The sequence below is a fragment of the Streptomyces sp. NPDC099050 genome, assembly GCF_044759865.1.
GTDB lineage: Bacteria > Actinomycetota > Actinomycetes > Streptomycetales > Streptomycetaceae > Streptomyces.
On record NZ_JBIWAE010000016.1, the window covers coordinates 46457 to 102492 of the forward strand.

At 73.3% G+C, this 56036-nt stretch carries 50 protein-coding genes, 2 tRNA genes, 2 pseudogenes and 1 riboswitch (1 of these 55 cut by a window edge); of the genes and pseudogenes, 24 read left to right on the forward strand and 30 right to left on the reverse strand.

The window, feature by feature from the left end:
• Positions 1–312: 312 nt before the first annotated feature.
• Positions 313–1542 (reverse strand): helix-turn-helix domain-containing protein, encoded by a 1230-nt coding sequence (locus ACIQV3_RS25340; protein WP_403715421.1) that lies wholly within the window; start codon positions 1540–1542, stop codon positions 313–315.
• A gap of 312 nt (positions 1543–1854) precedes the next feature.
• Here ACIQV3_RS25340 and ACIQV3_RS25345 point away from each other — a divergent pair, with 312 nt between their 5' ends.
• From ACIQV3_RS25345 to ACIQV3_RS25385, 9 genes are all read left to right on the forward strand, one after another.
• Complete coding sequence (locus ACIQV3_RS25345) at positions 1855–2079, forward strand: hypothetical protein (RefSeq protein ID WP_403715423.1); 225 nt, start codon at positions 1855–1857, stop codon at positions 2077–2079.
• Positions 2080–2147: 68 nt separating this feature from the next.
• On the forward strand, positions 2148–4757 hold the full coding sequence (locus ACIQV3_RS25350; RefSeq protein WP_403715424.1) for an ATP-grasp domain-containing protein: 2610 nt from the start codon (positions 2148–2150) through the stop codon (positions 4755–4757).
• Positions 4754–6028 (forward strand): MFS transporter, encoded by a 1275-nt coding sequence (locus ACIQV3_RS25355; RefSeq protein WP_403715426.1) that lies wholly within the window; start codon positions 4754–4756, stop codon positions 6026–6028. The genes ACIQV3_RS25350 and ACIQV3_RS25355 overlap by 4 nt, the downstream gene beginning before the upstream one ends.
• A 111-nt stretch (positions 6029–6139) precedes the next feature.
• Positions 6140–6712 (forward strand): hypothetical protein, encoded by a 573-nt coding sequence (locus ACIQV3_RS25360; protein ID WP_403715428.1) that lies wholly within the window; start codon positions 6140–6142, stop codon positions 6710–6712.
• A 42-nt stretch (positions 6713–6754) separates the two neighbouring features.
• A complete protein-coding gene (locus ACIQV3_RS25365) occupies positions 6755–9373 on the forward strand; it encodes an amino acid adenylation domain-containing protein (protein ID WP_403715430.1) in 2619 nt (872 codons plus the stop codon).
• Complete coding sequence (locus ACIQV3_RS25370) at positions 9370–12456, forward strand: type I polyketide synthase (RefSeq protein ID WP_403715433.1); 3087 nt, start codon at positions 9370–9372, stop codon at positions 12454–12456. The genes ACIQV3_RS25365 and ACIQV3_RS25370 overlap by 4 nt, the downstream gene beginning before the upstream one ends.
• On the forward strand, positions 12456–13193 hold the full coding sequence (locus tag ACIQV3_RS25375; protein ID WP_403715436.1) for a thioesterase II family protein: 738 nt from the start codon (positions 12456–12458) through the stop codon (positions 13191–13193). Before ACIQV3_RS25370 ends, ACIQV3_RS25375 begins: the two co-directional genes overlap by 1 nt.
• On the forward strand, positions 13180–14505 hold the full coding sequence (locus ACIQV3_RS25380; protein ID WP_403715438.1) for an MFS transporter: 1326 nt from the start codon (positions 13180–13182) through the stop codon (positions 14503–14505). The genes ACIQV3_RS25375 and ACIQV3_RS25380 overlap by 14 nt, the downstream gene beginning before the upstream one ends.
• On the forward strand, positions 14498–15829 hold the full coding sequence (locus ACIQV3_RS25385) for an acetyl-CoA carboxylase biotin carboxylase subunit family protein (RefSeq protein ID WP_403715440.1): 1332 nt from the start codon (positions 14498–14500) through the stop codon (positions 15827–15829). Before ACIQV3_RS25380 ends, ACIQV3_RS25385 begins: the two co-directional genes overlap by 8 nt.
• Positions 15830–16211: 382 nt before the next feature.
• On the opposite strand, the gene ACIQV3_RS25390 is transcribed toward ACIQV3_RS25385, so the two are convergent.
• The gene (locus tag ACIQV3_RS25390; RefSeq protein ID WP_403715442.1) at positions 16212–16592 is read right to left on the reverse strand and encodes a winged helix-turn-helix transcriptional regulator; all 381 of its coding nucleotides are present in this window, start codon (positions 16590–16592) and stop codon (positions 16212–16214) included.
• 110 nt (positions 16593–16702) lie between these two features.
• Here ACIQV3_RS25390 and ACIQV3_RS25395 point away from each other — a divergent pair, with 110 nt between their 5' ends.
• Together ACIQV3_RS25395 and ACIQV3_RS25400 are read left to right on the forward strand one after the other, a co-directional pair.
• Positions 16703–17110 carry a RidA family protein gene (locus ACIQV3_RS25395; RefSeq protein ID WP_403715445.1) on the forward strand — a complete coding sequence of 136 codons (408 nt, stop codon included), beginning with the start codon at positions 16703–16705 and terminating at the stop codon, positions 17108–17110.
• Positions 17111–17219: 109 nt separating this feature from the next.
• Positions 17220–18404, forward strand: a complete 1185-nt coding sequence (locus ACIQV3_RS25400; RefSeq protein WP_403715447.1) for a PP2C family protein-serine/threonine phosphatase — start codon at positions 17220–17222, stop codon at positions 18402–18404.
• Positions 18405–18828: 424 nt separating this feature from the next.
• Here the strand turns inward: ACIQV3_RS25400 and ACIQV3_RS25405 are convergent.
• A tRNA-Pro gene (locus tag ACIQV3_RS25405) sits at positions 18829–18902 on the reverse strand.
• Between the two features lie 211 nt (positions 18903–19113).
• On the opposite strand from ACIQV3_RS25405, the gene ACIQV3_RS25410 reads away from it, so the two are divergent.
• Complete coding sequence (locus ACIQV3_RS25410; RefSeq protein WP_403715449.1) at positions 19114–19536, forward strand: DUF309 domain-containing protein; 423 nt, start codon at positions 19114–19116, stop codon at positions 19534–19536.
• 44 nt (positions 19537–19580) lie between these two features.
• Here ACIQV3_RS25410 and ACIQV3_RS25415 read toward each other — a convergent pair whose 3' ends face one another.
• Positions 19581–19970: a VOC family protein gene (locus ACIQV3_RS25415; RefSeq protein ID WP_403715452.1), complete on the reverse strand. Its 390-nt coding sequence runs from the start codon at positions 19968–19970 to the stop codon at positions 19581–19583.
• A 4-nt stretch (positions 19971–19974) separates the two neighbouring features.
• Positions 19975–20223, reverse strand: a pseudogene (locus tag ACIQV3_RS25420) (LUD domain-containing protein); the annotation flags it as partial.
• 65 nt (positions 20224–20288) lie between these two features.
• On the opposite strand from ACIQV3_RS25420, the gene cobF reads away from it, so the two are divergent.
• Positions 20289–21041 carry a precorrin-6A synthase (deacetylating) gene (gene cobF / locus ACIQV3_RS25425; RefSeq protein ID WP_383943364.1) on the forward strand — a complete coding sequence of 251 codons (753 nt, stop codon included), beginning with the start codon at positions 20289–20291 and terminating at the stop codon, positions 21039–21041.
• Between the two features lie 9 nt (positions 21042–21050).
• On the opposite strand, the gene ACIQV3_RS25430 is transcribed toward cobF, so the two are convergent.
• From ACIQV3_RS25430 to ACIQV3_RS25445, 4 genes are all read right to left on the reverse strand, one after another.
• The gene (locus tag ACIQV3_RS25430) at positions 21051–22313 is read right to left on the reverse strand and encodes an aminotransferase class V-fold PLP-dependent enzyme (protein WP_403715454.1); all 1263 of its coding nucleotides are present in this window, start codon (positions 22311–22313) and stop codon (positions 21051–21053) included.
• Positions 22314–22433: 120 nt separating this feature from the next.
• A complete protein-coding gene (locus ACIQV3_RS25435) occupies positions 22434–23075 on the reverse strand; it encodes an anaerobic ribonucleoside-triphosphate reductase activating protein (protein WP_403715456.1) in 642 nt (213 codons plus the stop codon).
• Entirely contained in the window at positions 23072–24850 is a 1779-nt protein-coding gene (locus ACIQV3_RS25440) for a ribonucleoside triphosphate reductase (RefSeq protein WP_403715458.1), read from the reverse strand. Before ACIQV3_RS25440 ends, ACIQV3_RS25435 begins: the two co-directional genes overlap by 4 nt.
• 42 nt (positions 24851–24892) lie before the next feature.
• Positions 24893–25034, reverse strand: a riboswitch (cobalamin riboswitch).
• Between the two features lie 123 nt (positions 25035–25157).
• Complete coding sequence (locus ACIQV3_RS25445; RefSeq protein ID WP_403715461.1) at positions 25158–26324, reverse strand: glycoside hydrolase family 71 protein; 1167 nt, start codon at positions 26322–26324, stop codon at positions 25158–25160.
• Between the two features lie 987 nt (positions 26325–27311).
• On the opposite strand from ACIQV3_RS25445, the gene ACIQV3_RS25450 reads away from it, so the two are divergent.
• Positions 27312–27635 carry a hypothetical protein gene (locus ACIQV3_RS25450; protein ID WP_403715463.1) on the forward strand — a complete coding sequence of 108 codons (324 nt, stop codon included), beginning with the start codon at positions 27312–27314 and terminating at the stop codon, positions 27633–27635.
• Between the two features lie 96 nt (positions 27636–27731).
• On the opposite strand, the gene ACIQV3_RS25455 is transcribed toward ACIQV3_RS25450, so the two are convergent.
• Together ACIQV3_RS25455 and ACIQV3_RS25460 are read right to left on the reverse strand one after the other, a co-directional pair.
• Positions 27732–29951 carry an NADP-dependent isocitrate dehydrogenase gene (locus ACIQV3_RS25455; protein ID WP_403715465.1) on the reverse strand — a complete coding sequence of 740 codons (2220 nt, stop codon included), beginning with the start codon at positions 29949–29951 and terminating at the stop codon, positions 27732–27734.
• Positions 29952–30165: 214 nt separating this feature from the next.
• A complete protein-coding gene (locus ACIQV3_RS25460; protein WP_403715468.1) occupies positions 30166–30519 on the reverse strand; it encodes a DUF805 domain-containing protein in 354 nt (117 codons plus the stop codon).
• A gap of 271 nt (positions 30520–30790) precedes the next feature.
• Between ACIQV3_RS25460 and ACIQV3_RS25465 the strand changes: the two genes are divergently transcribed.
• The gene (locus ACIQV3_RS25465; RefSeq protein WP_403715470.1) at positions 30791–31813 is read left to right on the forward strand and encodes an NAD-dependent epimerase/dehydratase family protein; all 1023 of its coding nucleotides are present in this window, start codon (positions 30791–30793) and stop codon (positions 31811–31813) included.
• A gap of 146 nt (positions 31814–31959) precedes the next feature.
• Here the strand turns inward: ACIQV3_RS25465 and ACIQV3_RS25470 are convergent, their stop codons facing one another.
• Together ACIQV3_RS25470 and ACIQV3_RS25475 are read right to left on the reverse strand one after the other, a co-directional pair.
• Positions 31960–33120 (reverse strand): sensor histidine kinase, encoded by a 1161-nt coding sequence (locus ACIQV3_RS25470; protein WP_403715473.1) that lies wholly within the window; start codon positions 33118–33120, stop codon positions 31960–31962.
• On the reverse strand, positions 33117–33824 hold the full coding sequence (locus ACIQV3_RS25475) for a response regulator (RefSeq protein ID WP_403715742.1): 708 nt from the start codon (positions 33822–33824) through the stop codon (positions 33117–33119). The genes ACIQV3_RS25470 and ACIQV3_RS25475 overlap by 4 nt, the downstream gene beginning before the upstream one ends.
• Before the next feature lie 204 nt (positions 33825–34028).
• Here ACIQV3_RS25475 and ACIQV3_RS25480 point away from each other — a divergent pair, with 204 nt between their 5' ends.
• From ACIQV3_RS25480 to ACIQV3_RS25490, 3 genes are read left to right on the forward strand one after another with little or no spacing between them, the layout of a single operon-like run.
• A complete protein-coding gene (locus ACIQV3_RS25480; RefSeq protein ID WP_403715475.1) occupies positions 34029–34811 on the forward strand; it encodes a glycosyltransferase family 2 protein in 783 nt (260 codons plus the stop codon).
• Complete coding sequence (locus tag ACIQV3_RS25485; protein ID WP_403715479.1) at positions 34808–35446, forward strand: DUF2064 domain-containing protein; 639 nt, start codon at positions 34808–34810, stop codon at positions 35444–35446. Before ACIQV3_RS25480 ends, ACIQV3_RS25485 begins: the two co-directional genes overlap by 4 nt.
• Complete coding sequence (locus tag ACIQV3_RS25490; RefSeq protein ID WP_403715481.1) at positions 35443–36150, forward strand: class I SAM-dependent methyltransferase; 708 nt, start codon at positions 35443–35445, stop codon at positions 36148–36150. The genes ACIQV3_RS25485 and ACIQV3_RS25490 overlap by 4 nt, the downstream gene beginning before the upstream one ends.
• Here ACIQV3_RS25490 and ACIQV3_RS25495 read toward each other — a convergent pair.
• Both ACIQV3_RS25495 and ACIQV3_RS25500 read right to left on the reverse strand, forming a co-directional pair.
• Positions 36139–36693 carry a GNAT family N-acetyltransferase gene (locus ACIQV3_RS25495; protein WP_403715485.1) on the reverse strand — a complete coding sequence of 185 codons (555 nt, stop codon included), beginning with the start codon at positions 36691–36693 and terminating at the stop codon, positions 36139–36141. The genes ACIQV3_RS25490 and ACIQV3_RS25495 overlap by 12 nt on opposite strands.
• A 75-nt stretch (positions 36694–36768) precedes the next feature.
• Positions 36769–37739 (reverse strand): annotated as a pseudogene (locus ACIQV3_RS25500) (serine hydrolase domain-containing protein); the annotation flags it as partial.
• Between the two features lie 72 nt (positions 37740–37811).
• Here ACIQV3_RS25500 and ACIQV3_RS25505 point away from each other — a divergent pair.
• A complete protein-coding gene (locus ACIQV3_RS25505; protein ID WP_403715744.1) occupies positions 37812–38021 on the forward strand; it encodes a GyrI-like domain-containing protein in 210 nt (69 codons plus the stop codon).
• Between the two features lie 50 nt (positions 38022–38071).
• Here ACIQV3_RS25505 and ACIQV3_RS25510 read toward each other — a convergent pair whose 3' ends face one another.
• Both ACIQV3_RS25510 and ACIQV3_RS25515 read right to left on the reverse strand, forming a co-directional pair.
• Positions 38072–38497 (reverse strand): hypothetical protein, encoded by a 426-nt coding sequence (locus ACIQV3_RS25510; RefSeq protein WP_403715487.1) that lies wholly within the window; start codon positions 38495–38497, stop codon positions 38072–38074.
• Complete coding sequence (locus ACIQV3_RS25515; protein ID WP_403715489.1) at positions 38494–39702, reverse strand: molybdopterin-dependent oxidoreductase; 1209 nt, start codon at positions 39700–39702, stop codon at positions 38494–38496. Before ACIQV3_RS25515 ends, ACIQV3_RS25510 begins: the two co-directional genes overlap by 4 nt.
• Before the next feature lie 113 nt (positions 39703–39815).
• Between ACIQV3_RS25515 and ACIQV3_RS25520 the strand changes: the two genes are divergently transcribed.
• Positions 39816–41243 carry a glycosyltransferase 87 family protein gene (locus tag ACIQV3_RS25520; RefSeq protein ID WP_403715493.1) on the forward strand — a complete coding sequence of 476 codons (1428 nt, stop codon included), beginning with the start codon at positions 39816–39818 and terminating at the stop codon, positions 41241–41243.
• On the opposite strand, the gene ACIQV3_RS25525 is transcribed toward ACIQV3_RS25520, so the two are convergent.
• The 5 genes from ACIQV3_RS25525 to ACIQV3_RS25545 form a co-directional block, all read right to left on the reverse strand.
• A complete protein-coding gene (locus ACIQV3_RS25525; protein ID WP_403715495.1) occupies positions 41216–42061 on the reverse strand; it encodes a chitosanase in 846 nt (281 codons plus the stop codon). The genes ACIQV3_RS25520 and ACIQV3_RS25525 overlap by 28 nt on opposite strands.
• Positions 42062–42307: 246 nt before the next feature.
• Positions 42308–42934 carry a GNAT family N-acetyltransferase gene (locus tag ACIQV3_RS25530; protein ID WP_403715497.1) on the reverse strand — a complete coding sequence of 209 codons (627 nt, stop codon included), beginning with the start codon at positions 42932–42934 and terminating at the stop codon, positions 42308–42310.
• 177 nt (positions 42935–43111) lie between these two features.
• Positions 43112–44200: a magnesium/cobalt transporter CorA gene (gene corA, locus ACIQV3_RS25535; protein WP_403715499.1), complete on the reverse strand. Its 1089-nt coding sequence runs from the start codon at positions 44198–44200 to the stop codon at positions 43112–43114.
• A gap of 151 nt (positions 44201–44351) precedes the next feature.
• Complete coding sequence (locus tag ACIQV3_RS25540) at positions 44352–44744, reverse strand: molybdopterin-binding protein (protein ID WP_403715501.1); 393 nt, start codon at positions 44742–44744, stop codon at positions 44352–44354.
• A 144-nt stretch (positions 44745–44888) separates the two neighbouring features.
• Positions 44889–45785: a LysR family transcriptional regulator ArgP gene (locus tag ACIQV3_RS25545; RefSeq protein ID WP_403715503.1), complete on the reverse strand. Its 897-nt coding sequence runs from the start codon at positions 45783–45785 to the stop codon at positions 44889–44891.
• A gap of 70 nt (positions 45786–45855) precedes the next feature.
• On the opposite strand from ACIQV3_RS25545, the gene ACIQV3_RS25550 reads away from it, so the two are divergent.
• The gene (locus tag ACIQV3_RS25550; RefSeq protein ID WP_403715505.1) at positions 45856–46491 is read left to right on the forward strand and encodes a LysE/ArgO family amino acid transporter; all 636 of its coding nucleotides are present in this window, start codon (positions 45856–45858) and stop codon (positions 46489–46491) included.
• Positions 46492–46859: 368 nt separating this feature from the next.
• Entirely contained in the window at positions 46860–47939 is a 1080-nt protein-coding gene (locus ACIQV3_RS25555) for an NUDIX domain-containing protein (protein ID WP_403715507.1), read from the forward strand.
• A gap of 83 nt (positions 47940–48022) precedes the next feature.
• Here the strand turns inward: ACIQV3_RS25555 and ACIQV3_RS25560 are convergent, their stop codons facing one another.
• The 4 genes from ACIQV3_RS25560 to ACIQV3_RS25575 form a co-directional block, all read right to left on the reverse strand.
• Positions 48023–49915 (reverse strand): hypothetical protein, encoded by a 1893-nt coding sequence (locus ACIQV3_RS25560; RefSeq protein WP_403715509.1) that lies wholly within the window; start codon positions 49913–49915, stop codon positions 48023–48025.
• Positions 49916–50006: 91 nt separating this feature from the next.
• Positions 50007–50399: a VOC family protein gene (locus ACIQV3_RS25565; RefSeq protein WP_403715512.1), complete on the reverse strand. Its 393-nt coding sequence runs from the start codon at positions 50397–50399 to the stop codon at positions 50007–50009.
• A gap of 119 nt (positions 50400–50518) precedes the next feature.
• On the reverse strand, positions 50519–51889 hold the full coding sequence (locus ACIQV3_RS25570; protein WP_403715514.1) for an FAD-binding oxidoreductase: 1371 nt from the start codon (positions 51887–51889) through the stop codon (positions 50519–50521).
• A 337-nt stretch (positions 51890–52226) separates the two neighbouring features.
• Positions 52227–52303, reverse strand: a tRNA-Pro gene (locus tag ACIQV3_RS25575).
• 159 nt (positions 52304–52462) lie between these two features.
• Here ACIQV3_RS25575 and ACIQV3_RS25580 point away from each other — a divergent pair.
• A complete protein-coding gene (locus tag ACIQV3_RS25580) occupies positions 52463–53167 on the forward strand; it encodes a transketolase (RefSeq protein ID WP_403715516.1) in 705 nt (234 codons plus the stop codon).
• A gap of 73 nt (positions 53168–53240) precedes the next feature.
• Complete coding sequence (locus ACIQV3_RS25585; RefSeq protein ID WP_403715518.1) at positions 53241–54140, forward strand: transketolase family protein; 900 nt, start codon at positions 53241–53243, stop codon at positions 54138–54140.
• Here the strand turns inward: ACIQV3_RS25585 and ACIQV3_RS25590 are convergent.
• From ACIQV3_RS25590 to ACIQV3_RS25605, 4 genes are all read right to left on the reverse strand, one after another.
• Positions 54127–54537: an MmcQ/YjbR family DNA-binding protein gene (locus ACIQV3_RS25590; RefSeq protein ID WP_403715520.1), complete on the reverse strand. Its 411-nt coding sequence runs from the start codon at positions 54535–54537 to the stop codon at positions 54127–54129. The genes ACIQV3_RS25585 and ACIQV3_RS25590 overlap by 14 nt on opposite strands.
• A gap of 141 nt (positions 54538–54678) precedes the next feature.
• On the reverse strand, positions 54679–55230 hold the full coding sequence (locus ACIQV3_RS25595; RefSeq protein WP_403715523.1) for a GAF domain-containing protein: 552 nt from the start codon (positions 55228–55230) through the stop codon (positions 54679–54681).
• Between the two features lie 20 nt (positions 55231–55250).
• The gene (locus tag ACIQV3_RS25600) at positions 55251–55892 is read right to left on the reverse strand and encodes a GTP-binding protein (protein ID WP_403715525.1); all 642 of its coding nucleotides are present in this window, start codon (positions 55890–55892) and stop codon (positions 55251–55253) included.
• Positions 55870–56036 carry the 3' end of a DUF742 domain-containing protein gene (locus ACIQV3_RS25605; protein ID WP_403715528.1) on the reverse strand. The gene runs 253 nt beyond the window's last position, so 167 of the gene's 420 nt are visible here — the last part of the coding sequence; its start codon lies beyond the right edge, outside the window — the gene reads right to left on this strand; it ends in the stop codon at positions 55870–55872. The genes ACIQV3_RS25600 and ACIQV3_RS25605 overlap by 23 nt, the downstream gene beginning before the upstream one ends.

Below are 56036 nucleotides of genomic sequence, written 5' to 3' on the forward strand. Positions count from 1 at the left end.
GGCCCCGGCGGCGGGCCCGGGGGGGGGGGGGGGGGGGCCGGGGGGGGGGGGGCGGGGGGGGGGCGCCCCCCCGGGGCCCCCGGGGGGGGGGGGGGGGGCCCCCCCCCCCCCCCCACCACCCCCTTCGCGTCGGTCGGGCCGCCGCTTCCGGATCCGGCCCAACGCATACCGCCCGGCGCTGCGCCTTCCCGCGCCGCGCGGGGCGAGACGCACGCCTCCCGCCCCGCGCGTCAGGCCCCGGGACCGGCCGCCCCGCGCGTCTCGCCGCGCGTCAGGCCCTGGGGCCGGCCGCCCCGCGCGTCTCGCCGCGCGTCAGGCCCTGGGGCCGGCTGCCCCGCGCGCCTGCACGAGGGCTTCGGCCAGCGTCCGCCAGATGTCCGCGGCCAGGTCGATGCTGGCCGCCGCCTGGGCCTCCGCCGCGAGTTCGCGCATCCGCGCCAGTCCCTCGTCCTCCCGGCCCTCGACGATGAGGAGCCGACTGTCCAGCATGTCCAGCCGGACCCGGTCGCGGTACGTGGTCTTCGCGTCGGCGCCGCGCACCCGGTCCAGCAGCGTGCGGGCATCGGCGAAGCGCCCGCCCAGGAAGGCGATTTCCGCCTTCAGGGCCGTCACCTCGTGGCCCAGGGCGGGGATGTCCACGTAGGCCAGGCTCGCCTCGGCCTGCTCGGCGTACTGCTCCGCCCGGTCCAGTTCCGGCGGCGCCTTGCGGACGTGGAGCCGGGCGGCGGCGACCCTGAGCCTGACCCACAGCAACAGGTTCTCCGCGCTGCTGAAGCGCTCCAGCGCCTGTGCCAAGAGGCCCTGGGCGCTGTCCAGGTCGCCTTGGCGGACCCGGACGGCGGCGGCGGTCCACAGCGACTCGGCCCACAGGGTGTCGGTGCGGCCGTGCGTGAGGGCGGTCAGCTCGTCGGCGTGCGCGCGGGCCTCCCCGAGCCGGCCCGCCTCGGTCTCCACGGAGACCAGCGCGAGCAGGCTGGCGGCCACGTCGGCCACCGGGAGCCCGTTCTCCCGGGCCAGCCGGTACGCCGCCGCGCCGGCCTCGCCGGCGGGGCCGATCTCGCCGCAGGCCCGCAGGCAGCGCGCCAACTGGGTCTGGCCCCGGGCGCTCAGCTCGGGCAGGCCCAGCTCGTCGCCGAGCCGGACAAGCTCCAGCAGCAGCTCCCGCTCCTTGGCGTGCTCCCCCCTGCGGCGCCGCCACTGGGCGACCAGCCACAGACCCTGCCAGCGCAGCAGCGGGTCTTGGTCCCCCTCCCCACCCAGGGCGCTCTCGACCGCCACGGCGGTCTCGTCGGTGCCCGCGGACGCGGCGACGGCGAGGGCCCGGGCCAACGAGTTGGTGGCGGCCTCTTCGAACGCGGAGGCGGGTACGCCGAGTTGCGCGGCCAGATGCTCTACGGCCCGCGCGGTGGGCTGCCGGGCGCCGGACTCCAGCCGGGACAGATAGCCGGTGGACATGCCCTCGCCGGCAAGGGCGGCCTGCGAGAGCCCTCGCTCGGTGCGGAGCTGCTTGAGCCGGCGCCCGAACAGCGGTTGTTCCAACACGTGATCAACCCCATGGGTTCGGAGGCGGTGACAGGGGTGGCAGGGCCGGACGACTTCCGTGACGTGCGCGTACTCACGGAAACACTCCGCCCCAGGCGGACCAGAGGCTAGCCCGGAAGCCCACAGTCGGGCAAATTCTTGCCCAACGCGCGGGAGCATCAAACAGAGATCCTGGACTTCTGGCACTACAGGCCTTGCCAATCAATTGGCAAGACCTTGCCAAAGTGCTGGGATCTGCACTAGCTTCCTCGGCAACGCGGCGGTCACGACGATTCCGCCGATCTCGCCTTCCCCTCTCGCTCAGGAGTTCCAGTGCGTTCCTTCCTCCGTGCCACCCGGGTCCGCGTCGCCGCGGGCGCCATCGCCTTCGTCGCCCTGTTCGCCGTCGTCGGTGCGTCCGGAAGCCCCGCCGGGGACATCGGCTGGCCGCTTCCGCCGAAGGGCGCCACGGTCGCCGGGGACATCGGCTGGCCCTCGCCGGTGGCTCCCGCCACCGCCGTCCGCACCGACATCGGCTGGCCGGTCAAGGGCGCGTAACGCCGACGGCACCCGGCCGGCACCCCGGCCCCTCCTGCTCCACCCCCACACAGAGAGTGATCGACCCGATGGCTTCCGACTCGCCCCCGGCCCGCCCGGTCAAGACCGCCGTAATCGTGGACGGGTATTCGACCGGCACGTTCCTCCCCCCGGCCTTCGCCCGCCTCGGCCTCGACGTGGTGCACGTGTACAGCTCCGCGGAACCGATGGCGACGATGCTCCCGCCGGATCCGGACGCCTACCGGGACCAGTTCCACTGCCCCGACGAGGCCGCCTTCGAAGCAACGGTCTCGGCGCTCTCGGAGCTCGGCCCGGTGGCCGTCCTGGCGGGCCAGGAGCCCGGCGTGCCCCTCGCCGACGCGCTCAGCGAGGCCCTGGGCCTGGCCACCAACGGGACTGCGCTCTCCGCGGCCCGCCGCGACAAGTACGAGATGATCGAGGCCCTGCGCCGCGCCGGGGTGAGGTGCGCCGACCAGTTCAAGAGCGGCGATCCGCAGGCCGTCGCCGACTGGGCCGAGCGTTCGGCCGGGTACCCCGTGATCGTCAAGCCGCTCAGCTCGGCCTCCACCGACCACGTCTACCGGTGCCACAACGCCGCCGAGGTCCTGACGGCCGCCCGCGCGGTGCTCGGCTCCACCGACATCTTCGAGCGCAGGAACACCGAAGCCCTGGTGCAGTCCTTCCTGGAGGGCACCGAGTACATCGTGGACACGGTCAGCGTGGCGGGCGAGCGGTACGTGTGCGGGGTGTGGGAGTACGAGAAGGAAATCCTGCCGAACGGCAAGAACATCTACGACCTCGACGTCCTGCTCGCCCCGGACGCCGCACCGGTTCCCGCGCTGATCGCCTACGTCGACACGGTGCTGGAAGCCCTCGGCATCCAGCACGGCCCTGCCCACGCCGAGGTCATCATGACCCCGCAGGGGCCGGCCCTCGTCGAGATCGGGGCCCGCCTCAACGGCAACATGAACCCCGGCTTCCACGACGTGTGCCTGGGGGCCAACCAGGCCGACCTGACGGCCCTGGCCTACGCCCGGCCCGAGGAGTTCGCCCGCCGGTACGCCGGCCTGCTCTACTCTCCCCGCACGGCGGCCGCCGTCCACAGCACCCGCACCACCTTCGGCGGACTGGTCGAATCGGTGGACCAGGAGGCGGTGGACCGGATCGCGGCCCTGCCGGGCGTCCATCTCGTGGGCGTCAAACTCGGCCCGGGCAAGCGCCTGACCCCCACCGCCGACCTGCTGACCAGCCCGCTGCGCATCTTCATGACGGCCGACGACATGGAGCGGATCCGCACCGACCGGGACACCATCCAGACCCTCAAGGACCAGGTGTACCGGGTGGCCGGAGAAGCCGGGGACGGACTGCGCCAGAGCATCCTGCTCCTGGGCACCGACAAGTACGTCCTGCAGGCGTGCGTACGCGCCGGTGTCGACGCGGTCGTCGTCCAGGGGGCCGCCGGATACGACCACGGCCTGGCCGAAGTGCCCGACGGGATGACCACCCTCCTCGTCGACGACCACAAGAGCCCGGAGGCCGTCCTGATGGCCCTGCACCGGGCCGGACTGGCCGAGCACCGCTTCGACGCCGTCCACACCTCCGACGAATGGGCGCTGGTCACCGCCGGAGTCCTCGCCGCGCAGCTCGGCTGCCGCGCCCTCGACCCGGTCACCGCCGTCCACTTCCGCGACAAGTCGCTCCAGAAGCGCCGGGTGGCCGCGGCCGGCATACCGGCCGCGCGGGTCACCGTCATCGACGACGTGCACGACGTGTCGGGCGTCGAGTGGAGCTACGACAAGGCCGTGCTGAAGCCCGTCGCGGGCGCGGCGACCGCGCGCACCGCGGTCGTGGAGAGCCGGCAGGCCCTGCGCACCCTCAGCAGCAAGTACCGCGCCGACCGCACCGCCCAGCGCACCTTCGTCCTGGAGGAGTACGTCGGCGGCGAGGAGTGGATCGCGGACGGCTTCCTGCACGACGGTGAACTGCTCTTCCTCGCCGTGGGACGCTACGGCGCACCCTGCCTCACCATGATCGACGAGCAGACCCCCCTGTGGATGCGGCACTTCGACCCCAAGGAGGAGAGCTGGGCCTACGACCGCTCGGAGCCGGTCGTACGACAGGCCCTCGAGGCGCTCGGACTGCGCGACGGCGTCTTCCACATGGAGCTCTTCCACGACCCGGACACCGGCCTGCTGACCTTCAGCGAGTGCGCGGCCCGCCGGGGCGGAGCCCTCATCCACGAACAGATCCAGGCCAAATTCGGCATCCACCTGGGCGACGCCTCGCTGCGGAGCGCACTCGGCAGGCAGCCTCGCGCCGAGGTGGAGCACCGCCCTGGGATCTTCGGCACCACCTACCTCAAGGGCCGGGCCGGCATCATGTTCCACTGCCCCTCCCCCGCCGAACTGCGCGAGCTGCCCGGTGTGGAGTTCGCCCGGATCGAGTTCCCGGCCGGCGAGCGCTTCCTCGGCGACATCGACAACACCAACCACCGGGTGGGCCAGGTCCTGGTCTCGGCGGACACCGAGGAGCAGCTGGAGAAGCGCTTCACCGAGGTCCGCGACTGGTTCGACGCGCGCCTGGTCGTCGCCCCGCAGGGCGTCACCGGCCGCGAGATCCGCGCCTGGGGCCGGGCGAACCGGCCCGAGGCCGACTTCCGGGACCCGCTGTGGCAGTGACCACGCCCGCGCGCGGCTCCGGCGGCGCGGCCGGCCCCCGGGGACCGCTCGCCCGGCTCGTCCCCGAACGCGGTCCACAGCGGACCCTGGCCGGAGCGACGTTCGTCAACGCCTTCGGCAGCGGGATGTTCATGTCCTCCAGCGCCCTCTACTTCACGCGCGTCGTGCACCTGCCGATGTCCCAGGTGGCGTTCGGCCTGTTCGCCGGCGCCGCGGTCGGCCTCATCGCCGGCATCCTCGGCGGCCGGATCGCGGACCGCAGGGGTGCCCGGGAGACGCAGATCGCGGTGATGCTGGCCGGAGCGGTCTTCATGGGCTGCTTCCTCCTGGTCGACGCCTTCTGGTCGTTCGTCCTCATCTCGGTTCTCACGGGCGTGGTGTTCGCCGCCGACAAGTCCAGCCGGGCCCCCCTGGTACGGGGCTTCGGCGGCGAGGACCCGGCCCGGTTCCGCGCCTACCTGCGGGCCGGGACCAATTTGGGCATCTCCCTCGGGGCGCTCGTCGCCGGCGTGGCCATCCAGCTCGACACGGCGCCGGCCTATCTGAGCCTGGTCGGCGGCCGGGCCCTGGCCTTCATCGGCTGCGCGCTCGCCCTGCTGTGGCTGCCCCGGCTCGTACCGGTCGAGGCTCCGCCGCTCAGCAGTCGCTGGGAGGCGCTGCGGGACCGCCCCTACCTGGCGGCCACCGTCCTCAACTGCCTGATGTCCCTGCACTTCGCGGTGCCGACCTTCCTGCTGCCGCTGTGGATCGTCGAGCACACCCAGTCGCCGCGCTGGATGGTCTCCGGGGTCCTCGTCCTCAACACGGTCCTGGTCATCACCCTGCAGGTCGCGGTCAGCAAGAACGTCGGGGACCCGGCGGCCGCCGGATCCCGGATGCGCTGGGCGGGCGGAGCCGTCGCCGCCGGGCTCCTCCTGATGATGGCCGCCGGCTCCCTGTCCACGTGGGCCGGAGCCGCGCTCCTCCTGGCCGCCACCGCCGTCTACACCCTCGGCGAACTGTGGCACGCGGCGGCCGCCATGGAGTACTCCTTCGGCCTGGCCGCCCCGCACGCGCAGGGACAGTACTCCGGAGTCTTCGGCCTCGGCGGCGGCGTCGCGGAGGCACTCGCGCCCGCCGTGCTCGGCACGCTGGCCCTGGGCCTCGGCCGGCCGGGCTGGTTCCTGCTGGCCGCCGTGTTCCTCGTCGTCGGCTTCGCGAGCCGCCCGCTCATCGCCTGGGCCGTGCGGACCGCCCCGCGGCCCCGGACCTACGAGGGCCCGGTCGCCTGATTCCTGCGCGACCCCGCCCGCCCCCTCACCCCCTTCACTCGCCTTCCTTCCCTTCAGCATGCCCTCCGGGCGCCCGCCCGGTCCGAGGCACACCAGAAAACGGAGATCACCATGGCCACGCCCACGCTCAGCACGGTCGACCCCGAGCTCGTCGAGATCGTCCCGGGCCTCTCCCTGGACCACGACGAACTGCTCAAGGCGTACCAGCAGTTCATCGAGCGCGTCCCGCAGGCACCGTCCGGCAAGGAGGAGGACCGCTTCCGCCGCCTGGGCCTGACCCACCGTGCCGGCGCCGAGGACGCCTGGCGCGACGCCGGCAACGGCCAGTTCGACCAGAAGACCGGTCTCAAGAACTTCGAGGAGAGCGAGTTCGCGTTCTTCAACGAGGAGCTCAAGGACACGTACTTCTACGAGCTGTACAAGGCGCTGCCGTTCCGTCCGGGCCGGATGCGCCTGGTCACCCTGCACCCGGGCGAGATCTACCACATGCACACGGACCACTCCCGCGTGGCGCACGTGTCGCTGACCACCAACGAGGACAGCCGTCTGCTGTTCCGCAGCGGCCACACCTACCACGTGCCCACCGACGGCCGGGTCCACATCCTCAACACCCTGCGCCACCACTCCGCTTACAACGCCGGTGGCACCGACCGCATCCACCTCACGATGACGCTGGCCGACTGACCCCCGCTGCCCCGCGTCCCGATCGCCACCGAAGGAGTTTCCATGTCAACGCCGTCCGCCGCTCCGGCCGGTCCCTCCCCGGACCACGCCGGCACCGAGGAGTCCAGGCTGTGGGCCGATGAGGTCCGCGCCGCCACGACCGAACGCCCGTTGGGCATCGGCGGGGCCCGACCAGTCCCCGGCGGGCGGTCCGCGGTGGTACGGCTGCCCCTGGACACCGCCCTGCGGGCGGCGATCGGACGCTCGGCCCGGGACCACGCGGTGACCCCGCTGACCGTGGGTCTCGCCGCGCTCGCCGTCACCCTGACCCGGCGCACGGGCACGCGGCAGGCGGTGGCCGGAGCGCTGCGGGTCCCCGTCGTCCTCGCGGTACGGGACGACGCCGCCCCCTCGGAGCTCCTCGCCGGCACCGACCGGGCACTGGAACGGTCGATCTCGCTGTGGTCCGACCAGTCGGCGGCCGCACTGCCCGACCACCTCGTCGAGTTCCGGCACGGGGCGGCGCCGGCCGTGCTCGCCGGGGCCCGGGAGATCGGCATCGGTCTGTGGGACTGCGACCCGGCCGCCGGTACGGCCGAACTCGTCGCCCGCTACAACGAGGACCGCTACACGGCCTCCGGCGTCCTGCGGCTGCTCGGCCAGCTGCGCACCGTCCTGCGCGGGCTGACCGCCCCCACCGGTCAGGTCCCGGCCGTCGGCGCGCTGGAGCTGCTGGACGCGTCCGAACGCGAGGAGCTGCTCGCCCTCGGACAGGGCGCCGAACTGCCCGTCGAGGACTGCGCGGCGGTGCACCTGCGGGTCTCGGAGCTGGCCCGTACCGCGCCCGGCCGGCCCGCCCTGGTCTGCGGCGAGGAGCAGGTCGACCGGGCCGCTCTGGATGCTTGGGCGGGCCGGATCGCGGCCCGCCTGGCCGCGGCCGGCATCGGCCCGGGTGACCGGGTCGGCGTCCTGGCCGACCGGTCCGCCGCGATGGTCGCGGCGGTGCTCGGCGCCGTCCGCACCGGAGCGGCGTACGTCCCGGTCGACCCGGCCAACCCCGATGCGCGGATCGCCTCGGTGCTCGCGGACGCCCGGGTGGCGGCGGTCCTGGTGACCGGCGACCTCGGCCGGCGCGTGAGCGGGCTCGGCCTGCCGGTCGTGACCGCCGACGACCGCGCCGTCCGCGAGGAGGGCGAGGTGCTCGCTCCGGTGGAGCCCGGCCCCGGGGACGCCGCGTACCTCATCTACACCTCCGGAAGCACCGGTGCCCCCAAGGGCGTGGTCGTGGAACACGCCCAGCTGGCCGCCTCCACCCTGGCGCGCCGCGAGGTCTATCCGGGCGAGCCGGTCTTCCTGCTGCTCTCCCCGCTGGCCTTCGACTCCTCCGTCGCCGGCGTGTGGGGCACCCTGACCGCCGGCGGCCGGCTCGTCGTCGCCGGGCCGGGCGAGTACCGCGATCCCGAGGCTCTGCTCGCCCTGATCGAGCGGCACGAGGTGACGCACCTGCTGTGCGTGCCGTCGCTGTACGACGCGATCCTCGCGGCCGCCGAGCGGCTGGGCCGTCCCCCGGTCGGCCTGACCACCGTGATCACGGCCGGCGAGGCCCTTCCCGAGGTGCTGCTGCGCCGCCATGCGGCGCTGCTGGCCGGTACCGCGCTCGTGAACGAGTACGGGCCCACCGAGGCGACCGTCTGGGCGAGTTACCGGCGCTTCACGGAGGCCGGGCCCGTCGACATCGGCGGTCCGGTGCCGGGTGCCCGGCTGTACGTGCTCGACCGGGAGGGGCGGCTGGTGCCGCCCGGCATCACGGGTGAGCTCCACATCGGCGGCGCCGGCGTGTCCGGCGGCTACTTCGGCCGGCCGGAAGCCACGGCCTCGGCCTTCGTCGCGGACCCCTTCGCGGACGGCGGCGGGCGGATGTACCGCACCGGCGACCTGGTGCGCTGGAGCCGGACGGGCACCTTGGAGTTCCTCGGACGCAAGGACAGCCAGGTCAAGATCCGCGGCCACCGCGTCGAGCTGGGTGCGGTCGAGGCCGCCCTGCTCGCCTGCCCCGGTGTCCGCGAGGCCGTCGCCGTACCGGATGCGGACGGTACGCGGCTGACCGGGTTCGTCGTCACCGACGATCCCGGATCCCTGTCCTCCCTTCGGGAGCGGCTGGCGCTGCTGCTGCCGGCGGCTGCCGTACCGGCCCGGCTGCGGGCGCTGGACGCCTTCCCGGTCACGGTCAACGGCAAGGCGGACCGGACGGCCCTGGCCGCCCTGGCCGCGGCGCCGGAGCACGGGGCGGAGCAATCGGCGGAACAGCCGCCGGCCTCCGCCGAGGGCAGGCCCGAGGGCGCCGCCGCGGGCGGGGACACCGTCGCGCAGGTCTCGGCCGCGTGGGCCGAGGTCCTGGAGATCGCGACGGTGCCGACGGGGGTCAACTTCTTCGACCTGGGCGGCCATTCCCTGCTCATCATCCGGCTCCAGGACGCCCTGGGCCGCCATACCGGCGTACGGCCTTCGGTCGTCGAGCTCTTCCGCTGCCCGACCGTGGACGCGCAGGCCGACCTCGTACGGGCGGGCGCCCCGACCGGCTCGGCGCCCGCGCCGCAGACCGACGGCCGCGCCGAACGGGCCCGCCGCGAGCGCGCCGCCCGCGCCCGCCAGCGCCGTGCCCTCCAGGGAGCCACCCGATGAACGCGAACGCACCGCACCCGACACCGACGCAGTCGCAGTCGCAGTCGCAGCCCGGGACGGACCGGGACCCGTCGCTGGACATCGCGGTCACCGGCATGGCCGGCCGCTTCCCCCGCGCCCCCGACATCGACTCGTGGTGGCAGGCGCTGCTGCGGGCCGAGATCCTCACCTCCCGGCTCTCCCGGGAGCGGCTGCAGGCCGACGGCGAACCGGACGCCGTCCTGGACGACCCCGATTACGTGCCCGTACGGGGCCTGCTGGAGGACGCCGACAGGTTCGACCACGAACTGTTCGGCATCAGTCCCCGGGAGGCCGAACTCATGGACCCCCAGCACCGGTTGATGCTGGAGGCCGCCTGGTCGGCCCTGGAGGACGCGGGCTGCGACCCGCTGACCGAGACCCGGGTCACCGGCGTGTACGCGAGCGCGAGCAGCAGCGCGTACCTGCGGGCCATGCTGACTTCCGGCACCCTGGACGCGGTGGGTGTCGAGGAGGCGCTGCGCGCCAACGAGCCGGACTACATGGCCACCCGGATCGCCTACCGGCTCGGGCTCACCGGCCCGGCGATGAGCGTGCTCACCGCCTGTTCCTCGTCACTGGTGGCCGTACACCTCGCCGTACAGGCCCTCCTGAACGGCGAGTGCGAGCAGGCGGTGGTCGTCGCGGCCGCGGTCGACTTCCCGCAGACCGGCCACGTGCACCTGCCCGGCGGCATCCTGTCCGCGTCCGGCGAGTGCCGCCCCTTCGACGCGTCGGCCGACGGCGCGCTGGCGGGCTCCGGGGTGGTGGCCGTGGTGCTGCGCCCCGCCGAGAACGCGCTCGCCGACGGGGACGACCCGTACGGGGTGATCATCGCGACCGCCGTCAACAACGACGGTTCCGCGAAGGCCGGGTACCAGGCTCCCTCCGCCGCCGGGCAGGAGGCCGTCATCCGGTCCGCCCTGGCGGCGGCGGACATCGGCGCCGACACCCTGGGCTACCTCGAGGCCCACGCCACCGGCACCCGGGTCGGCGACCCCATCGAGTGGTCGGCCGCCTCCGGGGTCCTGCGCGGACTGGGCGCCGCGCCGGGTCAGATCGCCGTGGGTGCGGTCAAGGCCAACATCGGGCACCTCGACGCTGCCTCCGGACTGGTCTCGCTCATCAAGACGCTGATGGTGGTCCGGGAGGGCCAGATCCCTCCGGTGGCCGGATTCCGCAGCCTCAACCCGTTGCTGGAGACGGACGGTTCGCCGCTGTACGTGCCCACGCGGCGGCTCGACTGGACCGGTTCCGGTCCGCGCAGGGCGGGCGTCAGCTCCTTCGGCATCGGCGGCACCAACGCCCACGTCCTCGTCGAAGGACCTCCGGGGCGGACCTCCGGGCCGTCCCGGTCCGCAGCTGACGGCGACCACGGCGACGTCGGCGGCGCCTCCCGGGTGCTGGTGCTCTCGGCCGCCACTCCCGAGGGACTGGACCTGGCGGCGCGGCGCCTCGCCGACCGGCTGCCCGCCCTCGCGTCGACTCCGCTCGACGACATCGCCCACACGCTGGCCGCCGGCCGGGCCCGGCTGCCGTACCGGGCCGCCGTCACCGGCCGCACCCGTGAGGAACTGGCCGCTGAGCTGCGCACGGTGGCCGGCCGTGCCGTCCGCGCCGCCGCCACCCCGCCTCCCCTGGTCCTCCTGCTGCCCGGTCAGGGCAGCCAGCGCCCCGGCATGGCCGCGCCCTTCCGGGACGCGCTGCCCGGGTTCGCCTCCGCCCTGGACGGCTGCCTCGGCCATTTCGAGCCGGCTCTGGCCGCACGGCTGCGCGAGGCCCTGTTCGACCCGGAGTTCCCCCCGGCGGAACTGGCCCGGACCGAGCTGGCCCAGCCGGCGCTGTTCTGCGTCGAGTACGCGGCGGCGTCCGCGCTGACCGGCCTCGGCCCGGCCCCGGTGGCCCTGGCCGGGCACAGCCTGGGTGAGCTGACCGCGGCCGCCCTGTCGGGCGTGCTGACGCTCGCCGACGCCGCCGCGCTGGTGACCCTGCGCGGGCGGGCCATGCAGGCCTGCCCGTCCGGCGCGATGGTCTCGCTCGCCGCCGGCGAGGCGGAGGCCGTCGGGCTTCTGCACCGGTTCACCGCGGAGAGCGGGCTCGGGCGCCACCTGGAGCTCGCCGCCGTCAACACGTCCGAGAGCACGGTCCTGGCCGGCCCCGCGGACGCCGTGGACGCCTTCGTCGCGTGGACCGGCGACGCCGTGAGCGTGCGCCGGCTGCACACCAGTCACGCCTTCCACACCTCGATGATCGACCCGGCCGTCCGGGAGCTCGGGCAGGCCGTGGCCGGACTGCCGCTGGGGCGCCCGCGGACGGCGTACCTGTCGAACGTCTCCGGTCGCCTGGTGCCGGCCGGTGGGGTGGTCGAGGCCGGTTCGTTCGCCGAGCAGGCCCGCAGCGCCGTACGGTTCGCCGACGGACTGGCGGCGATCGCGAGGGCCCACCCGGACGCGGTGGCCGTCGAGGTCGGCCCCGGCAGGGCGCTCTGCGCGATGGCGGAGGCCGCGGGGCTGACCGCCGTGGCCCTGGCCCCCGGCCGTACGGAGTGCGGCGCGCGGGAGACGCAGGCGGCGCTGGCCGGGCTGTGGGCCGCCGGACTGCCCCTCGACGCGGTGGCGCTGGCCGGTCCCGGCCGTCCGGCCCACCTTCCGGGGTACGTCTTCGCGGGACCGCGGCTGCTCGCCCCGGCGGTGCGAGCCGCGGGACGCGGCTCGGCACGGGGCCCCGTACGGGAACCGCTGCGGGACCAGCCTCAGGGCCGTGCGCAGGAACCGGCACAGGACCCGGCACAGGGCCCGGCACAGGAACCGGCACAGGAACCGGCTCCGCGGCTGCCCGCCGAGACGGTCGCGGCCCGGTGGACCGAGCTCCTCGGCCATCCCGGACTGTCGCCCGACTCGGACTTCTTCGACCTGGGCGGGGACTCGCTGCTGGTCGTCCGGCTGGCCCGGCGGCTCGGCGACGACCTCGGGGTCCGCGTCCCGGTCCGCGCGCTGATGACCGGCTCCACGCTGGCCCAGCAGACGGCCCTCGTCACCTCACTGATCACCGCGGGAGAACGCTGATGACCTGGCTGAAGTGCCCCGAACCCCGGCCCCTGGCCACCCACCGCCTCGTCTGCTTCCCGCACGCCGGCGGCTCCGCCTCCTTCTTCCACGAGTGGGCCCGGGAACTGCCGGAGTACGAGGTCCACGCGGTCTGCTACCCGGGCCGCGCGGCCCGGCTCGGCGAGCCGCTGCCCACCGACCTCCACCAGCTGGCCGGGGAGATCGCCCGGGCGGTACTGCCGCTGCTGGACCGGCCGGTGGCCTTCCTCGGCCACAGCATGGGTGCGGTCGTCGCGTACGAGACGGCCCGCCTGCTCCAGGCCGCCGGCCGGCCGGTCTCCCACCTGTACGCCTCCGGGGCCCGCGCCCCGCAGCTGGCACACCGCCCCGAGCCGGGCCACAGTGCGCAGGAGATGGACGACGAGGACATCGCGGACGCCCTGACCGCGCTCGGCGGCACCGACGCCGAACTGTTGTCGGACCCGGACTTCCGCGAGCTGGTCCTGCCCTACGTGTGCGGGGACTTCAGGATGTTCGACGCCTACGAGCACCGCCCGGGACCGCTGCTGGACAGTCCGGTCACGGCCGTCGCGGGCGACGGCGACCCGCAGGTGACCACGGCGGACGCGGCGGCCTGGGAGGCCGTGACACAGGGGCCGTTCCGGCACCACACCGTGCCGGGCGACCACTTCTACCTCATCGCGCGGCCTCCGTTCGCGATCCTGTCCCAGGGGTTGCCGCATGGTGTTCGCTGACCTGCTCCCGGCCTCGAGGAGCGGCCGCGTCATCGCGGCCGGCGCGGCGGTCGACGCGATCGCCGTCGGCATGTTCCTGGCCGCCGCCACCCTCTACTTCGTGGGCTTCGTCGGCATCCCGGCCGTGGCCGTGGGCGGTGCGCTCACCGCGGCCAACGTGCTGGGGCTGCTCAGCCCGGCGCCCTTCGGGGCGCTGGCCGGGCGGTGCGGTGCCCTGCCCGTCTACGTGGGGCTGACCCTGGCGCGGGCCGCCGGTTTCGCGGCCTACGCCTTCGTGGACGGCTACGCCGGCTACTTCGCCGTCACCTGCTTGATCACGGCGGCCACCCGCGCGGCCATGCCGCTGCTCCAGGTGGTGGTGGGCGAACTGGAGCCCGAGGACCAGCGGACCAGGACCATGGCCTCGCTCCGGGCGGTCAGCAACATCGGGATGACGGCCGGCTTCCTGCTCGCCGCCGTGGTCCAGGCGGCGCACTCACGTGCCGCGTTCTGCGCGCTCTTCGTCTTCAACGGCGTGGCGTTCGTGGCAGTGGCCCTGCTCATCCGCAGCGCCGGCCGGGGCGCGGGTGTCCCGGCCCCGGCCGCACCGCGGCCGGCGGACGGACCGGTGGCACCGATGCCGCCGCCCGTACCGGAACGAGAGGCCGGAGCCGGGGCGCCGAGGTCCCCGTACCGCGACCGGCGGTTCCTGGTCGCCGCGCTCGCCAACGCCGTGCTGCTGCTCAACGACTCGGTCCTGTTCATCCTCGTACCGCTGTGGATGACGGAGCGGGCCGGTCTGCCGCAGGGCGCGAGCTCCGTCGTACTGGCCGTCAACACCGTGCTCACGGTGGTGCTCCAGGTGTACGTGGCCCGGTTCGCCCGTGGTGCGGCGAAGGCGCTGCGGCTCCTGCGGCTCGCCTGCGTGCCACTGGTCCTGTCCTGCGCGCTGTTCGCCGTCGCGGAAGGCACCGGAGCCGGGACCGGGATCGGGATCGCACTGGCCGCCGTCGTCCTGGCCGTGGTCGCGCTCACCGTCGGCGAGAACCTGCACGCCGTCGCGGCGTGGGAACTGTCGTACGAGATGGCTCCGGCCCGGTCCCGCCCGCAGTACCTGTCCCTGTTCAGCATGGGGATGAGCGCTCAGCTCATCGTGGGCCCGTTCCTGATGACCGCCTTCGTCCTGCCCGCCGGCCCCGTCGGCTGGCTGGCCGTCGCGGCACTGTTCCTCGTCGCCACGGCGGTCTTCTGCACGGCCGCCCGTCCCTTCGCCACGGTCCCCGTGGTCCCGTCCGCCGCTCCCCTCACCGAGAAGGCCGCCTCCCATGTCTGACCTCGCGTCCGCCCCCGCCCCTGCTCCTGCCTCCGCCCCTGCCCCCGACTCCGCGCCGGTGCCCGCGCCGCCCGGCGACCACTACCTGATCTTCGCGGTGGGTCCGAGCCTCGACTTCGCCGGCAAGCTGCTCGAACTGGACGAGAACGCCGAACTGTCGGTGATCTGCCGTCCCGAGCACCTCGCCAGGATCACCGAACACGGCCAGTACCGGCGGATCCTGGCGATCCGCCAGAACGCCCCGCTCGACGAGGTGGTGGCCCTGGCCCGGACCGTCCACGCGATGCGGCCGGTGACCCGGATCACCGCGTTCTGGGAACAGGACCAGGATCGCGCGGCCGCCGTCGGCGCGGCCCTGGGCGTCGCCACCCACAGCCCCGAGACCGTACGCCTGGTGCAGGACAAGCACGAGATGCGGGAGCGGCTGCGGGAAGCGGGCGTGGAGGACACCCGGGCCGAGCGCGCCTACGGGGAGGCCGACCTGCTCGCCTTCGGGGAGAGCGCCGGATACCCGTTCATCGTCAAACCCACGGCGGGCACCGCGAGTTTCGGGGTCACCCTCGTCCACACCCCCCAGGAGGCCCTGGCGGCGTACCGCACGGCGACCGGCGACTTTCCCGGGATCGCGCGGCTGGGGGTGCTCGCCGAGCAGTACCACACGGGGCCGCAGTACAGCGTGGAGGCGTTCTCCGAGGCCGCCGAGCACGTCGTGGTCGCCATCACCCGCAAGTACTCCGACCCGCGGGACATGGTCGAGCTGGGCCACGTCCTGCCGGCGCCGCTGGACCCGGCGGCGCGGGAGGCGGTCGAAGCACACGTCACGCGGGTCCTGGACGCCCTCGGCGTCGAGTTCGGACCGACGCACACCGAGGTGGTCCTGACCGGCGAGGGTCCGCGGATCATCGAGACCCATCTGCGGGTGGGCGGTGACGAGATCTTCAACCTGGCCAAGGACGCGACGGGCGTCGACATGATCGACTTCCAGGCGCGGCAGGCCTCCGGCCTCAAGGTCCTGGCCGACATCCGCGCGATCCTGGAGTCCGCGCGGGAGCCGCGCTGCGAGGCCGTCTGGTACACCGCCCCGGAGGTCACGGGCACGTTCATGGGGCTCGCGGAGGCGGACCCGGGGCGCACCGACCCGGCCGTCACGGTCCTGCTCGCCGAGGGTTCCGAACTCACCGGCCTCGCCGGTTCGTTCACGCGCATCGCCCGCGCCCGCGGCACGGCCCCCACCCCGGAGGAGGCCCTGGAGGCGGCCCGTTCCACCGTGGGCGCGCTGTCGTTCGTCTTCCACGTCTCCCCGCCGCCCCGCGACCTCGTCTGAGGTACGGCTCCGGCCCGCCGCACGCCCGTCGGACACCGGGTGCGCGGCGGGCCGGAGCCGCGCCGTGTCCGGGTCGACGTCCAGCGTCCCTGCGCCCCTGCCCCGGGCCGGGCAGTCCCGGTGCCTGCTCGCACTCCACGCGCTGGAGCAGGCGGGACGGGCGGGGAACGGGAACTCCACCCACGTCATGCGCGTGCCCCTCGCGGACGGTCGCCGGGCGAGGGCACCCGGCGCGCCTCGCGGTACCCGTCGTGGTGGGCGCCCTGGACGTGTTCCCCGGCTAGGCCGGTCACGTGGCCGGACCCTACGGTCCGGGCCCGCGCGTGCCGATGCTCGTCGTCTCCCCCTGGCGCCGTGCCGTCTGCGGCGACCTCACCTCCCCTCAGCCGTCGAACCGCTGACGGGAGGCTTCGATGTGGCCGAGGTGCCGGTGGGTCCAGTCGCACAGTCCGGCGATCGTCACCCGCAGGGCCCGGCCCGGGTCGGTCAGCGCGTACTCGACGCGCGGCGGCACGACGGGGTGGACCGTGCGCTCGATCAGGCCGTAGCGCTCCAGCATGCGCAGGTTCTGGGTGAGCATCTTGTGGCTGATGCCCTCGACCTCGCCCCGCACCTCGGTGAAGCGCAGGGTGCGCTCCCCCAGGGCCTCGATGATCAGGAGCGCCCATTTGTTGGCGACGTCCGAGAAGATCTCCCTCGCCAGGGAGTCCGCGCGCCTGAGGTCGGCGTCCTCGGGCGAGCCGCTGTACTGCTTGGTCACCATCAGGTTCCCCCGTCACCGAAAAGTGCGTTCTTCCATGTCAGCGGACACTCTCCTACGGTTCCCCAGTAACCACAAGAGAGCGACTCCGCCCGCATCAGGAGGCACACGACATGGCGATCACCCTGTTGAACCCCGAGGGACTCCCGGAAATCGACGTCTACCGCCAGGTGTCGGTCGCGAACGGCTCGAAGCTGGTCTTCATCGCCGGACAGGTCGCCTGGGGCCCCGACGGCGTCACCGTCGGCAAGGACGACCTCGCCGCTCAGGTAGAGCGGTGCTACGTCAACATCGCCACCGCCCTCGCCGCGGTCGGCGCCTCCTTCGACGACGTGGCGAAACTGACCGTCTACGTCGTCGACTGGACCCCCGACAAGATGCCCGTGCTGCTCGAAGGCATCAGCCGGGCGGCCGCGGCACTGGGGAGCGCCCCGGTTCCGCCGGCCAGCCTGCTGGGCGTCGCGGCACTGGACGTACCCGAACACCTGGTCGAGATCGAAGCCACGGCGGTCATCGGCTGAACACCACGACCCGTCCGCCGCCACCCGCCAGGTTGACCGCCGCAAGCCGGGCGGGCTGATGAAATGCCTTCTACGGCAGAGGGCGGCGGGCGGCGGGCGGAGGAGGCACGTGTCGGAACAGGGCGGTCCGGGCGGTCCGGAGGCGCGGCTGCGCTCCATGGAGGAGGCCCTGGACCAGATCGGAACCTCCCCCGACGAGCGGCAGACCTGCCGGGAGCTGGCCGGATTCCTGCTCCGCACCCTGTCCGACGCAGCGGCGGTGGACCTGATCCGCCCCGGCGCCCGTACCGAACGCGTGGCGGCGGCCGGTGCGACGGCCCTCCTGGCCGGTTCCGCCGTCGACAGCGCGCCGCTGGTCCGGGCCCTGGACCGCGACCACCCCCTGGAAACGTGGACCGCGGGAACCGGGGCCGCCCGCACCTACGCCGCCTCGGTACCCCTGATGGCCCGGGGCGAGCTGTACGGCAGGATCCTGACCGTCCGCGCGCGGGCGCACTACGGGGACCACGAGCTGGCGACCCTGCACTTCGCGGCGCGGCTGGCCGCCATCCACCTCGGTCACGCCCGGCGCCTCGCGGCCACCGAGCGGACCGCACTGGATCTGCAGCGCGCCCTGGTCGCGGAACCCGGCCGGCCCCACCCCAACCTGGAGATCGCCAGCCGCTACCTGCCCGTCGGGGCCCGCGCCCTGGTCGGCGGCGACTGGTTCGAGACGATCCGCCTGCACTTCGGCCGCACCCTCCTCGCCATCGGGGACGTGATGGGGCACGGCTTGGAGGCCGCGGTCGACATGAACGCGTACCGCTCCGTGCTGCGCGAGGTCGCCTCCACCGATCTCGCCCCGCACCGGGTCCTGCACCAACTCGACTCCCTGTCCGCGTCGGACGACACCCGCAGGCCCGCGACCTGCCTGCTCGTCCGCATCGACCCGGCCCGGGGCATGGCTCTCTACGCCAGCGCGGGTCACCTGCCGCCCGCCCTCTTCACCCGCGACGGCACGGGCGAACTCCTGGACGTACCGGTCGGCCCACCGCTGGGCACCGGCGCCGGCGGCTACGAGGCACTCGCCCGGCCGATCACCGCCGACCAGACCCTGCTGCTCTACACGGACGGACTGGTGGAACGGCGCAGCGAGGACATCGACACCTCCCTGGCCAGGCTCGCCGCCCTTCGCCTGGGCGCCCGGACGAGCCTCACGGAGGTGGTGGACGCGGTCTGCGCCGGACTGGACGCCCAACACGCCGAGGACGACGTGGCCGTACTCGCCGCCCGCCTGCGCCCCCGCCCGACCTGACCCCCGAGGAGGCCTGCCGGGCTGCATCACGTTGCGGTGGACGGGTGTGACTTGCGATGGACGGGTGTGACGAGGTGGCCGCGATCCATGGACACGCTCAGCCACGGCTTGGCATGGGTGGGCCACACCGAATCGGAGCGCCAACAAGGCTGTCGGACAGCCGCCTTGGGCGCAAGTGCGGGACCACGAGATCGGCCTGCGCTGAGTTACGTCGGCGGGAGCAACCCCGGCGCGCGGCCGCTCGGCGTCGACTGCGCCGCTCTCGATTCCAGCTCCGGTCACATCAAGCGCTTCGTCAGCGAGTGCACCGGCCTCGGGGTGAGGACCGCGGCCGGCGAGTCCCTCTTCCACTGGACTCCCGGAAACGATCGAAAGGCCGTTCTGGATTGCTCCAGAACGGCCTCTGACCTACGACTCTTTCGAGTCGGGACGACAGGATTTGAACCTGCGACCCCTTGACCCCCAGTCAAGTGCGCTACCAAGCTGCGCCACGTCCCGATGTGCTTCTGATCTGGGGTTTCCCCCGTCCCGGCGGCACATGCAGAACATTACCCCACACCGGGGGGTGTCCATGCACCGGTTATCGGCGGGAGGGGGATGCCGCGAGGATGGAAAGGTGAACGTACGGGATCGGGACGATGAGGGTCGGGCGCGGAGCGCCCGGCCCAGGGACGGGCTGGGGCGGCCACTGCCTTACGGGGCCCAAGGCGTGGAGCGGCAGCCCGAGGGAGTGGTGCGCTCGCCCGGGGAGACGGTGGCGCAGGCGCAGCGGCTGCTCGACGCCGGGATGCCGTTCCACGCGCACGAGGTGTTCGAGGACGCCTGGAAGTCGGGGCCCGGGGCCGAAGCGCCGCTGTGGCGGGCGCTGGCGCAGCTGGCGGTCGGGCTGACGCACTCCGCGCGCGGGAACGCGGTCGGCGGGGCCAGGCTGCTGCGCCGCGGAGCTTCTGCCCTGGCCGGGCTGTACGCAGCAGGGGGCGCGGCCGTCCCCGAGGCCGGGGCCCCGTACGGGATGGACCTGAGCGGGATCGTGCGCTGGGCCCGGGAGCTGGCGGGGCGGGTGGAGGCAGGAGCGGTCGTCGACGCCGCCGCCGAGGCCCCGCACCTCACGGGCGGCCCCGGCCCGGCCTGAGCCCGGGGCGAGTCCGGCGGACGGCGCCGCCCGCCCGGCCGGGGCTACGCCGGCTGGAGGAGGTCCCAGCGGTTGCCGTAGAGGTCCTGGAAGACGGCGACCGAGCCGTACGTCTCGTGGCGCGGCTCCTCCAGGAAGCGGACGCCCTCCGCGGTCATCCGGGCGTGGTCGGCGGCGAAGTCGTCGGTGTAGAGGAAGAATCCGACCCGGCCGCCCGTCTGGTCGCCGACGCGGGAGCGCTGGGCGTCGTCCTTGGCGCGGGCCAGCAGGAGGGCCGACTCCTTGGCGCCCGGCGGGCGCACCACGACCCAGCGGGAACCGTCCGGGCGCGCGGTGTCCTCGGCGAGGTCGAAGCCGAGCGCGCGGGTGTAGAAGTCGATGGCCTCGTCGTAGTCGTGGACCACGAGGGCGGTGAGGGCGAGGTGGGCGGACATGCCCTCATTGTGCGTCGAGGAGGACCACTTGCAGGGTGCGGGGCCCGTGCACCCCCTCCACCCGGTCCAGCTCGATGTCGCTGGTCGCGGAGGGGCCCGCGATCCAGGTCAGGGCGCGGGTGGGGTCCAGCAGCGGTAGCGCGCGGGGTACCGGGTCGACCACCTGGCCGGGGACGCGGACCACGCGGATGTCGTGGTCCGGGATCAGGGTGATCCGGCGCCGCCCCTGCCCCGGCCCGCCGTCGAGGACGATCGCGAGAGCGCGTCGTTGAGGCGGGTGCCGGACAGGGCGGCGCGCATGACGGGCAGAATGGCCCGGTGAAGAAGTTCTCAGTGATCGGCATAGGCGCGGGCGACCCGGACCACCTGACCCTCCAGGCGGTCAGGGCGATCGGCGCGGCGGACGCATTCCTCATCCTGGAGAAGGGCGAGGAGAAGGCGGATCTGACCGGGCTGCGGCGCGCGATGCTCGACGCGCACGCCCGCCCCGGACACCGGCTGGTGGAGGGCCGCGATCCCGACCGGGACCGGACGCCCTCCGACTACACCCCCACGGTGGACGGCTGGCGCAGCGCGCGGGCCGAGCTCTTCGAGCGGTTCATCGCCGAGGACCTGGCGGAGGGCGAGACGGGCGCGTTCCTGGTGTGGGGCGATCCCTCGCTCTACGACTCCACGCTCGCGATCCTCGACGAGGTGCTGGAGAAGGGCCGGGTCGCCTTCGAGCACGAGGTGGTGCCGGGCATCAGCAGCATCTCCTCGCTGCTGGCCCGCCACCGCACCACCCTGAACCGGGTGGGCCGCCCGGTCCAGATCACCACCGGGCGCCGGCTCGCGGAGGGCTGGCCGGACGGGGTGGACGACGTGGTGGTGATGCTGGATGCCCGGCACGCCTTCACCGCCCACCTCGACCAGGACCTGTACATCTACTGGGGTGCCTACGTCGGCACCCCCGACGAGATCCTGGTCTCGGGGAAGCTGGCGGAGGTCGCCGGCCGGATCGAGGAACTGCGCACCGAGGCCCGGGCCCGCAAGGGCTGGATCATGGACACGTACCTGCTCCGGCGCGACTGAGGCCCCGTCTCAGAGCAGGTAGGCGGGCAGGACCTCGGCGAGCCGTTCGTACTCCTCGGGCCGGTTGTAGATCTGGCCGCTCACCCGGATGCCGCCTCCGCCGGGCCAGGGCCAGACGAGCACCCGGATCCGCTGCTCGGCCGCGATCCGCTCGCGCAGTGCGCCCGCGGCCGCCGGGGTTTCGGCCACCCCCGGCGGCAGGCGCAGCGTACGCAGGGCGAGGCCTTCGGTGTACGGGAGCGGGACGATTCCGGGGATCCCGGCGAGCAGGGCCGCGCCGTAGGCGGCCAGCGCGCTGTTGTGGGCGCGCACCTTGGCCGCGTCGAGCTCCTCCAGCAGGTCGAGCCCCTCCGGGGCGGCGAGCCAGCCGGTGTAGTCGAAGGTGGCGCGGTTCTCCACGGAGCGCGGGTAGCCGTGGTGGTCCTCCCAGGAGGGCACCGGCGGCCGGACGCGGGCGCGGTGCCGCGGGGCGACGGACAGGATCGCGGTGCCGGACGGGGCGTAGGCCCATTTGTGGAGGTTGCCGAACCAGAAGTCCGCGCCCCCGCCCAGGGGGTCCGGGATCATGCCGGGCGCGTGGGCGCCGTCCACGATGGTGGTGATGCCCCGCTCGGCGAGTTCGGCGAGCAGCCGGGGCGAGGCGATGAGCCGGGCGGTGGGCGAGCTGATGTGGTCGAGTACGGCGACCCGGGTCCGCGGGGTGACCCCGGCCAGCACGGTTTCCCGTACGGCGTCCTCGTCGGGGAGGTCGGTGCCCAGGGCCACGGTGGTGAGCGGAGCGCGCCGGGCGGCGGCCGCGACGACGGTGCCGTAGCCGTGGTCGGTGACCAGGATCTCGTCGCCGGCGGCGAACTCCACGGCGTCGAGGGCCACATTGGCGGCCTCGGTGGCGTTGGACACGAAGGCGAGCGCGTCCGGATGGGCGCCGAGCCGGGCGGCGATCCGGGTCCGGGCCCCGACGAGCCGGTCGGGGACGCCGATGAAGAAGGCGTCGGGATCGGCGTGCGCCTCGGCCCGCAGGGCAGCCTGTGCTTCCTGGACGGGGATCGGTACCGCTCCGAACGACCCGTGGTTCAGGTGGCCGACCGCCTCCGAGAGCCGGAACAGCTCGCGGCCGCCCGGGAACTCGGCGGGGCGGCGTACGGACCCGGTGCGTGAGGCGGTCCCGGCCCGCCCGGTGGCGGCTGCGGCTGCGGCTGCGGCTGCGGGGCCGACGCGATCGGCGCGATCGGGGCGGACGGTCGGCTCGGGGGGCTCGGGGGGCTGGGTCACGTGGGACCTCCGTGGGTGCGGCGCGGCTGTCGGGCCGATCATGCCCCGCCGCCCACCCGGAGCGACAGCCCCGTCCCCGGCCATCACGGCCGGGGAAGGGGCCCTCAGACCGCCGGGCCCTCAGACCGCCGGCGGGCGCGCCGTCTGGCGGAGCGTGGGCCCCGCGCCCAGTTCCGCGAGCCAGGCGTCCAGGTCGGCCACGGCGGGCGGGTCCAGCAGAGCCGGGTCCACCGTGGTGCGGAGCTGGTGGGGAACCCCCGAGGCGAGCAGGAGCCGCAGGCTGCGCTCCGCGGAGGCGGCCGCGTGGCCGATGCCGGTGACCCGTTCGTAGCGGCCGGGCGGGGCCTTGACGTCGAAGCCGACCCAGTCCAGCAGGCCCGCGTCCAGCAGCCGGGCGAGGCGCCGGGGGAAGGCTCCCCCGGTGTGGAGCCCGACCTCCAGGCCAAGCGCACGGGCCTCCCGTACGGCCCGGGGCAGGCCGCGCTGGAGCAGCGGTTCCCCGCCCGAGAACACGATCCCGTCGAGCAGCCCCGTACGGCGGGCGAGGTGGCCGAGCACCTCGTCCCAGGAGACGGCGGCGGGGGTACGGGCGGGCAGCAGGCCGGGGTTGTGGCAGTAGCCGCAGCGCCAGGGGCATCCCTGGCAGAAGACGGTGGTGACCAGCCGGCCGGGCCAGTCGCAGGTGGACAGCCGGGACCAGCCGCCGATGCGGATGACCTCGTCCGGCCGCGCGGCGGGTTCGGCGGGCGCGGCGGGGCTCACACCGCCGCCTTGAAGTGGACGCGCTCGGCGTGTTCGCCCTTCTTGCCGATGTTGAAGGAGGACACCGGACGGTGGTAGCCCATGACCCGGGTCCACACCTCGCACGCCGCCCCGCACGTGGGGCAGTGGGGCTGCTCCCCCGCCAGGTAGCCGTGGTCCGCGCAGATGGAGAAGGTCGGGGTCACCGTCAGGTACGGGAGCCGGAAGGTCTCCAACGAGCGCCGGACCAGCTTGCGGCAGGCCTCCGCCGTCGGGATCCTCTCGGGGGTGTACAGGTGCAGGACGGTGCCGCCCGTGTACTTGCCCTGCAGCTCGTCCTGGCGCTCCAGCGCCTCGAAGGGGTCGTCGGTCCAGCCGACGGGCAGCTGCGAGGAGTTGGTGTAGTACGGGTTGGTGTCGGTGCCGGCCTGGAGGATGCCGGGGAAGCGTGCCCGGTCCTCCTTCGCGAAGCGGTACGTCGTCCCCTCTGCGGGGGTGGCCTCCAGGTTGTAGAGGTGGCCGGTGCTCTCCTGGAAGTCGACCATCCGGGCCCGGACCCGGTCCAGGAGCCGGACGGCGAGGGCGTGGCCCTCGGGCGCGGTGATGTCGTACGCGTCCCCGCTGAAGTTGCGCACCATCTCGTTGACCCCGTTGACCCCGATGGTGGAGAAGTGGTTGCGCAGGGTGCCCAAGTACCGCTTGGTGTAAGGGAAGAGACCTCCGTCGATGAGGTCCTGGACGGTGATCCGCTTGAGTTCGAGACTGTCCTTGGCGAGCTCGCACAGCCGGTCCACCTCGGCCAGCAGCCGCTCCTCGTCGCCCGCGTGAAGGTGTCCGAGGCGGGCGCAGTTGAGGGTGACCACACCGAGCGAGCCGGTCTGTTCGGCGCTTCCGAAGAGGCCGTTGCCGCGCTTGAGCAGCTCCGTCAGGTCGAGCTGGAGCCGGCAGCACATGGAGCGGATCATGTTCGGTTCGAGCTCGGAGTTGATGAAGTTCTGGAAGTACGGGAGCCCGTACTTGGCGGTCATCGCGAAGAGCCTCTCGGCGTTCTCGCTCTCCCAGGCGAAGTCCTTGGTGATGTTGTAGGTCGGGATGGGGAAGGTGAACACCCTCCCGGTGGCGTCTCCTTCCGTCATCACCTCGATGTACGCCCGGTTGATCATGTCCATCTCGGCCTGGAGCTCGCCGTAGGCGAAGCCGATCTCCTCCCCCGCGACCACCGGGACCTGCTCGCGCAGGTCCTCGGGGCAGGTCCAGTCGAAGGTGAGGTTGGTGAAGGGAGTCTGGGTGCCCCAGCGCGAGGGCACGTTGAGGTTGTGCACGAGCTCCTGGACGCACTGCCTGACCTGGTCGTACGTCATCGCGTCGAGGCGGACGTACGGGGCGAGGTACGTGTCGAACGAGGAGAAGGCCTGGGCGCCCGCCCATTCGTTCTGCAGGGTGCCGAGGAAGTTCACGATCTGGCCGACGGCCGAGGACAGGTGCCGGGGCGGGGCGGAGTCGATCTGCCCGGGTACCCCGTTGAAGCCCTCGGTCAGCAGGGTGCGCAGGGACCAGCCGGCGCAGTAGCCGGAGAGCATGTCCAGGTCGTGGATGTGCAGGTCGCCCTCGCGGTGGGCGCGGGCCACGGCGGCGGGATAGACCTGTTCCAGCCAGTAGTTCGCCGTGACCTTGCCGGCTGCGTTGAGGATGAGGCCGCCGAGCGAATAGCCCTGGTTGGCATTGGCGTTCACCCGCCAGTCCCGGCGGTCCAGGTACTCGGTCACGGTCTCTACGGCATCGACGACAGCAGGCACGGCGGCCCTCCCACGAGGCTCGGCACGGAAAAATGGCGGGCGCTCTCGAGCGCCCGTGCCGGCAGGTGTCGGACTCGTCCGCCGGGGCGGATTCACCGTTGCGGGGCAGTCCCGGATTCCCACCGGGTTCCCTGTTGCCTCGGTCGGGGAGAGGCCCCGCCGAACCGGCAGAGCCAACACTACATATGGATGTGAGTGCGAGATGCCACCACTACATATGGGGTGCCGAAGGTCCCGGAGCAAGGGACTTCGGGCCCTGCGGGCTCGCGCGGGAGCCCCTGCGGCTCGCGCGGGAACCCCCGCGGACTCAGCTCCGGCCGCTGGTGGCGGCGTGGTACTGGAGGTCCTGGACCTCCACCGTGCGGTCCACCCGGTGGGGCAGCTCCACCCGGGCCCCGGTCCCGCCGTTCCGCACCACGGCCGCCGAGCCCGTGCCCGGACCCAGGGGCAGCAGCTCGGAGTGGACCCCGGCCGGAGCGGCGTGCGCGTCCCCGGCCGCTCCCACGGCCGTACGGATGCTCGCGGGCGCGGTCAGGAAGCTCAGCACCTCCACCGTGTCCCGGGCCGCGGCGCTGCCTCCCCGCAGCGACATCACGAGCGACTGGCCGCCGCTCGGGTCCGCGGCGGCGAACTGGGTGCGCGAGCTCAGGTACAGCGTGTCGCGGACGATCTTCGGCCAGCCGCCCGTCTTGAACCGGGTGAGGTAGTACGAGGAAAGATCCAGGTAGGCATGGCCGTTGTGCAGGGAGGGTGCGAACTGGCTGCTCTCGCTGTAGTCGTTCCAGGTGGTGAGCTGGACCCAGTCGGCCCCGTCCTCGATGGCGCGGTTCCATGTGGCGCGCAGGGTCGCGGTGTTGCCGGCCTCGTCGTAGATGCCCTGGTTGGGCCGGGCGTCCTGGACCGATACGGGCTGCATCCAGATCTTGCCCGCGGCGTGGGCGCGCCGGACGTCGCGCGCGGAGCCCTCCTGGCCGACGTAACTGCGGCTGCCCCACTCGGAGAATCCGTAGCTGATGGGCTCGAACGTAACCCTGTGCGAACCGAAGTCGAGGAAGAGCGGGACGAAGGCGGTACGGATGCCGTGCCGGGACTTCAGGACGTCCATGACCCGGGTCCACCAGGCGGCGCTCTGCTCCTCGGCCTTGAACGGCGAGACGACCAGCCGGCCGTCGGGGAGCCGGTGGGCCGCCGGGGCCTTGCCGAGGTCCGCGAGGAGGTCGGCGAGCACGGCCGGGTCGTCGGTGTCCAGGGAGGTCATGTCCGGCATCAGCATGACCTTGAAGGCCGGGTCCACCGAACGGGCGGCTTCCAGCAGGAGCTCGCAGCGCTCGCGGTTCTTCCCGGTCAGGGAGAGCAGGTCGAGGGTGAATCCGTCGAGGCCGGCGGCGCGGGCCGTACGGACCTCCTGCTGGAGGTTGGCGAGTTCCCAGTTCCCGGCCTTGGGCGGGACGGGCAGCGGCCGGTCGCGCAGCAAGCCGCCGTAACGCTCGTGCTTGCCGTTCTCGCCGTCCGGCTTCAGGTAGTTGCGGGCGTAGTAGTCGACGTCGGCGTGCGCGTTGTCCAGGGAGCGGGTACGGGGTGAAGTAGTGGGCGAAGACCAGCTTCTTGCCGGCGGCGCCGGAGCGCAGGGCAGCGGGCTGCGGCATGTCGAAGGGCAGCGGTCCGGACGGGCGGACCGCGTCGCCCCTGCCGGCCCCCGGGCCCTCGGGCTCCGGGGACGGCCCGGCCGGGCTCTGCGGTGCCGTGGTGCCCGGACCGGCGGCGGTGGGGCCGGTCGCGGTGGGCGCGGGGCCGCCACCGGGGGCCGCGGGCAGGGGGGCGACAGGGACCGCTCCCGGGCGGACCTGCGCGCCGGCGACGGTACGGGTGTCCCAGGCGAGGCCCGTCGCGGCGCAGACGCCGACGAGGAGGAAGGCGGTCAGGAAGAGGCTCAGCACGGGCCTTCGGCTCCGGAAGCCCGCACGGCGCCGGTGCGACGCGGGTCTCGCGCCCCGCCCTGCCCGCCGCCGGTCCGCACTCATCCTGGCCCTCCCCCGAACAGTCCCGCGCCGCGCCCGGACATCGGGCCGCACCGCAGCAGTACAGCGGATTCCGGGCCCCCGGACAACCATGGCCGGAAACGGCCGCGAACGGCGGGGACCGCACGTCTTCGCGCATGAGTGGACAAAGGGATGTGACCTGTACAACTCCTGCGATCATCGGACGGCGCGGGCCTTTCACCGGAATAGGGAATTCCCCTGGCCTTTCCAGAAAAGTGGCGCATAATCGTCTTCATGCGGCTTGAAACAACCCTCTTGCCGCAGGTCACGCATGCAGGGGGGGCATCGTGCCGATGAGGGATTCCAGAGGAGCCGGTACGTTCCCGGCTACCTCCGCGGAGCTGTCCCGTCTTTTCACCGCCGTGCGGCGGGGCAAAGTGCTGACCGTAACCGGTCGGTTCCGTGAGCCCCGGAGCCAGCTGGTGCGGGAGATCGGGCAACGGCTCTCGTCCAATTTCTACAACGGCGTGGCCGTCGTGTCCATGGACCGCCGGTTCGGGGTCCACGACCTGACCGCCGCGCTGGGCAGCCTGCCGGGCATGCCGTTCCTGCCGTACGGGACGTCGAACGCGGCGTCGTGGCTGGCGGAGCGCGACATGCTGCTCGTCCTCGACGGCTGCGAGCACCTCGCGGCCGAGGCCCAGGACTGGCTGCGCGAGCTGCTCGCCGTGGCTCCCGGGCTGCGGATCCTGGCCGCCGGGCGCGACCCGCTGGCCTTCTCGCCGGATCAGGTGCACCGGCTCTGACCGGGTGCGGCCGGGTGCGCGAACGGGTCCGCCCCGGTCGGCGATCGCCGACCGGGGCGGACCCGTGGAAGCGGTGGACCTCGGTCCCCGTGAACCTCAGCCGAGGAGCGCGAGCGCCTCGTTCAGCGTCGCGGACGGCCGCATGATCGCCGATGCCTTGGCGGCGTCGGGCTGGTAGTAGCCGCCGATCTCCGCCGGAGCGCCCTGCACGGCGATGAGCTCGCCGACGATCTTCTCCTCGGACTCGGCCAGCGTCTTGGCCAGCGGGTCGAAGGCAGCGGCCAGCTTCGGGTCGTCGGTCTGGCGCGACAGCTCCTGCGCCCAGTACAGAGCGAGGTAGAAGTGGCTGCCGCGGTTGTCGATGCCGCCCAGCTTGCGGCTCGGCGACTTGTCCTCGCCCAGGAAGGTGCCGGTCGCCCGGTCCAGGGTGTCGGCCAGCACCTGGGCGCGGGCGTTGCCGGTGGTGGTGGCGAGGTGCTCGAAGGAGACGGCCAGCGCGAGGAACTCACCGAGGGAGTCCCAGCGCAGGTAGTTCTCCTTGACGAGCTGCTGGACGTGCTTCGGGGCGGAGCCGCCGGCGCCGGTCTCGAAGAGGCCGCCGCCGTTCATCAGCGGGACGACCGACAGCATCTTGGCGCTGGTGCCCAGCTCCAGGATCGGGAACAGGTCGGTCAGGTAGTCGCGCAGCACGTTGCCGGTCACCGAGATGGTGTCCTCGCCGCGGCGGATCCGCTCCAGGGAGTAGGCGGTGGCCTCGACCGGGGACAGGATCTTGATGGTCAGACCGTCGGTGTCGTGGTCCGCGAGGTACGTCTTGACCTTGGCGATCAGCTGCGCGTCGTGCGCGCGGCCCTCGTCGAGCCAGAAGACGGCCGGGACGCCGGTGGCGCGGGCGCGGGTGACGGCGAGCTTGACCCAGTCCTGGATCGGCGCGTCCTTGGTCTGGCAGGCGCGGAAGATGTCGCCGGCGGCGACCTCCTGCTCCAGGACCGTGGCACCCGAGGCGTCGACGACGCGGACGGTGCCGGCCACGGCCAGCTCGAAGGTCTTGTCGTGGCTGCCGTACTCCTCGGCCTTCTGGGCCATGAGGCCGACGTTCGGCACCGAGCCCATCGTGGACGGGTCGTACGCGCCGTGCGCGCGGCAGTCGTCGATGACGGCCTGGTAGACACCGGCATAGCTGCTGTCCGGGAGGACGGCGAGCGTGTCGGCCTCGGCGCCGTCCGGGCCCCACATGTGGCCGGAGGTGCGGATCATGGCCGGCATCGAGGCGTCGACGATGACGTCGGACGGGACGTGCAGGTTGGTGATGCCCTTGTCGGAGTCGACCATCGCGAGGGCCGGGCCCTCGGCGATCTCGGCGTCGAAGGAGGCCTTGATCGCGTCGGCGTCGGGCAGCGCGCCCAGGCCGTTCAGGATGGTGCCGAGACCGTCGTTCGGGGAGAGGCCGGCGGCCGCCAGGGTCTCGCCGTAGCGGGCGAAGGTCTTCGGGAAGAAGGCGCGGACCACGTGGCCGAAGATGATCGGGTCGGAGACCTTCATCATCGTGGCCTTGAGGTGCACGGAGAACAGGACGTCCTCGGCTTTGGCGCGCTCGATCTGGTCGTTGAGGAAGGTGCGCAGCGCGTCGACGTGCAGGACGGACGCGTCCACGACCTCGCCGGCGAGCACCGGTACGGACTCGCGCAGCACGGTGACGGCGCCGTCGGCGGCGACGTGCTCGAGGCGCAGCGTGCCGGCCTCGGCGATCACGGCGGACTTCTCGGTGGAGCGGAAGTCGTTCTCGCCCATGGTGGCGACGTTCGTCTTCGACTCGGAGACCCAGGCGCCCATGCGGTGCGGGTGCGCCTTGGCGTAGTTCTTGACCGAGGCCGGGGCGCGGCGGTCGGAGTTGCCCTCGCGCAGGACCGGGTTGACGGCGCTGCCCTTGATCTTGTCGTAGCGGGCGCGGTTCTCGCGCTCCTCGTCGTTCTTCGGGTCGTCCGGGTAGTCCGGAAGCGCGTAGCCCTGGCCCTGGAGCTCGGCCACCGCGGCCTTGAGCTGCGGGATCGACGCCGAGACGTTGGGCAGCTTGATGATGTTGGCCTCGGGCGTCTTCGCCAGCTCGCCGAGCTCGGCGAGGGCGTCCGCGATCCGCTGTCCCTCTTCCAGGTACTCGGGGAAGCTGGCGATGATCCGGCCTGCCAGGGAGATGTCACGGGTCTCGACATTCACACCGGCCGTCGACGCGTACGCCTGGATCACAGGCAGGAACGAATACGTCGCGAGGGCCGGGGCCTCGTCAGTGTGCGTGTAGATGATGGTCGAGTCAGTCACCGGATGCTCCGCTCCACAGTCTGCGTCTCTCGTCTGCAACATTGCTCGACATCAAGATATCTCGTGATCGGGCCGGTCTGGACAGCCCCCTGCGCAAGGTCGGACGAGATGCGCGTCACGCGGGGTGCCGGGGAGGCCCCGAACGCCGAAAACGCCGCCACCGGCTGTTTCCAGCCAGGGACGGCGCTCGGGCGCCACTGATGCGCGGACCTGCTTAGGCGTGGACGGCCTTCGGGCTCGGGCCGTACTGGTTCGGTCCGGGGGTCCCCTCGGTGGCCATCAGGACGATGGCCCAGATCCAGCCGACGAAGGGGATGAGGCCGACCAGGATCCACCAACCGGACTTGTCCTGGTCGTGGAGCCGGCGCACGCCCACCCCGAGGGTGGGGAGGAAGAGGCCGAGCACGACGAGCAGGTAGAACAGCGGGTAGGTGGCGGCCGCGAAGTCGATGATGATGGCGACGATCACCAGCGCCGCGTAGAAGAGGACGTACATCCAGTATTCCTGGCGCCTGGCGCGGCCGTTGAAGTCGGCGTACCGCTTGACGACATCGGTGAAGTAGTGCATGGGTCCCCCCTGAGGACGACGTTCCGGCCCACCCGGACGGAGCGAGCCGGGGCAGAACTTATGCCCCGCTTACGTCGCGGTCAAGCCACTTGGCAAGGCACCAAAAGGGTCACTTTTCGCCGCTCGGGGCTCAAACACACGGGTACCGGGCGCGACTTGGGACCCCTTGCCCCCACGCGCTCACCGCCCGTGACGAAATGAGCCTGACGGAAGTCTTACGGCCGGGTGTGGGAGCCCCCCGCGCACCCCGGCAGTCCGTAACGTCCCGGTCATGCGCGTACTCGTCACCGGCGGATCCGGGTTCATCGGCTCCCACATCGTTACCACTCTGCGCCTCCACGGCCACGACCCGCTCGTCCTGGACCTCGTCCCCCCGCCGGACGGCGGCGAGTTCGTACGGGCCGACGTCCGCGAACCCGAGGCGGTACGCCGGGCCCTGCGCGGGGTGGACTCCGTCTGCCACCAGGCCGCGATGGTCGGCCTCGGCAAGGACTTCGCGGACGCCCCGGCGTACGTCTCCCACAACGACCTCGGCACGGCGGTGCTGCTCGCCGCGATGGCGGACGGCGGGGTCCGGGACCTGGTCCTCGCCGGCTCGATGGTGGTCTACGGGGAGGGCCGCTACGAATGCCCCCGCCACGGGGTGGTCCGCCCGGGCCCGCGCCGCGCCGCCGACCTGGCCGCGGGCCGCTTCGAACCGCAGTGCCCCGTCTGCGACTCGGATCTGGCCCCGGGACTGGTGGCCGAGGACGCCCCGACGGATCCGCGCAACGTGTACGCGACCACGAAGCTGGCCCAGGAACACCTGGCGGCCTCCTGGGCCCGGTGCGTGGACGGCCGGGCGGTGTCGCTGCGCTACCACAACGTGTACGGCCCGGGGATGCCGCGCGACACCCCGTACGCGGGCGTGGCCTCCTTCTTCCGCTCCTCGCTGGCGCGGGGCGAGGCCCCGCAGGTGTACGAGGACGGCGGCCAGCGGCGGGACTTCGTCCACGTGACGGACGTCGCGCAGGCCAACGTCCTGGCCCTGGAGGCCTCGACACCGCCCGGCGCGTGCACCGCCTACAACACCGGCAGCGGAACCCCGCACACGGTCGGCGAGATGGCCACCGCCCTGGCCACCGCGCACGGCGGCCCCGCCCCCGTCGTCACCGGCGAGTTCCGCCTCGGCGACGTCCGCCACATCACGGCAGACTCCCACCGGCTGCGCACGGACCTGGGCTGGCGCCCGGAAGTCGACTTCGCGAAGGGCATGACGGACTTCGCGCACGCCACCCAACGCCCCGCTCCCTGACCCGACCCCCTCGCCCGCATCCAGGCTGACGCCGGCCAAATCCAGCCCCGCCGGCGTTTGAGGCGCGGGGGTCCGGGGGCTGGCCCCCGGCAACGGCGCCGCACCCGCCCACGACGGGAAGCACCACCGGCCCGGCCGACCCGGGCTCAGGCCGGGACCGGCAGGGTCACCTCGAACCGGCACCCTCCGGGAACGTTCCGTACCGCCGCCCGACCCGCGTGCGCCTCCACGATGCCCCGTACGATCGCCAGCCCCAGCCCCGCCCCCGCCGGAGGCGCCGGCACCGACGCCACCCCCGCCGACGCCACCCCCGCCGGAGGCGTCCGTGCCTGCGTGCCCCGCCAGCCCGTGTCGAAGACCCGCGGCAGGTCCTCCGGCGGGATGCCGCCGCAGCCGTCCGTCACGGTGACGACCACCGCTCCCCCGTCCTCCCGTACGGAGGCCGCGATCGCCACGGTGCCGTCCGCCGGCGTGTGCCGGATCGCGTTGATCAGCAGGTTGGCCAGGACCCGGGTCATCTCCTTGCCGTCCACCTCCACCGGTACCCGGTCCACCGCTCCGCCGTCGAGCCGCACCCCGCGCTCCCGCGCCAGCGGATGCACCCCGGACAGCGCGTCGCCGACCAGGTCGTACACGGACATCCGGCTCGGGCTCAGCGTCAGCGCCCCCGCGTGGATGCGGGACAGTTCGAAGAGGTCGCCGACCATGGAGTTCAGCCGGTCCACCTCGGTGCGGATCTGCCGGTGGTAGCGCGCCGGATCCTCCGCCATGCCGTCCTCCAGCGCCTCGGACATCGCCCGCAGCCCCGCCAGCGGGGTCCGCAGATCGTGCGAGATCCAGGCCACCAGCTCTCGCCGCGAGGTCTCCAGCGCCCGCTCCCGTTCCCGGGACACCGCCAGCTTCCGGCTCGTCGCCGCCAACTCCCGGGACAGCGAGTCCAGTTCCGCCGTCGCCAGTCCGGGCGGCGCCGCGAAGCTGCCGCCGTCCCCGAAGTCCCGAGCGGCCAGGGACAGTTCCCGGCTGCGCGCCACCACCCACCGTCCCAGCACCAGCGCCACGGCCAGCGAGACCACCGCCGCCATGGCCACGACCAGGGTGACGACCGCCAGGTCGTGCCGGGAGAGGAACATCGCCTGGGCCACGGCGAGCGTCCCGGCCAGCATGGCGGTGACCGTCACCGCGGCGATCACCGTCAGGGACACCGCCACCGACCGGTGCCGCACCAGCCTCAGCACGAGCGCCCCGAGCACCCCCGCGCACACGGCACCGCCGAACGCGAACAGCGCGATGAGCAGTATGTCCTTCACGCCGCGGCCACCTCGCCCGGTTCGAAGCGGTAGCCGACGCCCCACACCGTCTGGATCAGCTTCGGACTCCCCGGGTCCTCCTCGACCTTGGCGCGCAGGCGGCGTACGTGCACCGTCACCGTCGACAGGTCACCGAAGTCCCAGCCCCACACCTCGCGCATCAGCTCCTCCCGCCCGTGCGCCTGCCCGGGATGCCGCAGGAAGTGCGCCAGCAGATCGAACTCCCTTACGGTGAGGGCCAGTTCGCGGCCGTCCTTGGCCGCCCGGTGGGTGGCCGGATCGAGGGTGATCCCGGCGCCGGTGAGCCGGTCCCCTCCCCCGCCGGCCGCCGGGGCGGGTTCGGCCCCGGCGGCCGCCGCGCGGCGCAGCACGGAGGCGACCCGCAGGACCAGCTCGCGCGGGCTGAAAGGTTTCGTGACGTAGTCGTCGGCGCCCAGTTCCAGTCCCGCGATCCGGTCGTCCTCGTCGCCCCGCGCGGTCAGCATGATCACCGGCACCGGGCCGGCCGCGCGGAGCCTGCGGCACACCTCCAGCCCGTCCAGGCCCGGCAGCATGAGGTCCAGTACGACCAGGTCCGGCCGGACGAGCCCGGCGTGGGCGAGCGCCGCCGGACCGTCGGCGACGCTCTCCACCGTGTAGCCCGCACGCCTCAGGTAGCCGGTGACGACCTCCGCCACCGTGGGGTCGTCGTCGACGACCAGGATCCGCGCGGGGGCCGGCTGCACACCGCCACCCCCACCGCCCCCGTTGCCACCACTGCCGCCACTCACGCCGTCACCGCTCATACCGTCCAGCCTCCCACCCACGAGCGCCCCCGCGGCCCCCGGACCGCGTCCGTGGGGGCGACGTCCGCGTTTCGTAAGGAGTGCACGGCCCTTTTACGGGGCTCCGGTTCCTACGGTGAAACCGTGAGCGAAACCGTGACGGTAGACGTCGTACTTCCCTGTCTGAACGAGGCCGAGGCCCTGCCCTGGGTGCTCGCGCGCATCCCGGACGGCTGGCGGGCCCTGGTCGTGGACAACGGTTCCACCGACGGCTCCGCCGAGCTCGCGCGGGCCCTCGGCGCGACCGTGATCACCGAGTCCCGGCGCGGTTTCGGCGCCGCCTGCCACGCCGGACTGCTCGCCTCCGAGGCGGACCTCGTCTGCTTCTGCGACTGCGACGCCTCGATGGACCCCGGGCTGCTGACCGGCTTCGTGGCCGCCGTCGCCGCGGGCGAGGCCGATCTGGTGCTCGGCCGGCGCCGTCCGCGGGGCCGCGGCGCCTGGCCCGCGCACGCCCGGGCCGGGAACCTGGCGCTGGCCCGCCTGCTGCGCCGGCGGACCGGCCTGCGGCTGCGCGATCTGGGCCCGATGCGGGCCGCACGACGGGAGGGCCTGCTCGGCCTGGACCTGTCGGACCGGCGCTCCGGCTACCCGCTGCAGATGGTGGTCCGGGCCGCGGACGCGGGCTGGCGGGTCCGGGAGGTGGACGTGCCGTACCTGCCGCGCTCGGGGAAGTCGAAGGTGACGGGCACCTGGCGGGGCACCTGGCAGGCGGTGCGCGACATGAGCCGGGTCCTGGCGCAGCCGGCCGATGGCCCGGCTGCCGAAGGCCCGGCTGCCGACGGACCGGCTCCCGGCGGACCGGCTCCCGGCGGCCCCGCTGCCGGCCGGGCCGGTGCGGGCGCGCCCTCCGGCGGTGCCCGATGAGCACGGCCACCACCCTGCTGGTGATCGCGAAGGAGCCGGTCCCGGGCCGGGTCAAGACCCGGCTCACCCCGCCGTTCACCCCGGTCGAGGCGGCCGCGCTGGCCGAGGCCGCGCTCGCCGACACCCTCGCCGCCGTGGCCGCGGCCCCCGCACGGCGCCGGGTCCTGGTCCTGGACGGCCGGCCCGGCCCGTGGCTGCCGCCCGGCTTCGAGGTGGTCCCGCAGTGCGCCGGAAGCCTGGACCTGCGGCTCGCCGCCGCGTTCGGGGCCTGCGACGGCCCGGCCCTGCTGATCGGCATGGACACCCCGCAGGTCACGCCGGAGCTGCTGGACGTCGACTGGTCGGCGTACGAGGCCTGGTTCGGGCCGGCCGTAGACGGCGGGTTCTGGGCGCTCGGACTGGCCGTCCCGGACCCCGCACTGCTGCGCGGCGTACCGATGTCGGCCCCCGAGACGGGCGCGGTCCAGTACGAACGGCTGCGCGCGGCCGGGCTGCGCACCGGCCGGCTGCCCGTCCTGCGCGACGTCGACACCGCCGAGGACGCCCGTCTGGTCGCCGCCGGGGCCCCGGCGGGGGCCTTCGCCGCACGGCTGGCGGACCTCACCCGGCACCCCACCCGGCCGGTCCTGCGATGACCACGCTCACCTCGGGCGGCGCCCGGGCCGGCGGGCCGGTCACCGCCTGGTCGGCCGATCCGTACACGGTGGCCCTGCGCCGCGGACGCGGGCCGCTCTACCTGCGGCGGGGCGACGGATGGCTGCTCCCGCTGGACGTGGAGCGCTGGTGCGAGGCTCCGGACGGCGCCGACCGGACGGTGCTGGGCCGCTGCCGGGGCGCCGTCCTCGACATCGGCTGCGGCCCCGGCCGGCTGGTCTGCGCGCTCGCCGCCCGCGGGCACCGGGCCCTGGGCATCGACGTCAGCCCGGAGGCGGTGGCCCGGACCGCCCGCACGGGCGGCGCCGCCCTGCACCGGTCGGTCTTCGACCCCCTTCCCGGCGAGGGCCGCTGGGACACGGCGCTGCTCATCGACGGCAACATCGGCATCGGCGGCGACCCCACCGCGCTGCTGCGCCGCACGGCCGAGGTGCTCGCGGTGACGGGCTCGCTGATCGTGGAGTGCGCGCGGGCGGAGGACGGGGCCGACGTGGACGAACACTGCGAGGTCCGGGTGGCCGACGGCCGCGGCGGCCTGGGCGTTCCGTTCCCCTGGGCCCGCGTCGGCCCGGCGGCCCTGGCCCGGCACGCGGCGGCCGCGGACTGGACCCCGGCCGGCCACTGGACGACGGCGGGCCGGGCCTTCACCGTCCTGAAGCGGCGGTCCGGTCCTTCACCGTGCTGACGTCGGGGTGCGCGAGGACCACACGCCGAACCACTGCTCGGCGCCGAACTCCTCGAACCGCTCCACCTCGGTGAACCCCAGCTTCGCCGCGAGACGCATCGCGCGGTCGTTGGCGGTCTGCGTGCACAGCACCACCGGCTCACCGGGAACCGCGCCGGTGAACCAGCCGAGTGCCGCGGCGCACGCCTCGCCGGCGTACCCGTGTCCCCACGCCCCGGGGAGGAACATGTACCCGAGTTCCGCCTCTCCGGCATCCGGCAGGAGGTGCCCCGGGCGCTCCGCGTCGCGCCGGTCGAGCAACACGGTGCCGATCGTCGCTCCGTCGAGATCGACCACGAAGAGTCCGGGGCGGCGACCGGGCACCTCGGGCACGGCACGTTCGAGTTCGTGACGCGGCCGAGGACCTCCGAGATAGGTACACACGTCCGGCGATGCGAACAGTTCGACGAACGCCGTCCGGTCCCGGGCCTCGGACTCGCGGAGCACGAGCCGTTCGGTCCGTATCGGGACGGGCGGCCAGGCCACGGGTCCGAGTTCGGTCATGGCGGGCAACCTATCGAACACCGGTGACCAGTCGAACTCCGTTGACCCGACGGACACCGGTGACCCGACGCTCCGTCAGCGCAGTCCGCCGTACGCGGCCATGACGATCTCCATGCCGCGGTCGTCCTGCCGTCGGTCCCGGTCGATCATCCGGTTCATGACGTACGCCACGGTCATCCGGGCGTCGGGACCACTCACGACCAGCGAGCCGCCCAGCCGCCCCAGCCGAAGGTGTTGCCGAATTTCCCGAAGCCCGTCGTCCAGGACATCGGCGTCCCCAGCACGCGGTCCGTGCCGCCGAACACCTCCTGCCACGCGGGCTCGCACCCCCGGGGCGACAGCAGGCGCACGCCGCCGGCGGTTCCCCGGTTCGCCAGCGCCGACTGGACCAGGGCGACGGAGCCGGCGTTGCCGAAGCCGTTCACCGCGGGGATCTGCGCGCGGCGCCAGGCCGGGGAGTTGACGTCCCTCACCCGGACGGCGACGCCGGTGTCCTCCCGGCGTGCGCCGTCCGGTCCGGGCGGCGCGGTGGCGGCGTACTCGTCGGTGAGCGACGACGCCGGGATCAGCGGTGCGACGCGGTGGTCGTGCTCCGCGGGGAGCCCGATGTGGAAGTCCGCGCCCAGCGGGCCAGCGACCTCCCGCGCGAAGAACTCGGCGATGCCGAGCCCGGTGACGCGGCGGACGATCTCGCCCACGAGGAACCCGAAGGTGAGCGCGTGGTAGCCGGCCGCCGTTCCCGGTTCCCATGCGGGGGCCCGCGCGGCCAGCCCCGCCGTCACGCCCTCCCAGTCGTACAGCTCCTCGACCGCGTCCAGCCCGGGCAGATCCGGCAGCCCCGCGGTGTGCGAGAGCACGTGCCGTACCAGGACGCCCTCCTTGCCCGCCGCGGCGAACTCGGGCCAGTAGGCGGCGACCGGCGCGGACAGGTCGAGGAGGCCCCGGTCGGCCAGGATCAGCGCGCACAGGGCCGTCATGTTCTTGGTCGTCGAGTTCACGCAGGTGAGGGTGGAGTCCTCCCAGGCGACGGAGCGGTCCGCGTGGGCGCAAGCCTCGGGCAGCGCCACGGCGTGGTGACCGCTCCCGGGACGACCGCCGGAGAACTCGACGCCCTCGACGTGCCGGCCGGGACCTGGGCCGTTTTCGACGCCCACGGGCCCTACCCGAGCTCCCTCCAGGAGCTGTGGCGCGACGTGTTCACCCAGCGGTTCCCCTCGAACCCGTACGCGAGCCGACCGGGGCCGGAGTTGCTCCTGACGCGGCCGGTGGAGATCTGCGCGCAGACCGGCTCCCAGCTGTGGATCCCGGTGGAGCGGGGCAGCGTCTGACGGCCGCGCCGGCTGCTTTTCGTTCGGCGCGGCGTCCGACGCTGCCCCGGCTACGTGTCGCTCGGCGCGGCGGCGCCGGAGGAACGCTGCCGTGACCGCCGCCACCGGCCGCCGGCCGCCATCACGCCGGCGGCCACCGCGACCGCGGCGAGCACCAGGAGCAGGTTCCGCCCGTACGGCAGCGGCAGGGCGGACGGGTTCGGCGGCGCCCCCGGTCGCAGCAGCAGGGGCAGGGTGACCAGGACGAGCACGCCCGCCGTCAGCAACGCTCCCCGTACGAGGCCCCGCGCGGGCACGGCGGCGACGGCGAGGCCGGCCGCCAGGACGAGGGGCGCGATGATCCCGTCGTGCAGGACGAGCGCCCCGCCCATCCACACCAGCACGTCGAGGGGGTCGGGCAGGTCCGCCAGCAGCCGGCCGCCGATGGCGATCAGCAGCAGCCCCGCGCCGCCGAGCAGCACACGCACGCTCTTCACAACACCTCCAGCAGAGTGACCCATTTGGTCTGCAGGACGCCGGGCCGGTTCGGCGCGATGACGCGCGCCGGGTAGCCGTGGTCGGCGGTCAGGACCTCGCCGTTGAGTTCCAGCGCGAGCAGGGTCAGCGGGTCCTCGGCGTAGTCCCGGCCCATCTCCATCACCCGGTAGGCGCCGCCCCTTTCCAGCGAGGTGACCCTCAGCCCGGCTCCGGCCGGGGCTCCGGCCCGCGCCAGCAGGTCGCGGATCCGGACGCCGCTCCAGCGCGCCTCCACGCTCCAGCCCTCCACGCACGCGATCGGCAGCCGCGCCTGCGCCTTTGGCAGGGCGCGGAGTTGATCGAGCGTCAGGGTGTAGGGCGTCGGCCCCCGCACCTCCAGCCGCCAGTCCCGTACCGCCCGCTCGGTGACCCCGGCCGCCGCGGCGGTGCGGTTGACCGGGAGCCCCTGCGGTCCGTGGTCGGGGTGTCGGGGTGCGAGCAGGTCGAACCGCTTCAGCGGGGTGAAGGACTGGCCGACGGTGGTGAGGGTGACGGCGCCGACGGCCGCGCCGACGCCGAGCATCAGGGAGCGCCGGTCCGGTCCGTCCTGGGCGGGGAGTCGGAGCGTTCCGGCTGACCTCCGGCTCCAATGGGCCCTGATCTCGGGGGCTTTGACGGCCAGGTGCAGGAGCAGCGAGCCGGTCACCACCCAGGCGAGGGCGAAGTGCGTCTGGATGAAGCCGAACGGCCAGGGGTACCACTCGGCGATGTTGAGGAGTCCGGTGAAGACCTGGAGGACGGCGGAAGCCACGAGCACCGCCACCGACAGCCGCTCCAGCCCGTGCCGGACCCCGCGCACCGGGGGCCAGACGAACAGCCTCGGGTACACCGTCCACAGTTTCGCCAGCAGCAGCACGATCGCCGCGAGCCCGGTGGCGATGTGCAGGCCCTGGCTGAGCCGGTAGCCCCAGACCGGGCGGCTGGGCAGCGAGTTCGCGGCCCAGCCGGGCGGGTGCTGGAGGTAGTGGCTGATCAGGCCGGTCGCGAAGCACACGGCGAAGGCCGCGCCGAGCCACCGGCCCAGGGAGGTGGCGGTGCGGGCGTCGTGCAGCCGGCCGCCGAAGGAGGGCGGCCGGAACGGGAAGCGGGAGGCGGGTTCCGGCGGGGTGGGGGGCGGTGGCGGTGGCGGAGGGGGCGGTGCGGACGGAGGTGCGGGCGGAGTCATGCCTCCATTTGAGCGCCACCAGCCCCTTTCCCGGCGGCCCGACACCTTACGAAACGCGGACGCCGGGCCGGGTCGACCGCCCGGCGGCGCCCCGCGCTGCCAGGCTGGCCCGCATGGACCACCCCCGCGCCCGGACCCTCCTCACCGTGCTGCTGCTCGGCGCCCTGACCGCCGTGCTCGTGCCCGCCGTCCGCGAGGAGGGCCACTTCGCCGACCCGGCGCGGCTCACCTGGTGGTACGCGGCCGCCTGGACGCTGTTCGGCGCGGCCGCCTGGACGCTGCGGCGGGTGCCCGAACGGTACGTGGTCCCCCTCGTGCTGGCGGGTGCGCTGGCCGTCTGCGCGGCGGGACTCGCCGGGCCGCCGCTGACCAGCACCGATTCCTTCCGCTACGCCTGGGACGGGCGGGTGCAGGCCGCCGGGATCTCCCCGTACGACCACGCCCCGGCCGATCCGGCGCTGCGCGCCCTGCGCGACGACTGGCTGTTCCCGCGCGGCGCGGCCGCCTGCGCCGGGCCCGACCGGGTGGGGATCGAGCCGGGGGTGTGCACCCGCATCAACCGGCCCACCGTCCACACCGTCTACCCGCCCGTCGCGGAGGGGTACTTCGGGCTGGTGCACGCCCTGTCCCCGCCGGGCGTGCGGCACAAGGCCCTGCAGACCGGTGGGGCCCTGCTGGCGCTCGCCGTCACCGGGGCGCTGCTGCTGGTCCAGCGCCGCCGGGGCGCCCGGCCGCGTACCACCGCGTACTGGGCCTGGTGTCCGGCGGTGGCGGTGGAGGCGGTGAACAACGCGCACGTGGACGTGCTCGCGGTCCTGCTGTCGGTGGCGGCGCTGGGGGTGGTGGTGCGCCGGCGCCCGCTGGGCGGCGCCCTGTTCGGGCTGGCGATCGCGGCGAAGCTGCTGCCCGCCGTACTGCTGCCGGGCGCGCTGGCCGGCGTACGACGGTGGCGGGACGCGGCGGCGCTGCTGCTGCCCGCGGCCGTGGTCGTGGGCCTGACCTACCTGCCGTACGTGCTGCTCTCGCGCGCGTCGGTCTTCGGCTACCTGGGCGGCTACGCCGAGGAGGAGGGGTACGAGGACCCGGGGGCGGGCGGCCGCTACGCGCTGCTGCGCCTCGTGCTCCCGGACTCCTGGTCGGTGCCCGCGGTCGCGGTGGGGATGCTGGCGGTGACGGCGTACGTCTGGCGGCGCGGGGATCCGCGGGAGCCGTGGAGCGCGGCGCTGCTGGTGACGGGCACGGCGTTCCTGCTGATGACTCCGGGCTACTCCTGGTACGCGCTGCTGCTGATCGCGCTGGTGGCGCTGGACGGCCGCGTCGAATGGCTGGGGGTGGCGCTCGCGGGGGCGGCGGCGTACGTCTCGGTGCGCGCGCTGGGCGGGGCGACGATCCCGGTGGCGTACGGGCTGGCGGGCGCGGCCGTGCTCGTGGGGTGGGCCCTGCGGCGACGGGCGGCGGCCCGGGGAGGGAGGGGAGTTCGCCCCGGACCGCCGCCGCACGCTCCGCGGAGCGGTCAGCCGATGTGGAACGGGTCCCCGTAGACCTTCCAGTCCAGAGGGGTGTTGAGGTTGAGGTTGCCCTTCTTGAGCCATACCCGCTGGGCCGTGTCGACGCGGCTGGTGTCGCTGTGCGCCTCCTCCTGCTTCATCGCCCAGACCCGGGCGTCGAGGAAGGCGTTCAGCCAGGTGGTCTCGTTGCCGCCCTGGGCCGGGGGCTTGGCCTTGGAGAGGGCGCGCTTGCGGATGTTGCGGAAGCTGGTGGAGTCGCCGCCGTCCCCGTGCATGACGATGGCGTCGTAGTAGGTGAACTGCCCGAGCACGCCGACCCCGTCGGCCTTGCCCTGCTTCACGGACGGGTTGAAGTAGACCCGGTCGCGCTCGCGGTTCTGGGCCTTCTTGAAGTCGGCGTCGGAGGCCGCCTTCACCCAGTCCTTGGTGAAGTTGGGGTCGAGACCGGCGTGCGAGTCGCTGCCGTCGACCTTCCGCAGGGCGGGGAGGTACTTGGCGAGCACGTTGCCCGGCTTGATCTGCGTGTAGTACTCGACGAGTTCGAGCATGTCGTGGGTGCCGGAACAGAACCCGATGATGCCCGCCGTGTAGCCGCGGCCGTCGCCTATGTCCTCGATGTACTTGTACTGCGCCTTCCAGTTCAGCGAGGAGTTCTCGGCACTGGAGACGATCTGCATGGCGATGTCCTTCTTCACCGGGTCGTCGAGTCCGACGGCGGTGGCCGACACCTGCGCGGAAGCCGGTGGCGCGGTGGGGGCGGCGGCGGTCGCGTGGGCGGTGACGGGCCCGGCGAGAAGGGCGGCGCCGAGCAGGGTACTTACGGCCAGTCGCTTGCGGTGGAGGGTGAACACAGTGCCTCCATAAGGGAGTTGTTGTTCTGGCGACTTCGTTAGGAAACTTTACTACCAGAAGTTCCGCCACCTCAAGACCCCGGCCCGACACCGACGACCCCCTGGCCGAACCGAACCTGCGCCCGGCCCTCGAAGCGGGGGGCTGACGCGTGGCCACGTACGAGGACGCCCCCACCCACTTCCTGGCCCGCGCCACGCGCTGACCGGGCGGGGGCAGCTCCGGGTGGCTGCGCGGCGGGGCTTCGCTCAGCCTTCCGAGCGGTCGGCGGTGTGGGCCGCCAGGCGGGCCCGCAGGCCCCGCTTCACTTCCGGCCACTCCGGGCGCGTGATGCTGTACACCGCCGTATCGCGGATCCAGCCGTCCCGCATGACCATGTGGTGCCGCAGTACGCCCTCGTGCTGCGCGCCGATCCCGGTGATCGCCGCCCGCGACTTCGCGTTCCGCACGTCCGTGAGCAGCTCGACCCGGTTCATCCCCATCGCCTCGAAGGCGTGCGTCAGCATCAGCAGCTTCGCCTCGGTGTTCGCACCGCTCCGCTGCCGGGACGCGGCCAGGAAGGTCCAGCCGATCTCCAGCCGCCGGTTCGCGGTGTTGATGACCATCAGCCGGGTGGACCCGATGACCCGCCCCGTCGCCGCGTCCACCGTGGCGTACGGGATCTGGTGCCCCTGTGCCCGCGCCTCCACGGCGTCGTCGATGAAGCCCCGCACATCGTCGGGGTGCGGGACGATCGTCACCGCGAGCTCCCAGAGGCTGCCGTCGCGGACGGCCTCGCACAGCCCGTCGTGGTGCCGGGGATCCAGCGGCTCCAGCCGCACCCGCTCCCCGGTCAGTTCCGCCGTCGCCATCGCGCCCACCGCTGCCTGCTCCACGCCTGACCTGCCCGTTCCTCGTGTTCGCGCGCCAACACGGGGACCCTACCGGGCACCACGAGCCATCCTCGCGGGGTTTTCCGGCCCTCCGGCCCTCCCGCCTTCGCACCGGACCGGGCCGCAACGAAAGGGGCCGGACCCGAAGGGACCGGACCGGAGGGGACCGGACCGGACCGGTCAGAGCCAGCCGTTGCGCCGGAAGCCCCGGTGGATCACGAAGCACGAGACGGCCATCACTCCGAGCACGAGGGGGTATCCGTAGGTCCAGCGCAGTTCGGGCATGTGCTCGAAGTTCATGCCGTAGACCCCGCAGACCATCGTCGGGACGGCGATGATGGCCGCCCATGCGGTGATCTTGCGCATGTCCTCGTTCTGGGCGACGGTCACCTGCGCCAGATGGGCCTGGAGTATCGAGTCGAGGAGGGCGTCGTACGCACCGATCTGGTCGGTGGCACGGGTCAGATGGTCGGCGACGTCCCGGAAGTAGGTACGCATCTCCGGCGGGATGACCGGAATCGGCTGGGTGCTCAGCTGCGCGAGCGGGCGGGCCAGCGGGGCCACCGCCCTGCGCAGTTCCAGCAGTTCGCGCTTGAGCTGGTAGATCCGCCCGGCGTCCCCGCGGCCGCCGTGCTCGCTGAAGACCATGGTCTCGACGTCGTCTATGTCGTTCTGCACCGCGTCCGTGACGGCCACGTACTCGTCGACCACGTGGTCGGCCAGTGCGTGCAGCACGGAGACCGGCCCCTTGGCCAGGTGCTCGGGGAGCGTTTCCAGCTCCTCGCGGACCGACCCGAGGGTGCCGCGCCCGCCGTGCCGGATGGTGATGACGAAGTCGCTGCCGGCGAAGGCCATGAGTTCGCCGGTCTCCACCACCTCGCTGGTCGCGGTCAGTTCCTCGTGCTCCACGTACCGCACGGTCTTGAACACGGCGAAGAGGGTCTCGTCGTAGCGCTCGATCTTGGGCCGCTGGTGGGCCTGGACCGCGTCCTCGACGGCGAGCGGGTGCAGGCCGAGCAGCTCGGCGAGCCCGGCGAACTCCTCCTGCGAGGGCTCGTGCAGACCGACCCAGACGAAGCCCTCGCCCGTCTTGCGGACGCGGCGCAGCGCCTCGCCCACATCGGCGTGGCCGTGACCGTCCTGGCGCACGCCGTCCCGGTACACGATGCAGTTGACGACGGCGCTGCCGAGCGGGGAGCGGGCCGGGTGACTGAGGTCGACGGCCCGCCGGTAGCTGCGGCGCACGGCCCGGCGCAGAGTGCTGAACATGGACAACGGACGTACTCCCCTTCGGCGGATCAGCCGCCAGTGTGCCACCGGCACGCGAACCGCCCTACCAGCGCACCCGGCACACCCACCCGGCGCCCGCCTACCCGGCCCGCCTACCCGGCCGGCACCGGCGCGACCGGCCGGCCTGCCCTCAGGCCCGGTCGATGAAGACGCTCGTGGACTTCACCCGCGCGGTCGCCCTCGCGCCGACCTCCAGGCCGAGTTCCTCCACGGCCTCCCGGGTCAGCAGGGACACGACGCGGTGCGGTCCGGCCTGGATCTCCACCTGCGCGTCGACCGTGCCCAGTTTCACACCCGTCACGATGCCGGCGAAGGCGTTGCGCGCCGAGGTGTACGGGGCCCCCTCGCCGTCGCCGCCCTCCTGCGCGATCTCCACGCAGAACGCGGCGAGGTCCGGCCCGTCGACCATCCGCCGGGTGCCGTCCCGACGCGTCGGGAACCGTTCCGCGTCGGCCCACCGCCGGGCCGTGTCTACGCTGACGCCGAGCAGCCGCGCCGCCTGACCGATGGTGTAGGACTCCATGCCCGCAGCCTAAGCCCTCCCCCGACGGGTCCTCGCAGGCCACAGGGCCCGGACCCGGCCCGCGCACGATCCTGCGCGAGATCCCCCCAGAGCCTCCGCACGGCGGGGCCCGGCTCGATCCCGGAAGGGTCCGAAAGAGACGGCCTAGTCGAGCGCCCCCGCGGCCGCCCGTGCCACCGCCTCCGCGACCATCGACAGCGCGGGCGAGTCCAGCTTCCACTGCTGCCAGTACAGCGGGACGTCCAGGCTCCGCCCGGGCGCGATCACCACCAGCCGACCCGCCTCCAGCAACGGGTCGGCCTGCCCCGTCGGCAGCATCGCCCAGCCCAGCCCGGCGGACGCCGCGTCGCAGAACCCCTCCGAGGTCGGCACGTAGTGGCGCACCGCGGACGCCCTGGCCGCCGCGTCCCCCGTCACCACCCGTACGAACTCGTCCTGGAGCAGGTCCAGCCGGTCGAACACGACGACCGGCGCCTCCCTCAGGTCCCGCTCCACCGCGCCCCGCAGATGCCGCGCCGCGAACGCCGGGCTCGCCACCGCCAGGTAGCGCACGATCCCGAGCCTGCGCACCGTGCACCCCGCCACGGGCACCGGCTGCGAGGTGACCGCCGCCATCACGCGTCCGTCCCGCAGCAGTTCGGACGCGTGCGCCTCGTCGTCGCGGTGCAGTTCGAAGCAGACCGGCGGGTCCTGCGGCAGCCCCGTCAGCGCGGGCAGGAACCACGTGGCCAGCGAGTCCGCGTTGACCGCGATCGGCAGCATCACCGGCCCCAGACCCTCGGCCATGCCGAGTTCGGCCCGCGCGTCGCGCTCCAGCCGGACGAGCTGCCGCGCGAAGCGCACGAGGACCTCCCCCGACTCGGTGGCCCGCACGGGCTTGGTCCGCATCAGCAGCACCCGCCCGGTCCGCTGCTCCAATGCCTTGACGCGCTGGCTGACGGCGGAGGGGGTCACGTGCAGGGCGGCGGCCGCCGCGTCGAAGGTGCCCTCGTCGATCACCGCGAGCAGGGTCCGTACCTGGTCGACAGGCAGCTCATCCATCACAGCAGCTAATGGTAGGTAAGAATCTTTAGCTGTACTCCTCGCCGCGCCGCTGCCTACGGTCGAAGACATGACTTACGCCATCATCCCGGCGGCCCTCGCGGGCTTCGGCACCGGACTTTCCCTCATCGTCGCCATCGGCGCCCAGAACGCCTTCGTCCTGCGCCAGGGCGTCCGCCGCCAGTCGGTCTTCGCCGTGGTCGCCATCTGCGGCCTCTCGGACGCGGCGCTGATCGCCCTCGGCGTGGCCGGCGTCGGCGCGTTCGTCACCGCCTGGCCGGCCGCCCTCACCCTCGTCGGGCTCCTCGGCGGCACTTTCCTCATCGGCTACGGAGCTCTCGCGGCCCGCCGCGTGCTGCGCCCCGACCCGGACGCCATCGGCGGGATCCCAGAGTCCGGGTCCGGGTCCGGGTCCGCCACCGCCCGGCGCGCCGTGCTCACCTGCCTGGCCATGACCTGGCTCAACCCGCACGTGTATCTCGACACCGTGCTGCTGCTCGGATCCCTGGCCGCCGGCCGCGGCGACCTGCGCTGGGCCTTCGGCGCCGGGGCCGTCCTGGCGAGCCTCACCTGGTTCGGCGCGCTGGGCTACGGCGCCCGGCTGCTCAGCGGCCCGCTCGGCCGGCCCTCGGCCTGGCGGGCCCTGGACGGGCTCGTCGCGGCGACCATGATCACGATGGGCGGCCTGCTCCTCGCCCGGGCCTGAACCCCTGCGCGCCGGGCCCCCGCGATGCCGGCCGGAACGGCCCCGAAGTCCGCGGGAACGGCCCGGTGCAGCCGCCTGCCCCCAGGCGCCCGGCAGCACGGGCGCCGGCACGGTCAGCACCGGGCACACCGCACGCCTGCGCGGCCCGCGGGCCACCCGACCCCGGTAACGGCGGCCGGGCCCCGACCTCCAGTCTGTGGACCGATCGGCCTGCCCGGCAGAGCCAATTCCGCGCATCTGGTCCGCCGCCGTCCCCCGAGGTCCACCCCATGGACTCTCCCCGAGTGGGTACGGATCACCGTGCCCACCGCCCGCACCCCACGTCCCGCACCCCCCTCGCCCCCCTCACCCCGCCTCCAGGAGCCCTTGTGCCGGATCAGCCCCCGCCGCCGCCCCCTTCGTCCCCGTACACCGACTCGGTCCGCGCCTACTACGCCGCCCAGCCCTCCCCCCTCGTGGCCGCCACCGGGATCGTGCTGGACCCGCGCGGGCGGGTGCTCGTCCTCACCACCTCGTACAAGGCGGATCTGGAGCTCCCGGGCGGGGGCGTGGAGGACACCGAGACCCCGGAGGAGGGGCTGGCCCGCGAGCTGAAGGAGGAGCTGGACCTGAGCGTGCCGGTGGGGCGGCTGCTCGCCGTGGACTCCCGCCCGCCGGGGCCCCTCGGGCGCTCCCTCGTCGTCCACGTCCACCTGGTCGGCCCGCTGACGCCCGAGGAGACCTCCGCGATCTCCTTCCCGGACGGGGAGGTCACCGAGGCGCGCTGGCTCACCCCCGAGGAGGCCTACGCGGCTCTGGGCGCCCGGAAGGCGTCGCGCCTGCGCGCCGCACTGGCGGCCCTGTACTCCGGCTCCCTCGCGCACCTGATCGAGGGCGTGCCGCAGCCCGGCTCCCCGGCCGGCTTCGACCCCGCGCGGCGGGCGGAGCTGGAACACGCGGGCGCCTACGACACCGCCGGCCACCGCGCCGCCCGCCCCAAGGCCCTCACGGCGGCGAGCGTGCTGTTCACGGACTCCGCGGGCGGGGTCCTGCTGGTGCGGCCCGCGTACGGCGATCCGGACCACTGGAACCTGCCAGGCGGCGGCATCGACAGCGACCTCGGCGAGATCCCGCGCGCCGCGGCCCGCCGCGAGGTCCTCGAAGAGCTCGGCCTCGACCTCGCCCCGGGCCGGTTGCTCGCCGTCAACTGGTCCCACCGGCCCGGCTATCCGGCCCGGGTCCGCTTCCTCTACGACGGCGGCACCCTCGACGCCACGACCCTGGCCCGGATCCGGCTGCCCGGTACGGAGCTCCTCGCCTGGCGTGCGGTCCCCCCGCCCGAACTGCGCCGCTACACCAAACCGTCCCTCCGCCGCCAGATCGAGGCCTCCCTCACGGCGCGCACCGCAGCGGACGGCCCCGTCGAACTGCACGCGGGCCGCCCGGTGGACCGGCCCGACAACGCGTGAAGCGGCGCCGCCGGGCAGTCCGGCGGCGCCGCCACGTGGTGCGGGGGTGGGTCAGGTGTCAGGTCAGGTCAGGTCAGGTCAGGTCAGAAGAGGCTGGTGACGCTGGTGGCCCAGCCGCTCGCGCCCGCCAGCAAGGGCGCCTTGAGGCTGGTGGGACCGCCCGGGTAGAAGAGCAGGCAGCCGGTGGGGCAGGTGGTGGTGGCCGCCTTGCCCGCGCCGTCCACGTAGTTCACCACGCGAGTGGGGTCGGCCGGAGTCGTGGCCCACACGTCGCCCCGCTCGTCACCCGCCTTGGGCTGGAACTGGTCGTACTTGATGACCTGGCCGTCGCTGGTGATCGTCTCGCCGACGACGGTGCCCTGGGCGTTGCCGCGGCTGACGATCAGCGGGCGGTCGGCGGGCAGCCAGCCCCCGGTGGCGTAGGCGGCGCGGGGCGCGAGGCCGAACGTGCCGTCCGCGGCGATCCTGCCGGCGTAGAGGTACAGCTTCCCGTCGGACTTGTTGCGCGCGAGGATGTCCTTGACTCCGTCGCCGTTCTGGTCCCCGATGCCGAGAATCGTGTAGTTCTTCCAGCTGGTGCCACCGGTGAACGCGGGGCTCCGGAAGTCGAAGGGCTCGGTCTGGTCGGCGCTGCCGTCGGACAGGGTCCGGCCGGAGTAGACGCGCAGGCGGGCAGCGGAGCAGGCGTCGTCCACGCATTCGACGACGGCCAGATCGTTGCCCTTCCGGAAACCGTCGCCGGTGCGCTGGTCCAGATCGCCGGGGGCGATGATCTGCTGGAGCCGCCCCCAGCCCGTGGAACCGAGACCGGGGGGCGGGGCCAGCTCCCGCCGAGTGGCGTACGAGGGATCGCCCAGCCCGTTGCCGGGGTAAAGGTAGAGCTTCTTGTCGCTCAGGCGGGCGATGACGTCCTCGTAGCCGTCGGGTGCGGCCGTGGGGCCGGTGAAGCCGGCGAAGTCACCGCCGTGCGCGATCAGCGCACCCTGCCAGCCGGACTCCGCGACGACGCGCGGCCGCACCCGGCCGGCTCCGTTGCCGGCGTAGAAACGCAAGCCGCCGTCCGCCTCGGGGCCGAGCAGGTCGACGAAGCCGTCCCCGTTGAGGTCGCCGAGGAGGTCCGTGACCGTCCGGTTCAGCGGGGTCTGCCCGGCCGGGTAGACGAAGGATGCCGGGGAGGTCTTCAGCACCGTGGCGTCGACGCCACCGCCGGTCGGCGAGTGGTTGCCGGCCTTGTCGAAGGCGAGGGCGTACAGGATGCTCTGGGGCCGGCCCGTGGGGCTGACCTCGACGACGGCTTCCGTCGCGCCCTGGGCGAGAGGAATCCAGTGGTCCGCGGCACACGGGGTACTGGATACGGAGATGAGACGGTCCATGGACCAGCAGAACCCGGCGAGGTCGGTGGCCGTGTTCTTGAACTTGAGGCGCACCTTGGTGCGCGCCTGCTGAGTGGTGAGGGCGCCGCCGTCCTCCTTGGTGACAGTGACGGGGTTCGTGGGCGCCTTCGCGTCGACGTTGAAGGCGCATGCGGCGGTGTAGGCGCTGTAGGCGCCCTCCTGATCCTTTGCCCGGACCTTCCACTTGTAGCTGCCGGTGGGAAGGTTCCGGGCGAGGACCTTTGCCGTCGCCGTGCCGCCGCTGGGCACGGTGGTGACGTCGGAAACCGGTACGGCCGCCCCCGCCGCGGTGGTGACGACGAACTGCGGGGTGACGGTCCCACCGTCGTTGTCGCGCAGGCCCGCGGTCAGTGCCAGGCCGCTGTTGCCCATCAACCCGTTGCAGGGGACGGGCTTGTTGCCTTCGGCGGAAGGCGCCCAGTTCCCTTCGAAGGCTCCGGCGCCGGTGACTTCGGGCTTGGTCGGGGTCACCGCGTACGCGCCCGGTGCGGAGAGCAGATCGGCCGCCGTGAGCGGGAGGATGAGCCCGAGGACGGCGGTGAGCGCGCGGGGCGCTCGCGCACCGGCTCTTCGGCGAATCATGGGAATCGTGAGTCCTTCTGGGGATGTCCAGGTCGTGGATCACCGCAGCGTAGGGCACGCGGTTCGCATGAGCACAACAAAATCGGCGGGGCTACTTCGGCTCGGTCGCGAGCTGGATCAGGTTGCCGCAGGTGTCGTCGAGGACGGCGGTGGTGACGGGGCCCGTCTCCAGCGGCTCCTGGGTGAAGCGCACGCCGAGGGCGCGCAGGCGCTCGTACTCCGCCGTGACGTCGTCGACGGCGAACTGGGCGAGCGGGATGCCGTCCTCGACGAGGGCGTCGCGGTAGGTCCTGGCGGCGGGGTGGCCGGCGGGCTCCAGGAGGAGTTCGGCGGCCCCGGGCTCCTCGGGGGAGACCACGGTCAGCCACCGGGCCCCTCCGCCCAGCGGGACGTCGTGCTTCTTCACGAACCCGAGGATCTCGGTGTAGAAGTGCAGGGCTTTGGCCTGGTCGTCGACGAAGACGCTGGTCATGTGGATCTTCACGGGGTGCTCTCTTCCGGTCCGGACGGTTCGGGCACGCACCGTCTCGCGCGGCCGTCTGGAGCGCCAGTGCGCGGACGGCGTCTGCGCCCTCGCCGAGGCCCATCCGGTGACGCCGACCGCTAGGGCTTGATGTTCTGGTTCAGGTGGAAGAGGTTGCCCGGGTCATAGGTTCGCTTGACCGCGACCAAACGGTCGTAATTGCCCTTGTAGTTGGCGCGGATGCGGTCCTGGTCGTCGTCCGCCATGAAGTTGACGTAGCCGCCCTCCTCCGAGTGCGGGGCGGTGGCCGCGTAGTAGTCGCGGACCCAGGCGGTGTTGGCCTCGTTGTCGGCGGGGTCCGGCCACATGCCGGCGATGACGGTGGCGAAGGAGGCGTCCCGGTAGGCGAAGGCCGTGTCCTCCGGGGCGACCCGGTGGCAGGCGCCGTTGATCGGGTAGATGTGGACCGTCGAGTTCACGGCGGGCACGCGGGGGCCGTGCACCAGGTGCGCCTCGATGGCCTCGTCGCTCAGCTCCGTCACGAAGTTGGCCTTCCAGTAGTGCTGGAGACCGGGCGGCACCAGCGCGTCGAAGGCGCTGTTGAGTGCGGGATACGGCATGACCCCGACGTGCTCCGCGACCACCGGCGCGAAGTCGTGGAAGGCCTGGAGGGCGCGCTCGCCCTCCTCGACCGGGCCCGCCCAGCACGACACGATCAGAATGAAGGGGTCGCCGTGCCGGTCCTGCGGGATGAACGGCAGCGGCGGGGCGATCTGGAAGGCCGGGAACCCGCCGAGTTGCTCCGGCGCGTCGGCGATGAAGTCCCGGTAGCCGCGCAGCACGTCGCCGGCGCTGTCCAGCTCGTAGAGGATCGGCCCGCCGTAGATGTCCTTCACGGGGCTCAGCCGGAATTCGAGGGAGGTCACCGCGCCGAAGTTGCCGCCTCCGCCGCGCAGCGCCCAGAAGAGGTCCTCGTGCTCCTGCTCGCTCGCGACGACGAGTTGTCCGTCCGCCGTCACCACATCGGCGGAGATCAGGTTGTCGCAGCTCAGGCCCAGTCCGCGGTCGAGGTAGCCGATGCCGCCGCCCAGGGTGAGCCCGGCGACGCCGGTGGTGGAGATGATCCCGCCGGTCGTCGCCAGACCGAAGGCGTGGGTGGCCGCGTTGAAGTCGCCCCAGGTCGCGCCGCCCTCGGCGCGCGCCGTCCGCCGTACGGGGTCCACGCGCACGCCGCGCATCGTGGACAGGTCGGCGACCACCCCGTCGTCGCAGGTGCCGAAGCCGGGCACGCTGTGCCCGCCGCCCCGGACGGCCAGGTCGAGCCCGTTCTCCCGGGCGAAGTCGACGGCCGCCATGACGTCGCCCGCGTTGGCGCAGCGCACGACGACGGCCGGCCGCCTGTCGATCATGGCGTTGTAGACCGTGCGGGCTTCGTCGTAGGCCTCGTCCCCCGGCGTGACGACGGCGCCGCGCACCCGTTGACTCAGCTGGTCCACAGAGAGGTTGCCCATGGCCATCGCTCCTCGCGCCCCGGTCGGCACGGCGTGACCTCCGGCGAGCCCCGGGACTGTCTGCCAATGAATAGGCCGCCCCCGTTTCACGCTACGCCGAATGAGTGAAGCGGCAATCCGGAGCCGGCTGAGGTGTGCATCGCCACCCCTTGAGGCGCAATTCGGGGGCGATGCTGCGCGTGGCACGGCAGCGAGCGGTGGTCTACGATCCGGCGGCCTGGATCGTCCGGACAGCCCGTCCGTGACCACGGCCGAAAGCGGCCGGGCATGACAGCCGGGCATGACAAAGGCCGTCCTCCCGCGAACGAGAGAACGGCCTCCGACCTGCGTTTCCGCATGGTCGGGACGACAGGATTTGAACCTGCGACCCCTTGACCCCCAGTCAAGTGCGCTACCAAGCTGCGCCACGTCCCGATACGCGTTGACCTGGGGTTTCCCCTGTTTGAACGCGCAGGAGAACGATACCGCACTTCCGGAGGTGGTCGCGCGCACCTTTCGGCTCCGAGCGGTGCGGGCGAGGACCGGCGGGGCGGTGGTTGACCTCAAGCGCGCTTGAGGTTGCAGGATCGGTCCATGACACGGACAGCGACCGCGGACACCCGGTTCCGCCACGAAGACCTGGGGGCCCTCATGGCCCTCATGACCGGTGCCGAGAAGCACGGCCCCGCCGCCACCTCCACGCTCGACGCGCTGTGGGTGCTCTACGACCGGATCCTGCGGGTCGGACCCGGCAGCGCCGGGGATCCGGGGCGGGACCGGTTCCTGCTGTCGAAGGGGCACGGACCGATGGCCTATTACGCGGTCCTCGCCGCCAAGGGGTTCTTCCCGGTCGACTGGCTCACCGGGTTCGGCGCGTACGACTCGCCCCTCGGGCACCACCCGGACCGCACCCTGATCCCCGGTGTGGAGATCGGCAGCGGTTCCCTCGGGCACGGGCTGCCGCTCGCGGTCGGGAGCGCGCTCGGGCTGCGGGCCCAGGGGCTCACCGATCCGGCCGTGTGGGTGCTGATCGGGGACGCCGAGCTGGACGAGGGAAGCAACCACGAGGCGCTCGCGTACGCCGGTGCGGCGGGGCTGGAGCGGTTGCACACCATCGTGATCGACAACGACTCCGCGACCCACGGCTGGCAGGGCGGCATCGCCTCCCGCTTCGAGGCCGCCGGCTGGTCGGCGGTCACCGTGGACGGCCGGGACCACGCGGCGCTGCACACGGCGTACACCACACCTCACCCGGGCCGGCCGCACGCCGTGATCGCCCGGGTCGAGAAGAAGCACTGAAGAAGCCCGAAGCAGCACCGAAGTAGCACCGAAGTAGCACGGACGAAGCAGTAGCGATCTCCGAGGGGGAGACATGGACACCATGCGCGAGCGGTTCATTTCGGTCACATCGCGGGCACTCGACGAGGATCCCCGGCTGGCCGTCGTCCTGGCCGAGATCACCATGGACGGCTTCCGGACCGCCCAGGAGCGTCATCCGGACCGCGTGATCAACGTGGGCATCCGCGAGCAGCTGCTGGTCGGCGTGGGCGGCGGCCTGGCCCTCACGGGGCTGCGCCCGGTGGTGCACACCTTCGCCAGTTTCCTCGTGGAGCGGCCCTTCGAGCAGGTCAAGCTCGACTTCGGGCACCAGGGCACGGGCGGTGTCCTCGTCAGCGCGAGCGCGAGCTACGACTGGCCCGCCGGCGGGTTCACCCACATGGCGCCGGGGGACGTGGCCCTGCTGGACACCCTGGACGGCTGGACCGTCCACGTCCCGGGCCACCCGGACGAGGCCGAGGCGCTCCTGCGCCACGCCTACGCCGCCGGGGACGACAAGGTCTACGTCCGGCTCTCCGCGCAGTCGAACACGGCGGCCCGTCCCGTCGCCGGCCTGCGCTTCCAGACCGTACGGGAGGGTCGTGCGGGCGTCGTCGTCGCCGTCGGGCCCCTGCTCGACAACGTCCTCGCCGCGACCGAGGGCATGGACATGAGCGTGCTGTACGCGCCGACCGTACGGCCCTTCGACGACGCGGCACTGCGCGCCGCCATCGCGCGCGGCCCGGCCGACGTGGTGCTGGTCGAGCCGTACCTCGCGGGGACCTCCACGGCTGCCGCGAGCCGGGCACTCGAAGCGGTCCCGCACCGGGTGCTCGGCCTCGGGGTGGGCCGGGCCGAGCTGCGCCGCTACGGCACGATGGAGGAGCACACGGCGGCCCACGGACTCGACCCGGCCGCGCTGCGCGCGCGGATCGCCGCCTTCACTCCGCGGTGAGCGGCCCCTTCGGCCCTGAGCGCTCCAGCTCCGGATGGGCGGCCGCCAGGCGTTTGGGGGCCGCCTGGCGCCAGGAGTCGGTCAGGATCGAGCGCAGCTCCGCGGTGTCCTCCACCTCCGCCAGCCGGACCCGGAGCCAGTCGTAGTTGTCGTCGTGGCCGGGCCGTACGAAGAACTTCTCCGGCTCCGCGGCGATCAGTTCCGCACGGTCCTCCCGGGGACACTTCACCCCGATCGAGGTGTCGTCGTCGCCGAGCGCGGCGAAGATCTTCCCGCTCTTCCCGCTCTTCCCGTCCGCTCCGCCCACTCTGAAGGTGGGCATGCCCCAGGCGAGTTTCTCGCTGCTGTCAGGGAGCGACAGCGCGATCTCCCGGACGTCCTCAACCGTCGTGGCCATCCCCCGACTCCTCTCCGACACAGATACAGACACGGACACGGACACGGACGCGAACACGGGCCCGGGCACGCACACGGACACGGACACGGACACGGGCACGGGTGGTGCCTCGTCTCCGACCGTAGACCCGGGCACCGACATTCACCCCCGGGCCGTGCGGTCCTCCCGCTCGTGCAGCAGCTCCACCAGCTCCGCCGCCAGCGCCTTCACCGCCGCGAGCCCCGTCAGCCCCCACCGCCTCGGCACCACGTCCACCGCGCACACCGTCCCCAGGACGATCCCGCGCCGGTCGGTCAGGGGCGCGCCCGCGTAGGACCGTACGCCGCTCTCGTCCACGACGGCGTTGCCCGCGAAGCGCGCGAAGTCCCGTACGTCCTCCAGCACCAGCGCGCGCCGCCGTACCACCACGTGCGGGCAGTACCCGTGGTCCCGGGGGAGCGCCCGCGCCGGATAGCCGCTCGCGGGAGCGTCGGCCGCGTGGTGCAGGCCGGCGAAGAACTGCCGTTCCTCGCTGATGAAGTTGATGCCCGCGTACGGCGCCGCCAGCTCGTCCGCGACCCGCCGCGCGAACGCGTCCAGCTCACCGTCCGTCCGCTCCCCCAGCCCCAGTTCGCGCAGGCGCAGCACGCGCGCGGGTGCCTCCCGGTCCACTGGTGTGAGCAGCAGGTGTCCGGTCGATTCGTAGTACGTCATGGTGTCTCCCCCACATCACGTCACTCCGCGCGCCGCGCGGACCTCATGGACATCTCGTACTCCGGGTACGTCGCGCGCGTGGGCTGCGACGTGTCGAGCAGGTGGTGGACCAGGGCTGCCAGCACCCCCGTTCCGGAGCTCTGCAGGCGGGCGTCGCAGCGCACCACGGGCACCTCCGCGCCGATCCCCATGGCGTCCCGCACCTCGTCGGGGGTGTAGCGGTGCCCGCCGTCGAACTCGTTGACGGCGACGATGAAGCCGACCCCCCGCCGCTCGAAGAAGTCCACGGCGGGGAAGCAGTCGTCGAGGCGGCGGGTGTCTGCGAGCACCACCGCCCCGAGCGCGCCCGCGCACAGCTCCTCCCACAGGAACCAGAAGCGCTGCTGGCCGGGGGTGCCGAAGAGGTACAGCACGTTCCCTTCGTCCAGCGTGATCCGGCCGAAGTCCAGCGCCACGGTCGTGGTCGTCTTCGCCTCGACCCCGTAGAGCGGGTCGGCGGCCTCGCCCGGCCCGCTCAGCAGCTCCTCCGTGCTCAGCGGCTCGATCTCGCTCACCGCGCCCACGAAGGTGGTCTTGCCCGCCCCGAACCCGCCCGCGACCAGGATCTTCAAGGTCGCCGAGGCTCCGCGGGCGGCCGGGTCAGAGCCGTTTGCGCAGGCCATCGAGCACCGCCCGGAGCAGGGACTGGTCGTCGTCGGCGAAGGAGGCGCCGACCGGGAAGCAGGGCGCCCGCACGGTCACGGCCCCTTGTTCCATCAGGTCGCCGAGGACGACCTTGACCACCACCGCCGGCAGCCGCAGGTGTC

Bases quoted from the DNA above. Each gene is read 5' to 3' on its own strand.
- ACIQV3_RS25350 (WP_403715424.1), top strand. From the start codon at position 2,148: ATGGCTTCCGACTCGCCCCCGGCCCGCCCGGTCAAGACCGCCGTAATC.
- ACIQV3_RS25360 (WP_403715428.1), top strand. From the start codon at position 6,140: ATGGCCACGCCCACGCTCAGCACGGTCGACCCCGAGCTCGTCGAGATC.
- ACIQV3_RS25365 (WP_403715430.1), top strand. From the start codon at position 6,755: ATGTCAACGCCGTCCGCCGCTCCGGCCGGTCCCTCCCCGGACCACGCC.
- ACIQV3_RS25370 (WP_403715433.1), top strand. From the start codon at position 9,370: ATGAACGCGAACGCACCGCACCCGACACCGACGCAGTCGCAGTCGCAG.
- ACIQV3_RS25375 (WP_403715436.1), top strand. From the start codon at position 12,456: ATGACCTGGCTGAAGTGCCCCGAACCCCGGCCCCTGGCCACCCACCGC.
- ACIQV3_RS25380 (WP_403715438.1), top strand. From the start codon at position 13,180: ATGGTGTTCGCTGACCTGCTCCCGGCCTCGAGGAGCGGCCGCGTCATC.
- ACIQV3_RS25385 (WP_403715440.1), top strand. From the start codon at position 14,498: ATGTCTGACCTCGCGTCCGCCCCCGCCCCTGCTCCTGCCTCCGCCCCT.
- ACIQV3_RS25390 (WP_403715442.1), bottom strand. From the start codon at position 16,592: ATGGTGACCAAGCAGTACAGCGGCTCGCCCGAGGACGCCGACCTCAGG.
- ACIQV3_RS25395 (WP_403715445.1), top strand. From the start codon at position 16,703: ATGGCGATCACCCTGTTGAACCCCGAGGGACTCCCGGAAATCGACGTC.
- ACIQV3_RS25415 (WP_403715452.1), bottom strand. From the start codon at position 19,970: ATGTCCGCCCACCTCGCCCTCACCGCCCTCGTGGTCCACGACTACGAC.
- ACIQV3_RS25460 (WP_403715468.1), bottom strand. From the start codon at position 30,519: ATGCACTACTTCACCGATGTCGTCAAGCGGTACGCCGACTTCAACGGC.
- ACIQV3_RS25465 (WP_403715470.1), top strand. From the start codon at position 30,791: ATGCGCGTACTCGTCACCGGCGGATCCGGGTTCATCGGCTCCCACATC.
- ACIQV3_RS25485 (WP_403715479.1), top strand. From the start codon at position 34,808: ATGAGCACGGCCACCACCCTGCTGGTGATCGCGAAGGAGCCGGTCCCG.
- ACIQV3_RS25490 (WP_403715481.1), top strand. From the start codon at position 35,443: ATGACCACGCTCACCTCGGGCGGCGCCCGGGCCGGCGGGCCGGTCACC.
- ACIQV3_RS25495 (WP_403715485.1), bottom strand. From the start codon at position 36,693: ATGACCGAACTCGGACCCGTGGCCTGGCCGCCCGTCCCGATACGGACC.
- ACIQV3_RS25515 (WP_403715489.1), bottom strand. From the start codon at position 39,702: ATGACTCCGCCCGCACCTCCGTCCGCACCGCCCCCTCCGCCACCGCCA.
- ACIQV3_RS25520 (WP_403715493.1), top strand. From the start codon at position 39,816: ATGGACCACCCCCGCGCCCGGACCCTCCTCACCGTGCTGCTGCTCGGC.
- corA (WP_403715499.1), bottom strand. From the start codon at position 44,200: ATGTTCAGCACTCTGCGCCGGGCCGTGCGCCGCAGCTACCGGCGGGCC.
- ACIQV3_RS25540 (WP_403715501.1), bottom strand. From the start codon at position 44,744: ATGGAGTCCTACACCATCGGTCAGGCGGCGCGGCTGCTCGGCGTCAGC.
- ACIQV3_RS25545 (WP_403715503.1), bottom strand. From the start codon at position 45,785: ATGGATGAGCTGCCTGTCGACCAGGTACGGACCCTGCTCGCGGTGATC.
- ACIQV3_RS25550 (WP_403715505.1), top strand. From the start codon at position 45,856: ATGACTTACGCCATCATCCCGGCGGCCCTCGCGGGCTTCGGCACCGGA.
- ACIQV3_RS25560 (WP_403715509.1), bottom strand. From the start codon at position 49,915: ATGATTCGCCGAAGAGCCGGTGCGCGAGCGCCCCGCGCGCTCACCGCC.
- ACIQV3_RS25570 (WP_403715514.1), bottom strand. From the start codon at position 51,889: ATGGGCAACCTCTCTGTGGACCAGCTGAGTCAACGGGTGCGCGGCGCC.
- ACIQV3_RS25580 (WP_403715516.1), top strand. From the start codon at position 52,463: ATGACACGGACAGCGACCGCGGACACCCGGTTCCGCCACGAAGACCTG.
- ACIQV3_RS25585 (WP_403715518.1), top strand. From the start codon at position 53,241: ATGGACACCATGCGCGAGCGGTTCATTTCGGTCACATCGCGGGCACTC.
- ACIQV3_RS25590 (WP_403715520.1), bottom strand. From the start codon at position 54,537: ATGGCCACGACGGTTGAGGACGTCCGGGAGATCGCGCTGTCGCTCCCT.
- ACIQV3_RS25595 (WP_403715523.1), bottom strand. From the start codon at position 55,230: ATGACGTACTACGAATCGACCGGACACCTGCTGCTCACACCAGTGGAC.
- ACIQV3_RS25600 (WP_403715525.1), bottom strand. From the start codon at position 55,892: ATGGCCTGCGCAAACGGCTCTGACCCGGCCGCCCGCGGAGCCTCGGCG.